General features: G+C 64.3%; 52 protein-coding genes and 1 pseudogene. 17 read left to right on the top strand and 36 right to left on the bottom strand.

The genetic code is table 11. The annotated features are described in order from the left end of the window. Positions 1-72 precede the first annotated feature (72 nt). Positions 73-1,038: a GlxA family transcriptional regulator gene (locus GEU84_RS15950; protein WP_152827912.1), complete on the bottom strand. Its 966-nt coding sequence runs from the start codon at positions 1,036-1,038 to the stop codon at positions 73-75. Positions 1,039-1,543: 505 nt separating this feature from the next. Beyond that, entirely contained in the window at positions 1,544-3,580 is a 2,037-nt protein-coding gene (locus GEU84_RS15945) for a tripartite tricarboxylate transporter permease (protein WP_152827910.1), read from the bottom strand. Positions 3,581-3,821: 241 nt separating this feature from the next. Between GEU84_RS15945 and GEU84_RS15940 the strand changes: the two genes are divergently transcribed. The 3 genes from GEU84_RS15940 (at position 3,822) to GEU84_RS15930 (ending at position 5,730) form a co-directional block, all read left to right on the top strand. Further along, on the top strand, positions 3,822-4,418 hold the full coding sequence (locus GEU84_RS15940) for a cupin domain-containing protein (RefSeq protein WP_152827908.1): 597 nt from the start codon (positions 3,822-3,824) through the stop codon (positions 4,416-4,418). A 1-nt stretch (position 4,419) separates the two neighbouring features. Next, positions 4,420-5,022 carry a cupin domain-containing protein gene (locus tag GEU84_RS15935; protein ID WP_152827906.1) on the top strand — a complete coding sequence of 201 codons (603 nt, stop codon included), beginning with the start codon at positions 4,420-4,422 and terminating at the stop codon, positions 5,020-5,022. Positions 5,023-5,148: 126 nt separating this feature from the next. Further along, a complete protein-coding gene (locus tag GEU84_RS15930) occupies positions 5,149-5,730 on the top strand; it encodes a HupE/UreJ family protein (RefSeq protein ID WP_152827904.1) in 582 nt (193 codons plus the stop codon). A 75-nt stretch (positions 5,731-5,805) separates the two neighbouring features. Here GEU84_RS15930 and GEU84_RS15925 read toward each other — a convergent pair whose 3' ends face one another. The 11 genes from GEU84_RS15925 to GEU84_RS15875 form a co-directional block, all read right to left on the bottom strand. After that, positions 5,806-7,305: an ethanolamine ammonia-lyase reactivating factor EutA gene (locus GEU84_RS15925; RefSeq protein WP_217438586.1), complete on the bottom strand. Its 1,500-nt coding sequence runs from the start codon at positions 7,303-7,305 to the stop codon at positions 5,806-5,808. Between the two features lie 21 nt (positions 7,306-7,326). Further along, positions 7,327-8,535: a cupin domain-containing protein gene (locus GEU84_RS15920; protein ID WP_152827902.1), complete on the bottom strand. Its 1,209-nt coding sequence runs from the start codon at positions 8,533-8,535 to the stop codon at positions 7,327-7,329. Between the two features lie 38 nt (positions 8,536-8,573). Beyond that, complete coding sequence (locus tag GEU84_RS15915) at positions 8,574-9,437, bottom strand: substrate-binding domain-containing protein (RefSeq protein WP_152827900.1); 864 nt, start codon at positions 9,435-9,437, stop codon at positions 8,574-8,576. Positions 9,438-9,471: 34 nt separating this feature from the next. Then, a complete protein-coding gene (locus GEU84_RS15910; protein WP_152827898.1) occupies positions 9,472-10,983 on the bottom strand; it encodes an ethanolamine ammonia-lyase reactivating factor EutA in 1,512 nt (503 codons plus the stop codon). A gap of 1 nt (position 10,984) precedes the next feature. Further along, positions 10,985-12,217, bottom strand: a complete 1,233-nt coding sequence (locus tag GEU84_RS15905; RefSeq protein ID WP_152827896.1) for a cupin domain-containing protein — start codon at positions 12,215-12,217, stop codon at positions 10,985-10,987. 546 nt (positions 12,218-12,763) lie between these two features. Then, positions 12,764-13,669 (bottom strand): methylisocitrate lyase, encoded by a 906-nt coding sequence (gene prpB / locus GEU84_RS15900; protein WP_152827895.1) that lies wholly within the window; start codon positions 13,667-13,669, stop codon positions 12,764-12,766. Position 13,670: 1 nt separating this feature from the next. Beyond that, positions 13,671-15,194 carry a tripartite tricarboxylate transporter permease gene (locus tag GEU84_RS15895; protein WP_152827893.1) on the bottom strand — a complete coding sequence of 508 codons (1,524 nt, stop codon included), beginning with the start codon at positions 15,192-15,194 and terminating at the stop codon, positions 13,671-13,673. Further along, positions 15,194-15,634: a tripartite tricarboxylate transporter TctB family protein gene (locus GEU84_RS15890; RefSeq protein ID WP_152827891.1), complete on the bottom strand. Its 441-nt coding sequence runs from the start codon at positions 15,632-15,634 to the stop codon at positions 15,194-15,196. Before GEU84_RS15890 ends, GEU84_RS15895 begins: the two co-directional genes overlap by 1 nt. 12 nt (positions 15,635-15,646) lie before the next feature. Further along, positions 15,647-16,636, bottom strand: coding sequence for a Bug family tripartite tricarboxylate transporter substrate binding protein (locus GEU84_RS15885; protein ID WP_152827889.1), 990 nt, complete (start codon positions 16,634-16,636; stop codon positions 15,647-15,649). A gap of 66 nt (positions 16,637-16,702) precedes the next feature. After that, positions 16,703-18,142: a sensor histidine kinase gene (locus GEU84_RS15880; protein ID WP_152827887.1), complete on the bottom strand. Its 1,440-nt coding sequence runs from the start codon at positions 18,140-18,142 to the stop codon at positions 16,703-16,705. Then, positions 18,139-18,816, bottom strand: coding sequence for a response regulator (locus GEU84_RS15875; protein ID WP_152827885.1), 678 nt, complete (start codon positions 18,814-18,816; stop codon positions 18,139-18,141). Before GEU84_RS15875 ends, GEU84_RS15880 begins: the two co-directional genes overlap by 4 nt. Before the next feature lie 634 nt (positions 18,817-19,450). On the opposite strand from GEU84_RS15875, the gene GEU84_RS15870 reads away from it, so the two are divergent. The 3 genes from GEU84_RS15870 to GEU84_RS15860 all read left to right on the top strand — a co-directional run bounded on the left by GEU84_RS15870 (position 19,451) and on the right by GEU84_RS15860 (position 22,569). Further along, on the top strand, positions 19,451-19,978 hold the full coding sequence (locus GEU84_RS15870) for a hypothetical protein (RefSeq protein WP_152827883.1): 528 nt from the start codon (positions 19,451-19,453) through the stop codon (positions 19,976-19,978). 43 nt (positions 19,979-20,021) lie between these two features. Continuing rightward, entirely contained in the window at positions 20,022-20,975 is a 954-nt protein-coding gene (locus tag GEU84_RS15865; protein ID WP_152827881.1) for a Bug family tripartite tricarboxylate transporter substrate binding protein, read from the top strand. A gap of 73 nt (positions 20,976-21,048) precedes the next feature. Continuing rightward, positions 21,049-22,569, top strand: coding sequence for a tripartite tricarboxylate transporter permease (locus tag GEU84_RS15860; protein WP_152827879.1), 1,521 nt, complete (start codon positions 21,049-21,051; stop codon positions 22,567-22,569). A 95-nt stretch (positions 22,570-22,664) separates the two neighbouring features. On the opposite strand, the gene GEU84_RS15855 is transcribed toward GEU84_RS15860, so the two are convergent. Genes GEU84_RS15855 through GEU84_RS15830 form a run of 6 tightly spaced genes read right to left on the bottom strand, consistent with a single transcriptional unit; the run spans position 22,665 to position 28,115 of the window. Next, a complete protein-coding gene (locus GEU84_RS15855) occupies positions 22,665-24,449 on the bottom strand; it encodes a thiamine pyrophosphate-binding protein (protein WP_152827877.1) in 1,785 nt (594 codons plus the stop codon). Between the two features lie 29 nt (positions 24,450-24,478). After that, positions 24,479-24,970, bottom strand: coding sequence for a hypothetical protein (locus GEU84_RS15850; protein ID WP_152827875.1), 492 nt, complete (start codon positions 24,968-24,970; stop codon positions 24,479-24,481). Beyond that, entirely contained in the window at positions 24,970-25,614 is a 645-nt protein-coding gene (locus GEU84_RS15845; protein ID WP_152827873.1) for a hypothetical protein, read from the bottom strand. The genes GEU84_RS15850 and GEU84_RS15845 overlap by 1 nt, the downstream gene beginning before the upstream one ends. A gap of 3 nt (positions 25,615-25,617) precedes the next feature. Next, the gene (locus GEU84_RS15840; protein WP_152827871.1) at positions 25,618-26,280 is read right to left on the bottom strand and encodes a class II aldolase/adducin family protein; all 663 of its coding nucleotides are present in this window, start codon (positions 26,278-26,280) and stop codon (positions 25,618-25,620) included. Between the two features lie 5 nt (positions 26,281-26,285). After that, positions 26,286-26,825, bottom strand: coding sequence for a hypothetical protein (locus tag GEU84_RS15835; protein WP_152827870.1), 540 nt, complete (start codon positions 26,823-26,825; stop codon positions 26,286-26,288). 3 nt (positions 26,826-26,828) lie between these two features. Next, positions 26,829-28,115, bottom strand: coding sequence for an aromatic ring-hydroxylating dioxygenase subunit alpha (locus tag GEU84_RS15830; RefSeq protein ID WP_152827867.1), 1,287 nt, complete (start codon positions 28,113-28,115; stop codon positions 26,829-26,831). Between the two features lie 174 nt (positions 28,116-28,289). On the opposite strand from GEU84_RS15830, the gene GEU84_RS15825 reads away from it, so the two are divergent. Then, positions 28,290-28,616: a non-heme iron oxygenase ferredoxin subunit gene (locus GEU84_RS15825; protein WP_152827865.1), complete on the top strand. Its 327-nt coding sequence runs from the start codon at positions 28,290-28,292 to the stop codon at positions 28,614-28,616. A gap of 39 nt (positions 28,617-28,655) precedes the next feature. On the opposite strand, the gene GEU84_RS15820 is transcribed toward GEU84_RS15825, so the two are convergent. Continuing rightward, positions 28,656-29,771, bottom strand: a complete 1,116-nt coding sequence (locus GEU84_RS15820; RefSeq protein WP_152827863.1) for a cupin domain-containing protein — start codon at positions 29,769-29,771, stop codon at positions 28,656-28,658. A 135-nt stretch (positions 29,772-29,906) separates the two neighbouring features. Here GEU84_RS15820 and GEU84_RS15815 point away from each other — a divergent pair, with 135 nt between their 5' ends. From GEU84_RS15815 to GEU84_RS15795, 5 genes are all read left to right on the top strand, one after another. Continuing rightward, entirely contained in the window at positions 29,907-31,595 is a 1,689-nt protein-coding gene (locus GEU84_RS15815) for an ethanolamine ammonia-lyase reactivating factor EutA (protein WP_152827861.1), read from the top strand. 75 nt (positions 31,596-31,670) lie between these two features. Beyond that, positions 31,671-32,501 (top strand): IclR family transcriptional regulator, encoded by an 831-nt coding sequence (locus tag GEU84_RS15810; RefSeq protein ID WP_152827859.1) that lies wholly within the window; start codon positions 31,671-31,673, stop codon positions 32,499-32,501. A gap of 6 nt (positions 32,502-32,507) precedes the next feature. Continuing rightward, the gene (locus GEU84_RS15805) at positions 32,508-33,506 is read left to right on the top strand and encodes a 2Fe-2S iron-sulfur cluster-binding protein (protein WP_152827857.1); all 999 of its coding nucleotides are present in this window, start codon (positions 32,508-32,510) and stop codon (positions 33,504-33,506) included. Between the two features lie 28 nt (positions 33,507-33,534). Next, a complete protein-coding gene (locus tag GEU84_RS15800; RefSeq protein ID WP_152827855.1) occupies positions 33,535-34,521 on the top strand; it encodes an ABC transporter substrate-binding protein in 987 nt (328 codons plus the stop codon). A gap of 27 nt (positions 34,522-34,548) precedes the next feature. Continuing rightward, the gene (locus GEU84_RS15795) at positions 34,549-35,397 is read left to right on the top strand and encodes an alpha/beta hydrolase (RefSeq protein ID WP_152827853.1); all 849 of its coding nucleotides are present in this window, start codon (positions 34,549-34,551) and stop codon (positions 35,395-35,397) included. A 292-nt stretch (positions 35,398-35,689) separates the two neighbouring features. Here the strand turns inward: GEU84_RS15795 and GEU84_RS15790 are convergent, their stop codons facing one another. The 4 genes from GEU84_RS15790 to GEU84_RS15775 form a co-directional block, all read right to left on the bottom strand. Next, positions 35,690-36,292: an AMP-binding protein gene (locus tag GEU84_RS15790; protein ID WP_241427730.1), complete on the bottom strand. Its 603-nt coding sequence runs from the start codon at positions 36,290-36,292 to the stop codon at positions 35,690-35,692. Between the two features lie 150 nt (positions 36,293-36,442). Continuing rightward, positions 36,443-37,612 (bottom strand): acetyl-CoA acetyltransferase, encoded by a 1,170-nt coding sequence (locus GEU84_RS15785; protein ID WP_152827851.1) that lies wholly within the window; start codon positions 37,610-37,612, stop codon positions 36,443-36,445. Positions 37,613-37,624: 12 nt separating this feature from the next. Then, entirely contained in the window at positions 37,625-37,822 is a 198-nt protein-coding gene (locus tag GEU84_RS15780) for a hypothetical protein (RefSeq protein ID WP_152827849.1), read from the bottom strand. A 257-nt stretch (positions 37,823-38,079) separates the two neighbouring features. Further along, positions 38,080-39,102 carry a Bug family tripartite tricarboxylate transporter substrate binding protein gene (locus tag GEU84_RS15775; protein WP_152827847.1) on the bottom strand — a complete coding sequence of 341 codons (1,023 nt, stop codon included), beginning with the start codon at positions 39,100-39,102 and terminating at the stop codon, positions 38,080-38,082. A gap of 315 nt (positions 39,103-39,417) precedes the next feature. Between GEU84_RS15775 and GEU84_RS15770 the strand changes: the two genes are divergently transcribed. Both GEU84_RS15770 and GEU84_RS15765 read left to right on the top strand, forming a co-directional pair. Continuing rightward, positions 39,418-40,338 carry a LysR family transcriptional regulator gene (locus GEU84_RS15770; RefSeq protein WP_174539922.1) on the top strand — a complete coding sequence of 307 codons (921 nt, stop codon included), beginning with the start codon at positions 39,418-39,420 and terminating at the stop codon, positions 40,336-40,338. Between the two features lie 172 nt (positions 40,339-40,510). Beyond that, positions 40,511-41,389 (top strand): NAD(P)-dependent oxidoreductase, encoded by an 879-nt coding sequence (locus tag GEU84_RS15765; protein ID WP_152827843.1) that lies wholly within the window; start codon positions 40,511-40,513, stop codon positions 41,387-41,389. On the opposite strand, the gene GEU84_RS15760 is transcribed toward GEU84_RS15765, so the two are convergent. The 6 genes from GEU84_RS15760 to GEU84_RS15735 are packed head-to-tail and all read right to left on the bottom strand — an operon-like array spanning position 41,381 to position 48,347. Next, complete coding sequence (locus tag GEU84_RS15760) at positions 41,381-42,286, bottom strand: DMT family transporter (protein WP_152827841.1); 906 nt, start codon at positions 42,284-42,286, stop codon at positions 41,381-41,383. The genes GEU84_RS15765 and GEU84_RS15760 overlap by 9 nt on opposite strands. Further along, the gene (locus GEU84_RS15755) at positions 42,283-44,499 is read right to left on the bottom strand and encodes a molybdopterin cofactor-binding domain-containing protein (RefSeq protein WP_152827839.1); all 2,217 of its coding nucleotides are present in this window, start codon (positions 44,497-44,499) and stop codon (positions 42,283-42,285) included. The genes GEU84_RS15760 and GEU84_RS15755 overlap by 4 nt, the downstream gene beginning before the upstream one ends. 3 nt (positions 44,500-44,502) lie before the next feature. Further along, the gene (locus tag GEU84_RS15750) at positions 44,503-45,522 is read right to left on the bottom strand and encodes an amidohydrolase family protein (RefSeq protein WP_152827837.1); all 1,020 of its coding nucleotides are present in this window, start codon (positions 45,520-45,522) and stop codon (positions 44,503-44,505) included. A 27-nt stretch (positions 45,523-45,549) separates the two neighbouring features. Next, the gene (locus GEU84_RS15745) at positions 45,550-46,221 is read right to left on the bottom strand and encodes a 4-carboxy-4-hydroxy-2-oxoadipate aldolase/oxaloacetate decarboxylase (protein WP_152827835.1); all 672 of its coding nucleotides are present in this window, start codon (positions 46,219-46,221) and stop codon (positions 45,550-45,552) included. Between the two features lie 18 nt (positions 46,222-46,239). Further along, positions 46,240-47,235 (bottom strand): CobW family GTP-binding protein, encoded by a 996-nt coding sequence (locus GEU84_RS15740; RefSeq protein WP_152827833.1) that lies wholly within the window; start codon positions 47,233-47,235, stop codon positions 46,240-46,242. 2 nt (positions 47,236-47,237) lie between these two features. Beyond that, a complete protein-coding gene (locus GEU84_RS15735; protein WP_174539921.1) occupies positions 47,238-48,347 on the bottom strand; it encodes an alcohol dehydrogenase catalytic domain-containing protein in 1,110 nt (369 codons plus the stop codon). 127 nt (positions 48,348-48,474) lie between these two features. Here GEU84_RS15735 and GEU84_RS15730 point away from each other — a divergent pair, with 127 nt between their 5' ends. Then, a complete protein-coding gene (locus tag GEU84_RS15730; protein WP_152827831.1) occupies positions 48,475-48,774 on the top strand; it encodes a hypothetical protein in 300 nt (99 codons plus the stop codon). Between the two features lie 137 nt (positions 48,775-48,911). Here GEU84_RS15730 and GEU84_RS15725 read toward each other — a convergent pair whose 3' ends face one another. The 6 genes from GEU84_RS15725 to GEU84_RS15700 form a co-directional block, all read right to left on the bottom strand. Further along, positions 48,912-50,177: a surface lipoprotein assembly modifier gene (locus GEU84_RS15725; RefSeq protein WP_174539920.1), complete on the bottom strand. Its 1,266-nt coding sequence runs from the start codon at positions 50,175-50,177 to the stop codon at positions 48,912-48,914. A gap of 31 nt (positions 50,178-50,208) precedes the next feature. Beyond that, positions 50,209-50,847: a hypothetical protein gene (locus GEU84_RS15720; protein ID WP_152827827.1), complete on the bottom strand. Its 639-nt coding sequence runs from the start codon at positions 50,845-50,847 to the stop codon at positions 50,209-50,211. A 145-nt stretch (positions 50,848-50,992) separates the two neighbouring features. Further along, complete coding sequence (locus tag GEU84_RS15715) at positions 50,993-51,643, bottom strand: response regulator transcription factor (protein WP_152827825.1); 651 nt, start codon at positions 51,641-51,643, stop codon at positions 50,993-50,995. Between the two features lie 13 nt (positions 51,644-51,656). Further along, entirely contained in the window at positions 51,657-53,798 is a 2,142-nt protein-coding gene (locus tag GEU84_RS15710; protein WP_152827823.1) for an ATP-binding protein, read from the bottom strand. Positions 53,799-54,216: 418 nt separating this feature from the next. Beyond that, positions 54,217-55,164 (bottom strand): tripartite tricarboxylate transporter permease, encoded by a 948-nt coding sequence (locus GEU84_RS15705; protein WP_338144819.1) that lies wholly within the window; start codon positions 55,162-55,164, stop codon positions 54,217-54,219. Next, a complete protein-coding gene (locus GEU84_RS15700; protein WP_241427732.1) occupies positions 55,115-55,294 on the bottom strand; it encodes a PrpF domain-containing protein in 180 nt (59 codons plus the stop codon). The genes GEU84_RS15705 and GEU84_RS15700 overlap by 50 nt, the downstream gene beginning before the upstream one ends. Positions 55,295-55,425: 131 nt before the next feature. On the opposite strand from GEU84_RS15700, the gene GEU84_RS15695 reads away from it, so the two are divergent. Further along, positions 55,426-56,331 carry a LysR family transcriptional regulator gene (locus tag GEU84_RS15695; RefSeq protein WP_152827819.1) on the top strand — a complete coding sequence of 302 codons (906 nt, stop codon included), beginning with the start codon at positions 55,426-55,428 and terminating at the stop codon, positions 56,329-56,331. A 25-nt stretch (positions 56,332-56,356) separates the two neighbouring features. Next, positions 56,357-56,606 (top strand): annotated as a pseudogene (locus GEU84_RS15690) (hypothetical protein); the annotation flags it as partial.

Raw genomic sequence — 56,606 nt, 5'->3', positions numbered from 1 at the left:
GCGCGGCAAGGGCGGTTCTTGCCCCTGCAATGCGGCGGCAAGGGCGGGTGCCGCAAAGGCACCCACCGCGCCTCATCCAGCGATGCCGAATTGCTGGCGATAGGCTGCGGGGGGCAGTCCGGTCAGCTTCTGGAACAGCTTGCGGAACGCTGCCGGGTCGGAATAGCCGACATCCCAGGCGATGCGGTCCACCGGGGTCAGCGAACGCTCCAGCGCCTCGCGCGCCTTGGCGATGCGGACCTGTTGCAGATATTCGACCGGGGTCAGCCCTGTCGCCGCACTGAACCGGCGCAGAAAGGTGCGCGCCGTCATCCCCGCCTGATCGGCGAGATCGGCCACCCCCTGCAGCGTTGCAGCATGGGCGTGGATGTGGTGCTGGCTGGCGCGGATGGCATCGTCGCCATGGTCAAAGCGTGGGATGAACTGGGCAAAAGGCCGCTGGCTGGACCGCGGCGGCTCGATCAGCAGGAACCGCGCGGTGGCCAGCATCGTGGCGGGGCCAAGCAGGCGGCCGACCAACGTGAGCCCCAGATCAGCCCAGGCGAGGATGCCGCCCGCCGTCATGATGTCGCCGTCATCCACCACCATGTGCTCGTCTGCGAGTTGCACCTTGGGAAAGCGCTGCGCAAGCTGCCGGGCAAAGGCCCAGTGCGTCGTCGCGCGCCGCCCGTCGATCAGCCCGGTTTCCGCCAGCACGAAAGCCCCGGCGCAAACCGAACACAGGGTGGCCCCGGCCGCATGATGGACCCGCAGCCAGGCTGCCGCCGCAGGCGCGGGGGCCATCCGTTCGGGCATGACGATGCTGGGCGGGGCGATGATGTGGGTCAGCCGATGCGCGGTGCCGGGGTGGCTGCCCCAGACGCAGGTGACGCCCGCGTTGTCTGCCTGCCAATGCGAGACGCGGATCGCACGCGCCTGATCACCCGTCCAGTCTTCGGCGATCCGGAACAGGTCAGTCAGCCCATAAACCGCCGCCAGCGCACAGCCGGGATAGATCAGCAGGCCGATGTCGGCGACAAGGGTAGGTTGCTGCGTCATTGTCCGAAGCGCCCCGATTGCCGCCATTTCCGCCACCGCCCTTTCTGCACCCCGGGGCGAAACTTGTCCATACCGGAACGAAACGCACCGCGATGAACCCCCGTCTGACCAGGCGGATACGCATGACAACCAGCAGCTCGAAGGCAGGACCGATGGCCTGCGGAACCGGGCCTGGAAAGGCGGCATCATTCCGCAGACAGGGTGAAGGGGCGGAACCGGTCTGCACAAAAGCGCATGAAAGCCGCACCATTGCCGTCGCGCACCGCAAGATGGCGCGACACGCCGATACAGTGCCGGACATGGCGTTCTTGCGGGCCAGAACTGCCGTCTGTGGCAGTCAGTCACAACCTTCAGGGAATGACTTTGGTCTTGGTCTGCGACTACGGCTTTGCCAATGCGGCACGCCACGGCAGGGTGATGTGAGGCGGGCCACGGATTTGAAGAAGGGATGTGGCCCGCCTGCTGTGCGGGGCCGGATGATGCTCATCCGGCCCGGACGTTGCCGCTACATCGAAGGGATCAAGGCCGCGAGTGACGGGAACCAGCCGCCGATCACGCTGTCTGGCCAGCGAATGCCAAGAACCGCCTCGAACATCACATAAAGGAACAGCGTCACACCCACGGCCATCTTGATGCGCAAGCTCAGGGCCTCGCGGTTTTCCGACCACATGAAGGCCAGGATGAACACCGGCACAGTCGGCAGATAACCGAACACCGCCATCGACAGCATGAACCCGATCAGCCAGCCAAAGAATGTCGCCGCGCGCCGCAGCACCACCGAACGCGGCTGATCACCGTCAAACACCATGTCCATGTGCATGGGTGCGCCATCGTCGGCAGGTGCCTCATCCGGGCGGCGCAGGATGCGGTTGGCAAAGCTGATGCTGATCAGCGTCAGCGCAATGCCGCCCACCACAAAGGGTGCCACCTGCGATTCAAAGTCATTGAACAGCGTGGCCTGCCACAGCATCCAGCAGATGACCACGATCAGCACCATGTGCATGGCGTCGCCGGGCACCAGCTTCAGCGGCTGGATGCCACGGGGGGGCACACCCAACCGGCGCTTGCGCAGATATTCTTCCACCGCCGGGCGGAACAGCCCGATCACAGACAGGGTCAACAAGATCACCACCAGCGGCTTGAACAGCCAGTCCGTGCCATAGCGCATGGTCGAGATGAACATGTAGCGTTCGATCAGATCACCCAGCACGAACCCCAGGATCAGCGGCGGGCGCGGCCATTTCATCTGCTTCATCACCCAGCCGATGACGCCAAAGATCAGCAGGGTGTAAAGGTCGCCCCATGCGCCCTGGCCCTGATAGGCGCCGATCATCAGCACCGACATGATCAGCGGCAGGGTCAGCGTCCAGCGCAGGGTCGCAATCTTGGCAAACTGGCCGCTGAGCAGAAAACAGGTGCCCGCGCCCAGAATGTTGGCCAGGGCGATGCTCCACACCATCGCATAGGTGATGTCGAGGTTCTTTGTCACCATTTCCGGCCCCGGTTGCAGGCCGTGGATCATGAAGGCCCCCAACAGGATCGCCATGCTGGCGCTGCCGGGAACGCCAAAGGCGATGGTCGGCACAAGGCTGCCGCCCTCTTTGGCGTTGGCGGCGCTTTCGGGTGCCAGAACACCGCGCACATCGCCCGTGCCAAAGGTCAGTTTGGCATCCTTTTCGGTGCGCGCGGCAAAGCCATAGGCGAACCAATCCACCACGCTGGACCCGAGCCCGGGGATGGCGCCAACGATGGTGCCCAGGGTGGAACACTTGAAGATCAGCCATTTGTGGCTAAATGTGTCCTTCACGCCCTGCCACATGCCCTCGCGCACGTTGAACTTCTGCACCTGCGAAACGGATGTGCGCTTTATCGCCAAATCCACCAGTTCGGGCAGGGCAAAAACCCCCAAAGCAAATGGCAGAAGGGGCATCCCGTCAAACAGGTAAAGCGTGCCCAGTGTCCAGCGCAGCTCACCGCCCTGCGGGTCGCTGCCGATCATCGCCAGCATCACGCCCATGCCCGCGACCGCGACACCGATCAGCGGGGCGCGGCCAGACAGGACCGCCACCATCGAAATGCCAAAGACCGAAAAGGCCAGCAGTTCCGGCGCACCGATCTGCAACATGATCGGCCGCAGGATCGGTATCGAGATGCCCAGAACGAACGCGCCGAAGATGCCGCCGATCATCGACGCCGTGTAGGCGGCCGACAGCGCCCGCCCCGCCTCGCCCTTCTTGGCCATGGCATAGCCGTCGATGCAGGTGGCCTGTGCTGCCGACGTGCCTGGCACCCCGAACAGGATTGCGGGGATCGAATCGCCCGTCGTGGTGACAGCCCCCATCCCCAGCAGCAGGGCAATGGCCGAGTAAGGGTCCATCCCGAAGGTGAAGGGCAGCAGCAGCGCCAGCGCCGAAACCCCGCCAAGGCCCGGGATGATGCCGATGATCAGCCCGACGAACACGCCAACGGCCAGCCATCCCATCCGCTCCAGGCTCATGAGCTGCAGGAATGCCTCGCCCGCAGCGACAAGCATAAATTCCATGTCTTTTCTTCCTCCCGTCGTGTGGCCAACAGCCTGAACGGTCTGCGGGCCACACTCTCCCCCATGCAGCCTGTTGGTTTTGGGGCAGCAAAGTAAGAGTTATATTCTGGACGCTGCCAGCTAATAAATGCTGATCGGGGGCGGCCACCGCCCGGTGTTCCGCATGGCGGACGTTCCGCATCAAAGAAAGTTGTTCCATATTCGGACTCATGCTAGCTGTCGCACCAGGGAGGACACAGCCATGACCGACGCAAAAGACGCCCCGCCCGAAAGTGCAGGGCCCGCAGGCTATTACCATTCCAAGAAGGACCGCATCTTTGTGCGCGCCATTCAGGGGGCCTACAACCTGACCGACGAGCTGGCACGGCTGCGCGCCATGCCGCGCGTGCGCAAGGCCAGCGAGATCAAGTTTGTCGATGGCCCGCAGGCCTACAGCCGCCACTATGTCGAACCGAAAGACGGCATCACCCAGACCTTTCACCTGCATCTGGAGGAATATGGCCCCGGCGGCAAAAGCCAGAAACATGGCCATGTGAACGAGGCGGCCTTCTACATTCTGGATGGCGAAGGCTATGAGGTGCATGACAACATCCGCTACGACTGGAAGGCCGGGGATGTGGCGATCGTGCACAACAATTGCGTGCACCAGCATTTCAACGCGTCAGACACCAAACCGGCGCGCGCCTTGGTGATCAAGACCAAGCCCATGTATCTGTTCATGAACATGCTGTTCCAGAAAACGGTGGAACCGCGCCACACCACACCCGCCCCCGGAGGCGAAGGTTTCGCGGCGCGCGAGGAAGAGGCCGATTTCAACCATCCCGAGGGGGGTTACTGACATGGCATGGGATGAAACCCGCAGCTGGATCGCCGGTGACGCCAACCAGCCGCTGTATCAGGCGCTGCTGGATGATGCGGCAACCGCGCCCGCCCGCAATGCCCTGCGCAAAAAGGTGGTGCGGCCCGATGAAATGCCTTGGGAAATGGCACGTCAGGGCCTGTTGAAGCACCTGATCAACGAGGCGATGAACACCCGCATGGAAACGGTCGATGCCTATATGCAGATCATTCCGCCCGGCAGCCGATCCGGCAAGCACCGCCATCTGGCCGAGGAATGCCTGTATGTGCTGGAAGGCAGCGGCTATGACCTGCATCAGGATTGCGATGTGGAGATCACTGATGAGTATTTCTGGAAACCGCAGGATCTTGTGCAGCGGTTTGACTGGGAAGCCGGCGATGTGATCTACATTCCGCCGAACACGATCCACCAGCACTTCAACGCCGATCCCGCGCGCCCGGCGCGGCTGATTTCTTCGACCAACCGCATCTTCAAATACTCGGGCCTGAACGATCTGGAGCAGATCGAGGATGCGCCGGAGTATGAAGCGGGGGCGGTGCTGACTGCCGAGACCATCCGGCAGTATCTGCGCAACCCGGGCTGACGCGCGGGGCCGCCAATGTTCCTTTATGCAGAACATGGTTCCATTTTTGATTGCCCGCCGCCGCTCTGCCGGTATGATCCGGGGATCAAAGCCGATGCCGGCGCCACACCCAAAGGAGAAGCGAAGATGAAACGCCTGTTGGCCACCCTTCCGGCCCTGCTGCTTGCGACGCCCGCACTGGCCCACCTTGACCCTGCCGAACACGGATCGCTGATGGCAGGGGCCACCCACCCGCTGTTTGGTGCCGACCATCTGCTTGCGATGGTGGCTGTCGGGCTTTTGGCCGCGACCCGTGGCGGGCAGGCGCTTTATGCCCTGCCGCTGGCCTTTGTGGGCGCGATGCTGGCCGGGTTTGTGCTGGCTCTGGTCGGCCTGCCGCTGCCGCTGGTCGAGCCGACCATTCTGGCCTCGGTCATCGTGCTGGGTGCGGTGGTTGCGGCTGCCCTGCGTCTGCCGGTGCCGGCCATGGCAGCGGTTGTCGCGGCGTTCGGGCTGTTCCACGGCTTTGCCCATGGCGGCGAGATGGGTGGCGCGGGCGCGCTGGCCTACGCTGCGGGCTTCGCCGTTGCCACCGCTGCGCTGCATGGTGCGGGCATCATGCTGGGCCGGGGCCTGTTGACCCGCCTGGCCGCAGCCAAGGGGGCGCTGGTTCTGCGCGGCCTGGGGCTGGCCACGATGTTTGGCGGGCTGGCCATCGCGGTCGGCTGACGCGACCTGTTGCAAAGGAAAACGCGCCCGGGAAAACCTGGGCGCGTTTTTCATTGTCCGGCATGCCGTGACCAATCAGGAAAACAAAAGTGACTTGATCACCACCGGCACCACGCCCGGCGGGTCCATCAATTGCCCGATATCAATGAAATCAAGGTCTTTCAGCTGCACCCCGTCCAGACATACAAGATTGCCCGCAAAGCCCAGTTCGCGTTCGATGATGCGCCCGATGCTTTGGCCCACGTCACCCTCGATGACCACGGCCAGCAGATGCTGGCGGCTTTGGCCCGCGACCAGCAGAATAGCCTCGGCCATCGCCCGCAGACGCGGATATTCCGGTATGCCCGACCAGTCGAAAGCCAGCGCCAGCGGGGCTGACAGATCGCAATCCTGAACATCGGCACGCTGGCGAAAGGCGGCGGCCAACACCACCGGGTCAAGCTCCTCCGGCAAGGGCTGGCCCAGATGCACGACAGGAATGTTGCGCTTTGGCAGGGCATCGGGCGTGGTCAGGTGCAGGGTCTTGCCGCTGACCTGCACGGTGAACTGTGACGCCCCGATCACCGTGGCCCGGATGCGCTGGCCTGCGTCCACCACCGGCACAGTCAGATTTGCCAGCCGCTTGGTCAGCGCGTCGGCCAAAGGCCGGGCGATGTCGCCGTAGTCATTGGCTTCATAGCCATAGACATATTCCGACACACCGCCGGAAAAGGTGATGAAATCCGGCGTCAGGCTGCGGTCAAGCGGTTCAGTCAGTTGCAGCGCGCGACCAAGGTCATCCAGCGGCGCGCCGGTGATCTGGTCAAACAGCAGATCGGCCAGCCGCGCGGCAATGCGCTGGCGCTGTGCCGGGTCAGCCATCTGCGCGGGTTCCGCCGCGATGCCCAGCGACTGCGCCACCAGCCGCGCCGAATCGTCGATGCGCGTCCATTCGCCAGCGGCGTCTTGCGCCAACAACCGCCCGCCCACGGCAAAGGCAGCCACGCTGGTAATCTCGCCATTGCGCAGCAACGCGAGTTTGGTCGTGCCGCCGCCGATGTCCACATGCAGGCTGACACCGCCACGCTTCGCCGACAGCGCAGTCGCCCCCGACCCATGCGCCGCCAAAATGCATTCCAGCTTGTGCCCGGCCGTGGCACAGACAAACTTTCCCGACTCGGCTGCAAAAATCTCGTCGATCAGCCGGGCATTGGTGCGCTTGATCGCCTCACCCGTCAGGATCACCGCGCCGGAATCCACATCACCGGGCGCAAAGCCCGCATCGTGATAGCTGTCGTGAAAGAAGTGCCGCAGCGCATGGGCATCAATCGTTCCATCAGGCAGGAAAGGCGTCAGCATGATCGGGCTGCGCCAGACGATGCGGCGTTCCACCACCACAAATCGACTGGAAAGTTCATGCTGTTCGCGCCGCAGGATGACGCGGGCGAACAGCAGATGCGTGGTCGAACTGCCGATGTCGATGCCGACCGTCAGCATGTCGACGGTTTCCTGCTCCCATATCGCCTGTGCGATGGCCAGCCGTTCGGCATCCGACAGGGCGGCCTCGTGCTGATGGTTGAAATCTAGGTCATGCATGGCTGTTCATTCCAAACGCGTTCAGACGGCGGGGCCTACTGACACCGGGGTTTTTATCACGCCTGTCAGGCTTTCCGGCGGCAGGGCCAGAATGGCAGGCTCATCAAACACATCGCCCATTTCCGAAGGGACGCCGGTTTTCTGCAGTTCCTCCAGATATTTGCGGTGCACGCGGTCGTCCTGATCCTCGTATTCGATCTGCCGTCCGCCCTTCTTGACGGACAAAGCCCCGCCACCTTCGGCACTTTTGCGGCGCAACGCGATGAACGGGTAGCGGCGGCTGCCCAGGCTGCATGCAAAATAGCGGGCAGGCTGATCGCAGGTGTTGAAGTGCTGGTGATACATCCAGAACGGCGGGGTATACATGAAGCCATGCTCCCACGGAATTTCCACGAATTCCTCATCCCCCTCGAACCACAAGAGCGAATAGCCTGTGCCGTCAATGGCATGGACATGGGTGCCCGCCGCATGCCGATGCGCCTTCTTGTAGCGGCCAACCGGCATCTGCGACACATGGGCATGCACCGTGCCATCGGCCAGCGCAAAGTTGACGTTGGTAGACCCTTTGCCCCTGCCCTCGAAGGCATAGAGTTTCACCTTCGACAGGTCGTTGATAAAATTGGTTTCCCAGATGTTCTGCACCTTGGTCAGTGAATCGCGGCTGTAGGAATACAGGTTTCCGCCGCCTTCAAAATGCTGCGGGTCGCCCACGCGGTCGGCAAATTCAAAGCTGTTTTCAAACACGAAATCCAGATTGTGAAACAGGTTGATGGTCAGGGGCGCGTTGTTGGTGACTGACAGCCGCGCAGGCTCGGTGCCCGAGGCGTTCAAGATCTGGTAGCGGCAGTTCAGCGGAATGGCGAACAGCGCCTTTGGCCCCCATTCGAAGGTGCGCGTCTGCCCCCCCGGCAACCAGACGATCGTGGACCCATAGCCCGACAGCACGAAAATGAACGCCTCATAGATATGCCGCACCGGGCGGGTCTTTTTCCCCGGCTCCACCTCCAGCACGTAATTTGCCATGAAATCGCCCATGCCGCGCGTATGCGCGAAACAGCCCTTGGCGTCGTAGCGGTCCCATGCCGCCGTTTCCAGATGCAGCAGGTTGTGCCCGAAATCGAGGTGGATCGGGATGCCTTCACCCTCGGACCAGCTTTTGTAGGGGTCGAGCAGGAATTTGCGGTGTTCCGGGTCGGGGGTGAGCGGCAGATCGGTGGGGTCGCTGGTCATGGCACGTCTCCGTTGATGGGTCTGGGGCGGCGGGGCGGCTAGATCGGCAGGTAAAGTTCGTCCGTCAGATAGCGGCGCGGCGTGATGGCCTGTTCATGGGAATAATCCAGCAGTCGTTGCAGGCCAAAGGCATTGGCTGCCAGCCCATAGGGCGGCGGTGGGGTAGCACCTTCGGCCACTGCCATGTCACGCGCGCGGGCGAAAAGATCGGCGAGTTCCTGCGGCAGCCAGGGATGTTGCGCCACAAGGTCGCTGCGCAGCGTCAGCGTATGGTTCACCGGCGTCACACCGCTGCGCGCAATCCATGCGCGCGCGGCGGTATCTGCATCCGGGATGACGGTGCGGATGCCTGCGGGGTCAATCTCGCGCTCGCCCATGATGGCGGCAAATTCACCGGCCAGCATCAGGTCACGCAGGCCCGGCGGCGGAGTGTAGCGCTGGCAGAACGGCGGATCGGTGTATTCCGCCAGATGCGCATCCTCCATCGTGCCCCAGCGGAGCGCGGCCAGATCCAGCCCGTATTCGTGCTGCAACACCCCGCGCACCCAGACACCCGAGGTCTGGGCATAGGCGCGCACCCCCAGCCGCTGGCCCGCCAGATCACCCGGCCCGGTTAGCGCGCTGTCGGCGGCACAGACCAGATTGGCATGGGGCAGCCTGCTCCACAGGGGAATGGCGATGCCGGTAAGGGGTTTGCCAAAGTGATGCGCCAGAAGATGCGTGACCACGGCCATTTCCGCCACATCCAGCTCATCGCCGCGGATCATCACCCGGAATGCCTTTGGCAAGGACGGGTAGTCGCGGAAATCAAGCCGAAGCCGGTCGGATGTCACCCGCCCATCGCGCAGGGGGGCGACATGATCATGTTGGCCCAAGGCCGTGCGCAGAACCAGTTGTTCCATATCTGCCCTTTCGTTGCTTTCGGTTGCGTCCGCCTCAGGCCCGTTCAAGCGCGCTGCGCCCCAAGCCCTGCGTGGGAAACACCAATGACTTGATCACCACGGGCACCGCGCCCGAAGTGGCCAGAATTGCGCCGATGTCGATGAAGTCGAACTCCTCCAGCCCGATGCCGTCGATTGATACCAGCCGCTGCACCCCCAGCGTTTCATGGCAGTGCAGCCCGACCAGCCCACCAATGTCGCCCTCGGCCACAAGCACCAGTGGATGACCCTGCGCCAGCACATCGGCCAGCCCCTCGGTGATGCCCCGGCAAAAGGCATCCAGCCGGTGATAGGTGGCCGACCCGCGCCAGCGATAGCAAATTGCCACCGGGCTGTGCCCATCTTGCAGATCAAGGCGCGTCAAGGCCAGACGCACGGCTGCGGCAACGGCGTCGGCGTCGATGGTCTGATCGAACGGCAGATCGGGCTTGATGACCGGCAGATTGCGCAGCGGCAACAGGCCGATGGGGCGCACGAATATCGTGCTGCCGCTGACCTGCACGGTGTATTGCGATGCCCCTACCACCGTCGCGCGGATGCCCTGATCGGGCTGTTCGATGCGCGCGCCCCAGCCCTCGATCCGCGCGCGGATGGCACGGGCCAGCGGCAGGCCCAGATCGCCGAAATCCTCGGTGGTTTCGGCATAGAAATATTCGGCGACGCCGCCCGACACCGCCACCACATCAGGGCGCGGCCCGGCAGGCAGCGGCGGCAGACGGTGCAGGGCCACAAGATCCGGCGGCAGATCGCCACCCTGCAATGCGGCAAACAGGTGGTCGGCCATTGCCGCCGCCAGTCGTTCGGCATCGCCTGTGGTGAGGGTCTCGCCAATCTCCAGCGTCAGCCCGATCTGCCGCGCGAAATGGCGCCCCGCCTCCTCCAGCCGGATCACGCGGCGCTGGCTGTCCACCGCCACCACCCGCGCGCCGATGTCGATGGCGCTGATATGGGCGATCGCCCCGCCCTGACACAGCGCCAGCTTTGACGTGCCGCCACCGATGTCGATGTTCAGTACCCGCGCGCCGCCACCCCGCCCCGAACGCGCCACGGCACCGGAGCCGAAGGCCGCAAGCGTGGTTTCCAGCCCATCCCCCGCGCTGACCACCACGAACCGACCGCTTTCGGCGGAAAACAGATCGCCGATGGCACGCGCATTGCTGCGCCGCACGGCCACGCCGGTCAATATCAGCGCGCCGGTGTCAATCTGTTCCGGCGTCAGCCCCGCCGCCGCATATTGCGCGCGGATGAACGCCCCCAAGGCCACCGCATCAATCGTGTCATCGGCGCTGTAGGGCGTCAGCAGCACATCCGACTGGTGCAGCAGGGTGCGTTCGACCACGATATAGCGTGTATCCAGCCGCTCCAGCACGATCTTGGAAAAGGCCAGATGCGAGGTGGACGAACCGATGTCGATGCCGACGCTGGTCAGCTCTATCTCGTCCTCCACCTCCATGCTGCGGCCGGTGTTCGAAAAGAACACCCGGCCGCCCTGTTCGTCCTCGGGCATGTCAGACAACCGTTGATCGCGCGATGGTGGTATCGGCGGGCGTTTCATACCATTCGGGCTTCATGCGGCATTCCACGCCGTTGCGGGCCAGATGCGCCTCATATTCCTTGCGGATGAAGGGGTCTTCCATCCAGTAGGGAATGGCTGTGCCACCCTCATTCACGTCAATCGCGGTGTAATCGGTGTGCTTTTCACCCGGCGCGCCCGGATCGCGGCCCGGGTTGTGCGGGCCGAACCACGCCATCAGGCGGAACGGCTCTTTCGACACGCTGAAATGCTGGTGATACCAGCGCGCGCCGCCAGGTGCCGCCGTGACCATGCCGAACTTGCCATAATCCAGCCGGCGCACCTTGTCGGCATGGCCGTCTTTCCAGGGGTTCACGCCGTATTTTTCCGGCCAGGTATAGGTATAGCCCTCGCCCTGCAAACAGATCAGGATCGCCGCCGATGTATGGGCATGCGCCTTGGAATAGCGCCCGTTTTCATGCTGGCCGAACCAGAAGTAAAAGCTGTTGTTGGTCATGAACGGCTCGACCCGGCGGTAGCCGGGCGAACGGCGGTTATCAAGCGGCAGGTCGCAATGCACGGCATCCGGGATGAAATTCGTGCGCCGCATCGCAAGGCCACGCACCGGATCAGGCTCGATCTCCTCGCGGTATTTGTAGAAATCATCCGCGCCCGAAAAGCGGTCGGTGAACACGAAGGGGTTGTTCAGCACCGCGTCGATGTTTTGCAGCGCGTTGATCACCACCGGGGCGGTGGTGCCGCCCAGCAGCAGCGCGGGCTTGTTGGTGGCGTTGACGATCCGGTGCATGGCATTCATCGGGATCGAGAACATCGAGCCTTCCTGCCATTCGAACTCATGTGCCTCGGTCTGGCCATCCAGCCACACCTCGGTTGAGCCACGGCCTTCGACGACGATGTAGATTTCCTCATACATGTGCTTTTCGGGGTTTAGCGCGCCCGCTGCGGGCACCTCGACCAGATGGCAACCCCATTTCGTTTCCGTGCCATGCAGCTGGATATAGGTGCCACGCCCACCGGTGCGGCCCCAGGGCTTCAGCGGCAGGTTCTTCACCGATGACACGCCAAGATCGCGGAACACCGGGATGCCTTCCTCCAGCATGAACTGGTCATAGGGGGTGGGCTGCTTCTTGAACTCGCCAAAGCCCGCCTTCTTGTTGCCGGCGGGTTCGTGCCAGTGGGTGCCGCCGAACTTGGGATCGTCATGCATCGCGCGTTCCTCCATCGCAATCGGGTGCCCGGCCTGCTGCCAGTGCCGAGGCATCGGGATGTTGTTCCTTTATGCGGAACTATGTTCTGCTGTCAGATTAGCGCGCTTCCCGACCTGACGCAACAGCCGCAACGCGCCCCGCAAAAGAAAGGCGCGGCCACCCGTTGCGCGATGCGAGACCCGCTGTCGATCCCGGCTTCAGAACTGCACCGCGAACCTTGGTGTCGCCTCAGCTCGCCTTCATGCCGCCTGGCTGGACCCGAAGCGAAACGACGGGGCACCGCACGACTTGGTGATCGGCGAAGAAGCGTGGCAGATATTCCCACCACAATGCGCGCCGCTCTGGCGGAAAGACGCGGGCGGAACTGGGGTTGCAGCCCATCCGACCCGGCCATGCAAAACGAATGCCGGAACGCTTACTTCATGTTGAAAGCCGCCTGCAGGACAGAAGTCCTGCCCTTGTCTGCGGTCTGATCGGGCGACATATCGAAAACGCGCAGCAGCAGACTCTAACCTCCACCGCACTCACCGTTACCGCGCGGACGATCAGCGCGGTTCCGGCAGCACGCTTTTGCTGATGGACTGGTCAAGCGCCTCGAACCCGAAGTAGTCGATCACATCGTAAAGCTGCGCGCGCGTCTGCATCTGTTCCAGCATCGGCGCGGTCGTGTCATGGTCCCGCAGCGCGGCGTAAAGCTGCTGCTGCGCATGGTTGGCCACGCGCAGGGACGAGACAGGCCAGATCACCATCCTGTATCCCAGATCCTGCAGTTCTGCGCCTGTCAGCTGCGGGGTGCGCCCGAATTCGGTCATGTTCGCCAGCAGGGGGACGCCCGGCAAGCCTTGGGCAAAGCGGCGCATCAGGTCGATATCGGTCAGCGCCTCGGGGAAAATGGCATCCGCACCGGCCTGCAGATAAAGGCGCGCGCGGGCAATGGCGGCGTCCAGACCCTCGTTCGCCAGCGCATCGGTACGGGCGATCACCACCATGTCGCGCCGGGCCTTCACGGCGGCGGCGACCTTGGCGGCCATCTCTGCGGGCGCGGCCAGCCGCTTGTCGGACAGATGGCCGCATTTCTTCGGCAGGATCTGGTCCTCGAGATGGATGGCCCCGGCCCCCGCCTCTTCGAAGCGGCGGGTCATCACCATGACGTTCAGCGCCTCGCCATAGCCCGTATCGGCATCGACCAGCACCGGCAGGCCCGAGGCACCCGCGACCTGACGGATGAAGAAGCACACATCCTCGATCGTGATCAGCCCAAGGTCGGGCAGGCCCATCGACGCGCTCATCGCGGCCCCCGACAGATAAAGCCCCTCAAACCCCGCCGCGCGCGCCTGCAGCGCCGCCTGCCCGTTATGGGCGCCGGGCAGGCGGTAGATGTCCGGCCGGTTCAGGCGGTCGCGAAAGCGACGCCCGGCTGAAACAGGATCGTGCCGTGCGAGCCAGGTCATCTCAATCGTCCGACAGACGCGCTTCGGGGGGCAGCACCCGGCGCAGCAGACGCGGCAACAGCAGGATTCCCGCAGCCGCCAGCCAAAGCGCGATGGCGATCGGGCTGGACCACAGGATCTGCATTTCGCCGGCCGACAGCGACAGGGCGCGGCGCAGGTTGGTCTCCAAGATGCCGCCCAGCACAAAGCCCAGGATCAGCGGCGCCATCGGCACCTGCATGCGGCGCAGCCAGTAGGCTGCAGCCCCGACGACAACCATCAGGATCAGATCGAAGCTGGCGGACTTGCCGGAATAGACCCCGACCGCAGAGACGACGACGATGAAGGGCACCAGCACCCAGGCCGGCACCGACAGCATCCGCGCGAACACGCCCACCAGCGGAATGTTCATCGCGAGCAGCATGACGTTGCCGATGAACAGCGAGGCGATCAGGCCCCAGACCAGCTCTGGCTGCGAGGTGAACAGCATCGGCCCCGGCGTCAGGTTGTAAAGCGTCAGCACCCCCAACATGATCGCCGTGGTGCCCGAGCTTGGGATCCCGAGCGTCAGCATTGGGATGAAGTTGGAGTTCGAGGCCGAGTTGTTGGCCGCCTCGACCGTCGCCAGCCCCCGCAGGTCGCCCTTGCCGAACCGGCTCCCTTCGGGGTCGTTGCGTTCGGTGATCTTGCGTTCGGTCGAATAGGCCAGCGCCGAGGCGACGGTGCCGCCGGCGCCCGGCAACAGGCCTATGAAGAAGCCGATCCCCGCCCCGCGCAGGGCTGCGGGCAGGGTGAAGCGCATTTCCTTGAAATTGAACAGGTTGCGTCCCATTCGTTCGATCTTGACCGAAACCCCGTCGCGGTGGCTTTGCAGCAGGATCAGCAGCTCCGAGATCGCAAAGAGCCCGATGACCAAGGTCGAGAAGGCCAGCCCGTCGATCAGGTTCGGCATGTCGAACGTATAGCGCATGACACCGGAATTGGCGTCGATGCCAATGGTGGACAGGGCAAGGCCGATGCCGGTGGCCAGCAACGCCTTGATCGGCTGGTCTGACAGAAGACCGGTCAGGCAGGCAAAGGCGAAGATCATCAGCGCGACATATTCCACCGGTCCGAAGGCCAACGCCCACCGCGACAACACAGGCGCGGCCAGCACGATGCCCACCGTCGCCAGCACCGACCCGAGGAAAGAAGTCCAGGCCGACAGCGACAGCGCCACCCCGGCAAGCCCCTGACGCGACAGGGGGTATCCCTCCAACGCGGTCATCACGGCGGATGCCTCGCCGGGAACGTTGATCAGAATGGCGCTGATGCGCCCGCCATATTCCGACCCGATATAGATCGCGGCCATCAGGATCATCGAGCTTTCGGGCGGCAGGCCAAGAGCAAAGACCACCGGCACCAGCATGGCCACGGCATTGACCGGGCCAAGCCCCGGCAGCACGCCGACCATGGTGCCCAACACGGCGCCAACCGCCGCCAGTGCCAGATTCATCGGGGTGCCCGCGACGGCAAATCCCGTCATCAGAAGGGTCAAGGTTTCCATCAGAACAAGCCCCCCAGAATGCCCGCGGGCAGGACCACGTCCAGCCCGCGGTCGAACAAGAGATAGGAGCCGACTGACAGCACCGCGCCCGACACCGCCGCCTGAACCCAGCTTGCCCCGAAGATCCGGGCGACGATTCCCGACATCAGGAAAGTCGCGGGCACATATCCCAGACGCTCGAAGATCACGGCGTAGACCAGCAGCGTCACCGTCAGCATCACGATGCCGGTCATGGTGCGGTGGCTGACAGCCTCTGCATCATTGCCGCCGCCGATCAGCAGGATGACCCCGCACAGCGCGATCAGGCCCGCCGTCAGCATCGGAAAGGCACGCGGGCCCACCGGCTCGTAGGCGAAGGGCGCAACCAACCCCCAGCCAAAGGCTGCGAGGGTGGCAGCCATGAGCAATGCCATGGCCCCAAGGCTTCTGTTACTGCTCATGGCGCGGGGTCCTTACTGCTGAACCAGTTCGAATTCGGCAGCCAGCGTGCGATACTTGGCAACCGCCTCGGTGACAAAGCTGTTCAGCTCATCCCCGGTCATCGGCAGCGGCAGCAGGCTGCGGCTTTCCAGCAGCGCCCCATAGCCCGGTGCCGCCATCGCGGTCTCAAAAGCCTCGACCCACCACTGGTAATCCGCATCCGAAACCTCGGGGCCGACATAGAACCCGCGCACGATCGGCCATTCGATGTCGAAGCCCTGTTCGGCAGCCGTCGGCACCTCTGCCAGCTTGCCTGGCAGCCGTTCGGGCGCAAACACCGCCAGCAGCTTCAGCGGTGCGCCACCATCGATGGCCGCCTGGCTGTCGCCGACATCGTTCATGCAGGCATCGACATGCCCGCCCTGCAGCGCGGTGGCACAGTCGCCGCCGCCTTCGAAGGCGACAAAGCGCATGGACTTGTGGTCGATCCCGGCGGCGCGCGCGGTCATCGCGGCCTTCATCCAGTCCTGGCTGCCGATGGTGCCGCCAGCGCCCAGGATCACCGAACCCGCATCGGCCTTGATCCCTTCCATCATCGCGGAAAGACTTTCCCACTCGCTGTCGGCCGGCACCACGACAGCACCGTAATCGGTGCCGATCGACGCTACCCAACGCACGTCCGTCTCGTCATGCGCACCGAACTTGCCCTGCGCGAGGTTCAGCAGAGAGCCGGCCGAGAAGGCGACGATGGTCCCCGGCTCGTCCGTGCGCTGGCCGACGATGGTGCTGTAGGCCACGGCGCCGATGCCGCCGGGCATGTAGGACACCCGCAGCGGCGCATCGAGCACGGCGGCATCGGTCAGCGCGGCCTGGGCCAGTTTGCAGGTGATGTCGAACCCGCCGCCCGGCTGTGCGGGCGCGATACATTCGGGCCGGTCCGGCGCGGCCGAGGCCAGCGTGGCGGACAGGACAAACAACGGTGCGGCCAGCGCTGTGGCGCGGCCCTTCGTGATGCGGAACATGGCTTCCCTCCCAAGGATAATGACGGGCCTCCCGAGCCCATTGCCCACGTTACGACAGCCAAGCTTTCAACCGGCTTTCAGTCCTGCGTGTTTTTTGGGCAGATGCAGACTGGCCAACAGACCACCCGGCGCGCGGTTGGCCAGGACCAGCCTGCCCCCCATCGTCGCCATGATCTCCTGCACGATGGCAAGGCCCAGCCCGGTGCTGGCAGACCAGCTGGGCCGAGTCCGGGGCAGGTTGAAGCGCAGCCCCTGATCGAGCCTGCGCAGAAGGTCGTCGGACACTCCGGGCCCTTCGTCACGCACCGCGATCACCGTCTGCTCCGCGTCGTTCTGCACCGACATGACGATCACCCCCCCGGCCGGGCTAGCCGTTATGGCGTTCTGCAACAGGTTGCTGACCGCCTCGAACAGCAGCGCCTCGGTCGCGTGGACCGCCCCGGCATCGGCTGGGGCATCGACCTCCAGCACGATCCGCCGCTTGCGGGCGCTTGGCAGATGCAACCGCACAACCCCGTCCAGCAGCGCAGAGAGATCGACCTCTTCCGCCGCCGAACCGCTCCACAACGCGCTGTTCCGGGCCAAAGCCAGGGCCAGTAGCTGGCTGGTCAGGTGCGACGAGCGGTCGGTGATCTCGCGCATTGCGCGCAGCACGCCGTGAAGGGCTTCCGGGTCGTTCAGCTGCAGGCCCCGGTCGATCTGCGCGCGCAGCACGGCCAGCGGCGTTTTCAGCTGGTGCGAGGCATCCTCGATATAGCGCCGCTGCGCCTCGCCCTGAATGCGGTGGCGGTCGACAAGGCGGTTGACAGATCGCACCAGCGGCTGCACCTCGCGCGGCAGCCCCGCCGGATCCATCTGCCGCAGGTCATCCGAGGCGCGAAGATCCAGCCGGTCGCGCAGCGCCCGCAGCGGCCGCAACCCGGCATGGACACCCACCGCCAGCAGCAGCGCCGCGGCCAGCAGCGCCGCCAGATCGCGCAGCATGGTCCGGCTGATCACGGTGCGCAGAAACGCCTCGCGCGATTCCGTCGTCTCAGCGATCTCGATGATCAGGTTCTGCCCCACAGCCCCGTAAAGCGGCGGATCCAGCGGACGCATGTAGGCACCGACCCGGATGGGCCGGTTGAAATAGATGGCGTCATAGAACACCACCTGCCCCACCGTCAGCGGCGGCGGCGCGGGCAGCAGCGCGTCACCGATCTGGACCAGACCGTCATCGGTCGAAACCCGGAACAGCACCTCTCCCTCTGCCGTCGCCTGAAAACTTTCGAACAGCGGATAGGGCAGTTCGACCCCAAGCCCGCCGCTTTCGGTGGAAATGCGCAGGTCGATCGCCCGGATCGCGCCGCGAAGCGAGCGATCATAGGCGCTGTCGGCCACCTCGCGCAGGGTCTTCATCGACAGCATCAGGCTGGCGACCATCAGGAACAGCAGGATCGGCAGCATCCACAGCGCCAGTGTCCGCCACAGCGGGCGGCCCGGTGCGGGGGCTGCGGCGCGGGTCATGCGGCACCCTCGTCATGTTCCAAGAGGTATCCAATGCCGCGCAGCGTGACGATCTGCACCGGCGCCTGCGCCAGCCGCTTGCGCAGGCGGTGCACGATCACCTCCACCGCCTCGGGGTTCATGTCGCTTTCCATCGACACCAGCCGGTCGATGATCTGCTGTTTGGACAACGGATCGCCCAGCTTCTGGATCAACAGCCGCAAGACCGCATGTTCGCGCGGCGACAGGGCCAGCACGTCGCCCGCAAGCGTAAACCGCTGCCCGGCCTGATCGAAGCTGAGCGGCCCGCAGGCATAGACCCCGCGCGCCCGGCCATGGCTGCGGCGGATCAGGGCGTGGATGCGCATCTCCAGCTCTTCGATGGCAAAGGGCTTGCCCATGAAATCGTCCGCGCCATCGCGAAGCAGTGCGACCCGCTGTGCCAGACTGTCCCGCGCCGTCATCACCAGCAGCGGCGTTTCGTTGCCGCCCGCCTTGAGCCGGGCCAGCAACTCGGCCCCCGTCATCAGCGGCAAGCCGAGGTCCAGCAGGATCAGGTCATAATCCTCGGCGGCGATCCGGTGCTCCGCGCTGCGCCCGTCCTCGGCCCAATCCACCTGAAAGCCGCGCCCGACAAGGCTTTGCGCCAGCCACTCCGCAAGATCCTGGTCGTCCTCGACAAGCAAAAGCCGCATGATCACTGCCCTGTATTGGGATCAGCACAGGTTAACCGACAGCTTCGCAAAGAGCGAAGGATAAACCTCGATGGTCGGATCGGCACGCTTGCCCCGCGTCGTCACTCGGGTGGTTCCCAGAACGCTGCCGCAACTTCTTTGCCCGCAGCTGGATCGTCTGTCGGACCGGGTCGGGCATGGCTAGCCTGGGTCGACCCTCGACAGATCCGAGATCGTCCATGCCTTTGGCAGATGGCTTCGTGGCGCTTGAGACAGCTGGACCACCACTCACAGGCATCGGACCCCCAGCCGGTTGCCGCAGGATGGCGGAAAAGAATTCCACCTTCGCTTCCCCTTGACCGCGCGGGGGAATTGCCACCGTTCCGACGGCAGGATTCATCCGCAAGTTTGCCTGAATTGCTGCGCAGCAGAAAGTGGCCCGATGAAATAATGCTTCCTTCGCAGCAAATTTCGTTCCTCTATGCAAAACGGCATCCCATTGACAGCGGAACACATCCGGCCCTACGGTGCAGGCGAGGCCTGAAATGCGTTGTTGCCACCTGTGGAGGAGAGGTGCAGCGCATGTTCAGGCAGGCTGCCACACAAAGACACTGGCACCGCAGCCACCACTCGCGCGCCAGGTTGGGGAGTGACCATGGACGACACACAGCACCCTGCACAAAGCGATACGCCCTGGATCATCCGGTCATGGGTTGCCCCGGTGGTGCTGATCGGCATCGGGCTGGCCATGTTGACGGTCGGCATGGGCTATCGCGAAAGCGCGGCGCGGTTTCCGACGGCAGTGGGTGGCCTTCTGGTGATCTTTGCCTGCGTTGACCTGTGGTGCCGCAGCACGCTGCCCGGGGCGGCCGGCATGGCGGATTTCTGGGGTGCAGGGTTTGAACGGCGCGAGATGCCGTTTGATCCGCCCTTGCGTTCCGAGCTTGCAGAGATCGGCTGGGCCATGGCGTGCCTTTTCGGGATGGCACTGGTCGGCATTCTGCCGACCTTGCCGCTGTATTGCGGTGGATATGTCTGGCTGCGCGGCAGGTTGCCCTTGCGCACGGCCGCAATGGTGGGCGGCGGCATGCTGATCTTCACCTACACCGTGTTCGAGTTTCTGCTGGATTACGATCTTTACCGCGGAATCCTGTTCACGCCGGGCGGCATGGCGGCCTGGTAGGCCCCTGCCCTGTCCATTTCCGTCTCATGGGAGGAGACCCTAGATGACCGCACTTCTGAAAGCCGGCCTGATTGCACTGGCCACAACCGCGCCCGGCGCCGCACTGGCCGAATGGCCGGTGGACAAGCCCATCACCTTCGTGATCCCCTATGGCCCCGGCGGCGGGTTTGACACCATCGTTCGGGTTCTTGCGCCCGAACTGGAGGCCCGGCTGGGCACCACCGTCACCCCGGAAAACATTCCCGGGGCATCCGGCACGCGCGGCGGTCAGGCCGTGGCCCGGGCCGAACCCGACGGTTACACCATCGGCATCTACAACATCCCTGGCCTGACGGTCAGCCAGGCAACCGAAACCGACATCGGCTTTGAACTGGGCGATGTGACCTGGATCGCCAATATCGCGTCCGATCGCTATGCCCTTGCCGTGGCCAAGGATTCGCCGATCACCACCGTGGCGGAACTGTGCGCGCTTGACCGGCCGATCCGCCTTTCGGACACCGGCGTTGACAGCACGTCGTCGATCACCGCCGTGATATCCTTTTCGATCATCGGCTGCGAGATCCAGAACATCACCGGCTACAGCGGGTCAAATGAGACCATGATCGCGGTTATGCGCGGTGAGGTGGATGCAACGCTGAAACCCCTGAATTCGATGCAGGGCTATCTGGAATCCGGCGATCTGCGGCTGCTGGCCACCCTGTCCGAAGAACCGCTGGTCGAGGGCATCCCGACCACGACCGAACTCGGATACCCCGAGATATCGTCCTTTGGCCTGAACCGCGTGGTGGGCGGCCCCCCCGGCATGCCCGAAGATCTGGTCAAGAAGCTGTCGGATACGTTCATGGAAATCACGGCATCGCCGAAGTTCGTCGAATGGGCGGCCTCGACCGATACTGGGCTGTTGCCGCTTGACGCCCCGGCGACCGAAGCGCTGATGCTGGAACTGGCGAAGTTCTATGAAAAATATGCGCCGCTGCTGTTGCAGACCAAGGGCTGACCTTTCCACCGGCAGAACGCCATTTGCGTGCCCGCAAGAGGGCATGCACCCCAGCAAAAAGAAGTGAAACGCCATGGGACTTGACGCGCTGTTCGGCGCTTTTGCGATGATATTCGCCGGCGGAAGTCTGCTATACTTGCTGTCGGGTATGATGGTCGGCTTGTTGTTCGGCATCATCCCCGGGTTGGGTGGCACCACCGCACTGGCCCTGCTGATACCTGTCACCTATGCGCTGGACCCGCTGGATGCGATGTATCTGGCGGGCGGGGTCATGGGGGCCGTGTCCTTCGGCGGTTCCGTCACGGCGATCCTGCTGAACACGCCCGGTACCGCGCCCAGTGCCGCGACGGTGTTTGACGGCTATCCCATGGCGCTGCAGGGCCGTGCGGGGCAAGCCATTGGCGCTGCGGCCTCATCCTCGGCGCTTGGCGGGATCATCGGGATCTTCACGCTGCTGTTGTTCATGCCCTTTGCCCGGCAGGTCGTGCTGTCCTTTGGCCCGTCGGAGTTTTTCCTGCTTGCAGTGCTGGGGCTGAGTGCGATTGCGATTTCTGTGCGTGGCAAGCTGTTGCGCGGGCTGATCGCAGGTCTGCTGGGGTTGCTTCTGGCTTTTGTCGGCGCGGACGCCATCACCGGCGATCTGCGCTACACTGGGGGGTTTGACTACCTGTGGGACGGCATTCCGCTGGTGCCTACACTGACCGGGCTGTTTGCGATCTCGCAGATGATCGAACTGGCGCTGAAGGGCGGCACAGTCGCCGAAAAATCCAGCGCCAACATGAAGATCACCGGCGTGTGGGAAGGCATCTGGTCATCCTTCAAACATTGGGATGCCCTGCTGCGCGGATCACTGATCGGGACGCTGATCGGCGCGGTTCCGGGGTTGGGCGGCACTGTTGCGGCGTTCCTGTCCTATTCCTCCACCGCACAAAGCGACAAGGATCCTGACAGTTTCGGCAAGGGCAACATCCGCGGCGTCATTGCCCCAGAGGCCGCGAACAACGCCAAGGATGGCGGCAGCCTGATCCCCACCGTGGCTTTCGGCATTCCGGGCAGCGCGGAAATGGCGATTTTCCTGGCCATCCTGGTGCTGCATGGCATCAGCCCCGGCCCCGCTATCCTGATCGAGAACGAGCGCGAGATCTATGGCCTGATCGTGGCCCTGACGCTTTCAACCGTGTTTGCATCGGTGATCGGCCTGATGTTCACCCGCTGGATGGTCAAGATCACCCATGTCAACGTCTCGATCATCGTGCCGCTGGTCATCGCGATCTCCCTCACGGGCGTGTATGTTCTGGAAGGCCGCATGGCCGACGTGGTGCTGACCATGGTCATGGGCCTTGTCGGCTATATCATGATCCGCTTCGACTATCCGCGTCTGACGCTGATCATCGCGCTGGTGCTGGGCGAAACGGCGGAACGGTCGTTCCACATGGTCAACCTGATCTCTGACGGAAATCCGGTGGGGTTCATGGTCGCGCGTCCGATATCGGTGATCCTGATCCTGTGCACGATCGGCACCTTCCTGCTGCCGCTGCTGCGTCGCAAGATGGCGAAACGCCGTGTGGCAAGAAGCCTGGTTGCCAAGCCCTGAGGCCGGCGGATCAGCCAAATGCCAAAAGACCCGGGGTTTGCCGCCCCGGGTCTTTTGCTATTCATACCCTGCCCTAGACTGGTGCAGGGCAAGGCTCAGCGGTGCTGGGTGATGATGTCAACCAGCGCGGGCTTGCCGGATTTCACCACCGCGATGGCGCGGCGCAGGGCGGCGGCCACATCGGCGGGGTTTTCGATCGGGCCTTCGCCATACATGCCCATGCCACGTGCGATGGCGCCGAAATCGGGTTCCGGATCAAAGATGTCCATGCCGATATGGGCTTTTGATTCATCTGTGCCGCGCTGGCGGGCCACACGGATCTGATGCTCCCAATCATTGTAATAGGCGCGGTTGTTGAACATCACGATCAGGATCGGCAGGCGGTGTTTGGCCGCCGTCCACAAGGCCCCCGCATCGAACATCAGGTCGCCATCGGGTTGCAGCGCCACCACCAGCTTGCCGGTATCCTTGTGCGCCAGCGCACAGCCCAGCGACAGCCCGATCTCGGTCGAGGTGCCCAGTGAACGGCCCGGGTGCTGATAGGGCTTGTCAAAGTTCCACAGCTTGCGCGCCCAGTCTTTCAGCGTGCCGTTTGACAGCACCCAATCCTCGTCCTTGATCACATCCCACACCTCCTGCGCCAGACGCGGCAGGGTCAGGGGGCTGGCATCGCGGTTCACCAGCGCCTGCGCTTCCCATTTGGCGAACAGGGCGGTGCTGCGTTCGGCAAACATCGCCTTTCTGGCATCCACCCTGGCCTGCAATTCCGGCGAGGCCGCCAGCTTTGCTTTGGCAATCGCCACCATCTGCGGCATCGCCAGACGCGGATCCCCCAGCGCCGAATGCGATTTGGTCAGGTAGCGGCCATAGTCCAGTGCCCATGACCCGATGCCGATCTCGTGGAAACCCACCTCCATCCACAGCACATCGGGTTTCAGGTGCGACACCACGGTGCGGCTGGTGCTATCAAGCTTGGCGGTGGCCTTTTCCCAGTCGCGCGCATCCAGCGCGAGGATCGCATCGGTCTTGCGCAGGTTTTCTGTGCACATCGACAGGTTCTGCGGGTGGCGGCCGGGGAAACACAGCGAGCCGTTGAGATCCCAGACCGCGACACCCAGCGTTTCGGCCAGTTCCACCAGCTTGTCGAAGCTGCCCTCATGACGACCCGAGTATTCGGCCATGATATAGGGGCATTCGGCGGCCAGCAGCGCATCGACAATCGGCTCCAGCGCCGCTGGATCGGCCTGCATCGGTGCCGGGGCCAGTGCGGTGCCCGGCGCGGGCATGCGGATGTCGGCGGTCAGCTTTTCTTCCTGCAACATGGCGTCGTAGCACATGTAGATCGGGCCGGCCGGTTCCGTCACCATGCTGGAATAGGCGCGCTGGAAACTGTCAACCACGCCATGAATGGTATGCGGCTGATAGTCGAACTTGGTGAAATTGCGCACCGCCTCGCCCTGGTTCATCGCTGTATGGCTCCAGTCGCTGCGCGGGCGGCGGCGGCTTTCGTCCATCGGGCCGGTCGCGCCGATCACGAACACCGGGGCGCGGTCCACGAAGGCGTAGTAGATCGCCATCTGCCCGTGCAGCAGGCCCACCAGATCATGCACGATGCAGGCCATCGGCTCGCCGGATGCGCGGGCGTAGCCATGCGCAATCTGCACCGCCGTTTCCTCATGCTGGCAGACCAGCATGTTGGGGCTGTTGTCGCCATAGTTCACGATGCTGTCGTGCAACCCGCGAAAGCTGGCACCCGGATTGATGGCCACATATTTGAACCCGTAATGCTGCATCAGATCGACGATCACGTCGGACTGATACTTTTCATAGGCGTCGCGGTCATAGCCCGGAACGGCATCCAGCGGCTTTCCGTCTTCCATGGTGGTCCTCCCTTTTTGGATAGAAGATCTCAGCCGATGGCGCGGATGATGCCCGCCGCAATCAGCCCTGCGGCAATGGGCATCAGCCCCGCCGACAGAAGGCGCAGTTTCAGAAAGCTCCAGCCCAGCAGCGGCAGCTCGAAGGTGATCATGCGGTGCACGGTGAAGATGCTCCACGATGTCACAAAGGCGACCAGCGTTTCGGGCGTGGCCCCCGCCCGTTCCAGCAGCGCCGCGATGGAAAAGGCCAGCACCGGCCCGGCGGGCACGATCGGGCCTGCAACAGAGGCGACAATCAGCCCCATCCAGCCCGCTTCGGGGCCCAGATAGGCGGCAATGAATTCGGCCGGGATCAGCTTTGACAGGAACCCGGCCACGATCAGCGCCAGCCCCAGTTGCGGGATGACAAAGGCGAATTGTTCAAGTGCGCGTTCGGCGGCGTCCAGCGCCGTGGCCCGTCCGCGCCGCAGCACGACCACCAACAGGACCAGAAAGGCAAATCCCAGCAGCAGCGCGCCCATTACAACCGATCCCGCAGGCGACGCTCTTCTTTCAGCGTCAGGGTGATCGGCAGGGAACGGGCCAGCAGCCCGGCCAGAATCGGCAGCGGCAGGGTGGCCACAAAGCGCAGCAGGGAAAAATCCATGCCCATCATCGGCACATCCCAGACCAGAATGCGCTGCAAGCCCAGTGTCGCCCAGGCCGAGATATAGGTGATCATCATCCCCCGATCGGCCCCCAAAGCCCCCAGCATCGCCAGCAAAGAGAAGGCCGAGGTGGGGCCGCCCGGCGTGATCGCGCCGCCCACGGTGGCCAGCATCAGCCCCAGAAAGCCGGAGTTGCGCCCGATCAGCGCCGAAATCTTCTCGCGCGGAATAAGCACCCACAGCGTTGCGGCCACCCCGATGGCCGCCATCACGCGGGGCACCGTATCCAGCACCATCTGGAAATCGGCAGCCAGCGCTGCAAAGAAAACCTCTTCGCCCTTCAGCCACCAGACCAGCGCGCCGCTGATGAAGGCCAGCACCAGAAAGACGTGGAACATCGGACTGAAGCTTTCAAACGCCCAGATCCGCCACCAGCGCGGGTTGCGCCAGAATTCGATCTCGGGTTCCGGCTTGGCGCGTTCCGGATCCTGGTCAGGCGACGGGGAGCCGACGATCATGCATCACCTTTCGAGGCCTAGGTAAAAGTCCCAGCACTTGCGGAACAGGGCGGGGGTGTTCAGCGACTGGCGGTATTCGGCAACCTCATCAGCGGTCAGCGGCTGCGCGCCACCGAAGGGGGCCGCGCGAACCTGCCGCTGGGCGGTTTGTTCCGCATAAAGCGCCCGCACCGCCGCTGTCAGCAGATCAGGCCCCACGGTCACGATGCCATGGCCTTGCAGGATCACGCCGACACCGGCACCCAGAAGCGCGGCCACCGCATCGCCCCGCGCCGTTGTGCTGATCGAATGGGCCTGCGGATAGGTCGGCATGTCATGCACCAGACAGCCCTGCGCCATCACCGGCAGCAAGGGCTGGCGCGCGGATGACAGGGTTGTCAGCCAATCCGGGTGGCCATGCACCACTGCCCCCACATCGGGACGCGCCCGGTAGATGGCGGCGTGCAGCGCCACCTCATTCGGCGGGCGCGGGCCTGTGTGTTGGCCATCCGCAGCGACCACGCTCAACTGGTCGGGCGTCGGGGCGGCGCGGTTGCTGGCCGCACCGTTTATGAGGAACCCGCCCGAGGCCAGACGCTGTGACGCATGGCCGTTGTAATCCACCACGCCGGCGGAAGTCAGGAACCGCAGGGCCTCGCAAACCGCTGTTGCCGTGCCCTGATCCATGCCCGTCAGGCCCGCATCGCGGTGAGCATGGCGGGCAGGTAATCGGCATCGGATGCGATGACCAGCACGGCGGCATTGGGCCGCAAGGCCTGCACCACAGCCTCCACATCCACCCCCGCCACCACGATCCCCGCCGTCATCACCGCCGCGCCGCGCGCCAGTCGGCCGATGGTTTCGGCCTGCTTCTCGGCGCGGCTTTCGGTGGCGATCATCACCACCAGATCGGTCGTGGCCAGTTCGTCGGTCAGGCGCAGACCGGCGCCATCCGGGCCGGTCAGCAGCACCTCGTTGGGGCTGATGTCGGGCTGCTGCGCAAGTGTCAGGAACCGCGCGCCTTTCCACGGGTCTTCGCTGATCGCGGCCATCATGGCCGCCGACGCCGCATCCAGCGCGATGATCGAGGATACACGCGGCAGCGAATTGGCATAGGGCACCCGAAACCGCGCCTCGGAAGCCGTAGCCGCCCGCGCGCAGGAGTTCAGCAGCGTGGGCCGCGCAAAGGTGGGCTGCGGTTCGGGATGCGGTTCAAGATCATCATCATGCATCGGTCAGACCGAGGTTTGCTTGACGCCGGGGCGCACGCGCAGATCGTCGCGGCAGGCCTCGGCAAAAGGTTTGTCGGCGGGCAGCACGGCGGCCACCGACCGGACCTGCTGATGTTCCGGCACGATGCCGGGCGGCGTGGCCCCGGTTTTCATCATCGCCTGCACCGCTTTTTTCAGCCGGTGACGTGCCATGATTATGCCGTTGTCGGTGGAAACAAGGTTTTCCTTGGTGCGGTCCACGATGGGCCCCATGCTTTCCTGCAATGACGCATCCTGCAACGCGATGCCCCATACGCCGGAATAGGTTTCGCCCCGGCGCTGCGCGTCGCGGTCCATCAGATAGTCGTTGTCCTTGTTCTGGCGCGGGCGGAAGGTGCCGGGCACATACTGGTTGTGCACGCCATAGCCGTCGATCATCGACTGGCGTTCATGGTCGGACAGCGCACGGGTGGGGTGGTAGTCGAAACTCCAGGCCCAGCAATTCTCATCGTCAATCGGCACCCAGAAATGGCCATGCACCGGATGGTCGCCGCGTGGCGGCACCATGGTGAAGCTGGGCATGACCCAAGGCGTGATGCGCCAGTAATACTGCCCGTCCTCGGCGTTGCGGCGCGCGCCGATGAACAGCCCGCCGGGCGCATCGACAACCTCGAACACCGGCTTGCGGTCGGCCTGATTGTATTTGTTGCCCGCCGCCCCGCGAAACAGCGGATCGGTCTGCAATGACCCGGAATGCAGGAAGGACACATGGCTGGAATCGATCCCGCCCTCCATCGCCTGCAACCAGTTGCTTTCCTGCCAGCGTTTCGAGGTGAAGGTCTGCTCGGCGGGCACGTTGCAAAATTCCCAGGCGGGCAGCGGCGGGCGGTGTTCCTTGTCGCCCATATAAGTCCAAAGCACATCGCCCACCTTGACCAGCGGATAGCCCTTCAGCTTGATCTTGTCGCAAAAGCCGCTTTCGGCGGGTTCCGACGGCACTTCGATGCACTGGCCGGTATAGTCGTATTTCCAGCCGTGGTAGGGGCAGCGCAGGCCGTCCTGTTCATTGCGGCCGAACCAAAGCGACACGCCGCGATGGGCGCAGAATTCATCCATCAAGCCATAGCGGCCCTTGCTGTCGCGGAACGCGATCAGCCGCTCGCCCAGCAGCTTGACGCGCACGGGCGGGCAATCGTCGTCGGGCAGTTCCGAGGCCAGCAGCGCGGGCTGCCAGTAGCGGCGGAACATCTGCCCCATCGGGCGGTCTGCGCCGGTCTGGGTCAGCAGGTCATTCACTTCGCGGGTCAGCATGGCGGTTTCTCCCTGGTCGTCGGGGCGGGGCAAAATGGCGGCGTCCGACGCATTGTCCGTTGACGCTGCGGCCCGCATTGCGCTAGGAAGTGGTATTCCTATATGCGGAACGCCGTTCGCGTTTCACCAAAACTACATCTGACCCCGCGTCGCGTCAACCTTGAAGGACGAAAAATGAGCGTGAGCGAAATACATGATCTGATCGGCTGCGATGACATGGAGCCGGGCGACATCCTGCGGGTCGAGGCGGGGGGGCGCGTCTTCGCGGTTTATCGCGTGCAGGACGAGTTTTACGTCAGCGATGACCAATGCACCCATGGCCCCGGCTTCCTGTCGGACGGCTGCCTTGAGGGCTATGAGATCGAATGCGATTTCCATCAGGGCAGCTTTGACATCCGCACCGGCGAGGTGATCGAGCCGCCGTGCAGCATTCCCCTGCGGGTCTATCCGGTGACGCTGCGCGACGGGCGCGTCACGGTCGAGATCCAGGCGCAGCAATGAAAGCGCGGGGGCCGGGCCAAAAGCCCCCGCACTCCCCCATCAGGCCAAGGGCGGCAAATCCGCCAGCTCGGCCTCATAGGCCTTGTCCATTTTCGGCGTCATGCCGTATTTCGCCAGCGCGTCACTGAACATGCTGCGCACGGCGGCGCTTTCATCGGCATAGTCGATCTGGTCGCCGCCGATGCGCTGCGAGATCCAGGCTTTCGGCACGCCCTGCGCATTGCGGATCGCCACACCTTCATGCTTGAACGCAAGATAGCGCGCGGGCGTCGTGCCGGTGTTGAAATGCTGGTGAAACCACATGTTCGGCGGGGTGATCAGGCTGCCGGGTTTCCATTCATAGCGCGTCGGTTCCTCGCCCTCGGGATACATCAGGCTATACCCCTCGCCCGACAGGATGATCACATGCGCGCCTGGTCCGTGGCGATGGCATTTCTTGTAGGTGCCCACGGGAAATTGGCTGATGTGGCTGTTCATGCTGCTTTTCGCCAGCTGGAAACGGATATGCCCGCCGCCCGCGCCACGTTCCTTGGCATCGACCAGCGGCAGGTTCACCGCATCGGCCACGAAATTCGTTTCCAGCAGCAGGCCCTTCTGTTCGCCCTTGTTGGCGAAATAATCCGGCTCGCCGTTGAAGCGGCCCGCGAAATCATGGGTGCAGCCAAAGATGAACTCCGGCTCTTCATATATATTCATCAGCGGCGGCAGGTTGGTCACGGCACAGAACCGGGCGGGGGCAGAGCCTGAGCCGTTGAAATGCTGGTGCTGCGCGTTCAACGGAATGCCAAAGATCGCGCCCGGCCCCCATTCAAAGGTGATCCGCGCGCCCTTGTCATTCCACACGGTCGTTGACCCGCGCCCCGACAGGATCAGGATCATTTCCTCATACATCTGGCGCTGCGGCGCGAGTTTGCCGCCCGGCGCGATCTCCATCACATAGCAGTCGTTCGAGGTGCGCGACCCGTCGTGGTTGATGAACACCGCATTGCCGCCGCGCCGTGCCCAGGGCCGCAACTCCACCGTGTTCAGGTCGGGCACATAGATGCCGTCGATGATCTGCAACCCTTCGGCCGCCACCCAGCGGGTATAGGGTGTTTCCTTCTCGGTCTTGAACTTGTCGGCCAGCTTGTCCGAAACAATCGCCGTCTTTGCCATGGCTGGTCTCCCCCTCATGATTTCAGAAATCCGGGCTTTTGCACGTAGTGCTGCAAACAACCGTTGCAGACAGGGTATGTTCTGACTACTGTTCCGTCAATGGACCGATGATCCGTATAGAGGAACAGAAATCCGATGGCCGAACCAGGCGGAAACAAGGGGCACTCGATCGCGGACCACCGGTTCAGCGAATATGCCCCGCATGAGCATGACGAAACCTCGGATCATGACCATGACGACATCGCTCCCGGCGCGCTGGAGGACAACCCGATCTGGCTGCGCGACAATGTGGAATTGTCGTCGGTGGGCATTGATGTGGGATCAGCCGGCACACAGGTGATCTTTTCGCAGATCCATCTGCAACGCCGCAGCAATGATCTGGGCAGCCGCTATGTGATCGTTGACCGCAAGACCGCCTACCAGTCGCCCGTCGCCTTCACGCCCTATCTTGATGCGCATACCATTGATGCGGCGGCATTGGGGGCGATCATCGACAGCGCCTATGCCGCGGCCGGAATCCTGCCGCGCCAGATTGATACCGGCGTTGTCATCCTGACCGGCGAGGCGCTGCGGCGCGAGAATGCAGCGGCGGTGGCCGCCATTCTGGCCGCGCGTGGCGGTGATTTCGTGACTGCCACGGCCGGCAACCATATGGAGGCGATGCTGGCCGCCTATGGGTCAGGTGCCGCACGGGCCAGCCATGACAGCGGGCAGCGCATCCTGAACATCGACATCGGCGGGGGCACCACCAAGCTGGCGCTTGTTGAAAATGGCATCGTGCGCTGGACGGCGGCGCTGCATATTGGCGGGCGGCTGATCGTGACCGAGGATGGGCGCGTTGCCCGGATCGACCCTTCGGGCGTGCATCATGCCCATAATGCGGGCCTGCACCTTGCGCCGGGCACGGCGCTGGAAGCAGCCGACATGGCGCGCATCGCCGAAGGTATGGCCGATGCACTGGTGCAGGCATTGCGCCCCGCGCCTTTGCCTGCGATTGCCAACCTTTTCCTGACAGACCTGCCCCCCACGCTCGCCAATATCGGCGGCATCATGTTTTCCGGCGGCGTCGGGGAATATGTCTATGACCGCGAGCCGCGCGATTTTGGCGATCTGGGCCTGCATCTGGGCCGCGCCATCCGTGCCCGGCTGGAAAGCGGGCAGTTTCCGGCACCCCTGTTGCCAGCGGGTGCCTGCATCCGGGCCACTGCGCTGGGGGCGTCGGAATATTCGGTGCAATTGTCGGGCCAGACCAGCCTGATTACCCGCCCGGGCGCGCTTTTGCCCCGCCGCAACATGCAGGTGATCAAGCCTGAAATCGACTTCTCCGCCGACCCCCTTGCGTCCGACATAGCCGCTGCGATTCTGGCGCAGCTGACAGCGTTTGATCTGGACGCAACCCATTGCGAGGTAGCCCTGGCCTTCGAATGGCAGGTGCTGCCGGAATATGCCCGGCTGCGCCGCCTGGCCGATGGTATCGCCGCCGCCATGGCGGGCCGCATCGCCCATGGCGGGCCGCTGCACATCATGATTGACGGCGACATAGCGCAGACTTTGGGCGGCATTCTGCGGGACGAATTGCATCTGGCCTGCGACCTGCTGGTGATTGACGGCATCACCCTGCGGAATTTCGATTTCATCGACCTTGGGCGCATCCGGCTGCCATCGCTGACCGTTCCTGTCACCATCAAGTCGCTGCTGTTCCAGGACGACAGCGCGGCGGGTGAGCGGATTCACTTCCGCGACCCCGGCCACCATCATGGCGATCACCACCACGATCACCACCCACATCCCCATGCCCCGCACAAGGGCCACAGCCATGGCTGACGGGAAGCACCGGCTTTGCGAAAGGCGCAGGTTCTGTATAACGGAACGCATGTCCGTCAGAACAAGGTCTGCAAAATGAACGAAGAGCCCGCGAAGCCCATCAATCGCAATATCCGCCGCGATGCGCAGCGCCTGTCGTCGGTGACAACGGCGATCCACCTGATGAAGACGTTTTCACTGGATGAGCGGGAGTTGGGCATCAGCGAACTGGCCAAGCGGCTGAAAATCGCCAAAAGCACCGTGCACCGTCTGGCCACGGCCCTGCTGGACGAGGGCCTGCTGGAACAGAACCCCGAAACAGGCCGCTACCGGCTGGGCATCGGGCTGTTCTCGCTGGGCTCGCAGGTGCGCACGCGGCTGGATGTGGCAGCCGAGGCCAAGCCTTTCCTGAATGACCTGCGCCAGCGTACCGGCGAGAATGCCCGGCTGGCCATCCTCGACAAACGCAATGTCGTGTTCATCCATGATTTTGAAAGCAACGAATCCATTCGCCTGCGGTCCATCACCGGGCAGTTCCGCCCGGCGCATACCACGGCCGAGGGGCTGTGCCTGCTGGCGGGTCTGCGCGCCCCCGCGCTGGAGGAATTTCTTGGCCAGCCGCTTTTGGCCCGCACTGCCAACACGCTGACCAACCCCGATGAGCTGGCCGAACGCATCCGCCGGGTGAAACGCGCGGGCTATGCAACAGAAGATGAAGAATGCGAGGAAGGCACCCGCTGCATCGCTGCACCCGTGCATCAGGCCGACGGGCGGGTGATTGCCGCGCTTGGCATGGCCGGGCCACGGCTGCGCATCAAGAAGCGCGATTTCCCCTCGCTGGCCGATCTGGTGATCGGCATGGCGCAGAAACTGTCGGAACGGCTGGGCTATGAACCCGGCCAGCCGATCTATGTCCGAAGCCCCTGAGGAACCATGCACAAGATAAGTCTGACCGGCAGTGATCTCAGCTTTGCCTGCGCCGAGCGCGACACCGTTATGCGGGCTGCCCTGCGCGCCGGGGTTGGGATGTCATACTCCTGCAATGTAGGCTCTTGCGGGAACTGCCGGTTTGAACTTGTCGCGGGCGCGGTGGACCATCTGCGCGCCGATGCGCCCGCCTGGACGGAAAAGGACCGCAAACGCGGGCGCTGGCTGGGCTGTCAGGCGCGGCCACTGTCCGATTGTGTGGTGAAATTCCGGGCCGATCCCGATGCCGTGCCGGTGCATCGGCCCGTGCAACGCAGCGGCGTGCTGGTGTCGCGCGATGCGCTCAATCACGACATGGCGGAATTTGCCTTTCGCATTGACGGCGAGCCCGGCTTTCTGCCCGGCCAGTATGCCCTGCTGTCGGTGCCGGGGGTAGCGGGCGCGCGGGTCTATTCCATGTGCAACCTGCCGGATGAGGATATCTGGCGCTTTCAGATAAAGCGGGTGCCGGGCGGGGCGGCCACGACGCTGCTGTTCGACAATCTGCGCCCCGGCGATGCCATCGCGCTGGATGGCCCCTACGGGCTGGCCCATCTGCGCCCCGACATTCCGCGCGACATCGTGCTGCTGGCTGGCGGTTCGGGCCTGTCGCCCATGGTGTCTATCGCGCGGGCAGCGGTGGCGGCCCCGGGCTTGCAGGGGCGAACGGTGCATTTCTATTTTGGTGGGCGCGGCCCGGCCGATCTGGCCCCGGCGGCCTGTGTCACGCCGCTGGTGTCTGACCGTTTCCGGCTGGTCACGGCCATATCAGACCCTGCACTGGCCGGAAACTGGGCGGGGCCGATCGGGTTCATCCATGACATCGCGCTGGCCGATCTGGGCCCGCGTCTGGCGGAATGCGAGATCTACTTTGCCGGGCCGCCCGCAATGGCCGCCGCCATACGCACCAGCCTGCATGCGCAAGGCGTGCCTGCCGGGCAGATCCACTTTGACGAATTCTACTGAAACACAAAAGAAAAAGGGCCAGACAAGGATGAGCAAGCTGACCTTGAGCCTTGCCTGCTGGGATTACGACCGCGTGCGCCCCCTGATGGATGGCAGCGTGACGCCCGACGGCATCAACCTGAATTTTCAGGATCTTGTGGTGGAAGAGACCTTTTTCCGCATGCTGCGCTTCCGTGAGTTCGACGTGTCCGAGCTTTCGATGTCGTCCTACATCATGTCGCTGGAGCGTGAAGACCGGCCCTTTGTGGCGATACCTGTGTTCCCCAGCCGGTTCTTCCGGCATTCCTGCATCTATGTCAGCGCGAAATCCGGCATCACCACCCCCGCCGATCTGGCAGGCAAACGCGTGGGCAGCCCCGAATACCAGATGACGGCACCGGTCTGGATCAGGGGCATCCTGCACGAACACTACGGCGTGGCCCCCGACAGCATGATCCATGTGACCGGCGGCGAAGAGGCCCCGGGCCGCGAGGAAAAGATGCCGCTGAACCTGCCGCCCGGCTTTCGGGTGGAGCGGATCAGCGGCGAACAGACCCTGTCGCGCATGCTGCGGGATGGCGAGATTGACGCGCTGGTGACGGCACGCAAACCTTCAACCTTTGACGGGGTGGCCGTGCGGCGGCTGTTCCCCGATCATGTGGCGGTGGAAAAAGCCTATTGGGGCGAAACCGGCATCTTCCCCATCATGCATGTGATCGCCATCCGCCGCGAGGTGTATGAGGCGAACCGCTGGATCGCCCGCGCGCTTTACAAGGCATTCCACGCGGCACAGGCCATCTGCTATGAGGGGCTGCGCGAAACGGCGGCGCTGAAGGGCATGCTGCCCTGGCTGAACGCCCATGTCGAAGAGGCGGTGGCGCTGATGGGCGATGATTTCTGGCCCTATGGGCTGGAGCCGAACCGCCGCGTGCTGGAAACCTTTCTGCGGTATCACCGCGAACAGGGCCTCAGCACCGGCAGGCTGACACCGGACGATCTGTTCGCACCGGAAATGCAGGACGAATTCGTAATCTGACACGGCCCGCCATGGGAGGATGACACCATGCCCACCGCCATGATTGACGGTATCGAAACCCATTATGAATTGCGCGGCGACGGCCCGCCGCTGCTGATGTTCGCGCCCGGCGGCTTTGACGCCAGTGCCGACAAGTGGGAAAACCTTGGCATCTATGCCAAGATCCGGCTGATGGACCATCTGCCGCAGCATTACACCTGCATCCTGTTCGACCGGCGGGAAACCGGGCAGTCGGGCGGGCGGGTGCAGCGCATTGGCTGGGCCGACTATGTGGCGCAGGGGCGCGGTCTGCTGGACCATCTGGGTATTGACCGCGCGCATCTGATCGGCGGCTGCATGGGCTGCTGCCCGGTGGCGGCCTTTGCCTGCGCGCATCCCGAACGGGTGATGAGCATGGTGCAATACTGGCCCGTGGGCGGGGCGGGGTTCCGGCTGAACGGGCACCGGCGCTTTGCCCTGCATCTGGCGCAGGTGGAGGCGGGCGGCCTGCAAGGCGTGGTCGATCTGGCGCTGGCCACCACGGAGGGTTTTGGCAAAGACCCGCGCCCCGGCCCCTGGGCCCCGGTGCTGCGCCGCGACCCGGCGTTTCGCGCGGCTTTCCTTGCCCAGAAGCCGGAGCATTACAAGCTGATCGTGGCGGGCCTGCCGCGCGTATTGCTTGACCGCGATTCGGTGCCGGGTTTCGAACCCGAAGACCTGATGCGCCTGGATATTCCCACGCTGGTCATCCCCGGCCGCGATGCGTCGCACGCCCTGTCAGCCGCGCGATTCATCGAGGAATGTTCGCCCAATGTGCAGTTCTGGGATACAACGCCGGATCAGCAGACCGTGGCCACCGCACCAGCCCGCATTCTGGAATTTCTGGGCGGCATCTGAGCCAACGTGGATGATCCGCCGCAAACCTCGTCTGCACAACCCACGCGAACACCGCCACAGCCGCGCTGTTCACCAGTGCGTCGATGCGGCCAGGGAAAGCAAGCGCCTGTGCCGCCATCCGGCCCACCTGTTCGGGGATCGGCGCATCGGCCTGCGGCGTGAACAGGGCAAAGGCGGTCTCGGCATCTGGCATGCCCCCGAACCATGCACCGGCGCTGCCAAGGCCACTGACTTTGGTATATTCGACAGCACGGAGTCAAACGGCAGAAGAAGGCCCATCTGTGGCGTTCCGTCAGCTGTCCAGATGCCGTGGCAATGCAGATATGGCGCGCCGTGGCGCCAGCCGACCGTGGACGCCTGTGGCGATGCGCACGATCTGGGTCAGTTGATGGACCCCCGCACTATGTGACAGGGGGGCCACCACCAGAAAGGCATCGGCGGACGTCAGATCGGCCAGATGGTTGGTGACGGCAAAGGCCACCTGCCCATGCGTCAACACAGATGCCTTGGGTCGGCCCGTGGCGCCAAAGGTGAAGAAGAACCAGCAGGGTTCGTCACGTTCCGCCACCGCGACCTGTGGCCTCTGGCCCAGAAATTCCCCGGTCAGCGCCTTGACCAAGGGCGCAAAACCCGACGCACCGTAGCACAGCACCTGCAATCCGTCGCATCCTGCGCGGCATGCCGACGCGTGGTCGGCAAAGCCCGCCTTGCACAAAAGCAGCCGCGCGCCCGAGGGTTGCGTCAGCCAGGCTGATCCTTCCGCCGTCTGGCGGAAATTGGCGGGCACCCAGACAGCCCCCGCCCGCCACACGGCAAACATCGCCTGCAACATCGCACGGCAGTTCTGTAACTGGCACATCACCCAGCCGCTGTTGCAAGCCAGCGGCCAGCGCATCGGTGCGCCTTTCGAATTCGGCCCAAGTCCAGATCACTTCACCCATGACCCGCGCGATGCCTTCAGTGTCGCGCCGCGCCACCTGGGGTCTGCAGCGTGGCAAGGTTCGTCACGCGGGTTGATACCGGCGCGACGCCGCCCCGTGCTCGCTCACCTGACGCGCTCCAGGATCGAGCAGTAGTTCGCCACCGCAGCACCGCCCATGTTGAACACGCCGCCCAGCCCGGCACCGGGCCGTTGCATTGCCCCGGCCTCGCCCATCAGCTGCATCGCCACCATCACATGCTGCGAAACGCCGGTGGCCCCGATCGGATGGCCACGTGATTTCAGCCCGCCCGACAGGTTTACCGGCAAGGCCCCGTCGCACCGTGTGGTGCCGTCGCGCACCACACGCCAGCCCATGCCGGGCGCGGCCAGACCCATCGCCTCATACTCGATCATTTCCGCCACGGTGAAGCAATCATGCGTCTCCACCAGATCCAGGTCAGAGATCACGCAGCCCGCCTGTTCCAGCGCCAGCGCCCATGCCCGGTGCGCGCCATCAAAGGCAATGGGATCGCGTCGCGACAAGGCCAGAATGTCGCCCGCCTGTGCCCGCGCCCGGAAACGCAGCGCGCGCGCCAGCCCGGCGGCCACCTCGGCATCGGCAAGAACAATGGCGGCGGCACCATCCGACACCAGCGAGCAATCGGTGCGGCGCAGCGGCCCTGCGACCAGCGGATTCTTGTCAGATGGCCGGTTGCAGAAGTCGAAGCCAAGGTCTTTCTGCATATGTGCCAGCGGGTTCAGCATGCCGTTGGAATGGTTTTTGGCCGCGATCATTGCCAGTTCTTCGGAACGGTCGCCATGGCGCTGGAAATAGCTGTTGGCGATCTGGCCGAACACGCCGGCAAAGCCGCCCGCTATGGCGGCCTCTTCCGGCACATGGCTGGCCGACAACAGGATGGTGCCAACCTCATCCGTCGGCGTTGCCGTCATCTTTTCCGCCCCGATCACCAGCGCCGTGCGCCCGCGCCCCGAGGCGATGAAATCTGCCGCCGCATAAAGCGCCGCCGAACCCGTCGCGCAGGCGTTCTCGGTGCGCAGAAACGGAATGCCCGCCAGTTCCGGCGTGCCCATCGCCACCAGTGCGCCCTGAAAGTCCTGCCGCGAAAAGCCGTTGTTGTAGACGCCCACAAAGATGCCATCCACGCCATCGGGCGGGATACCCGCGTGATCAAGTGCGGGGCGCGCGACTTCGGCCATCAGGGCTGTGGTATCGGCAGCCTCGGCCCTGCCGAATTTGGTATGCGCCCAGCCGACGATCATGGGATCAGACATCATTGCCTCCTGTCAGTCATCTTGGTTGAAATGCCGGGCAAGGCGGGTCTCAACCGCCACCGCCTTGTGGTGCAGCAGCGCCACCTGAGCCTTGGCTGCTGTCCCCTTTGCCGCGATGGTGCCCCAAGCCCGGATGCACCGAACCGACAACACCACAAGAACGGCCAACACCGCCACGCCCACTGGCAGCGCCGATGCGCGCCATGTCACCGGCAAGACGGGCAAAGGCGATGTGGCATTGGATTCCTCACAAGCCCAGTCTACCGCGACAGGCGGCAAGCGCAACAGCCAGAGGCAGACCATCGCTTGCCCCGCTGCCGCGGCAAGGCGACGGCATCTTTGGCAAGGGCGCCAACGCGGGGCTGGCACGGGCGGCACCTGATTTGCCATGATCCCCCGGCCCGCCATCCGCACATGAAAACACCCCCCGCGGACGGGGGGTGCATGTGGTGATCGGGCAGCCAGCGTTACTGCAGGATGCCGTTCAGCCGTTCGATCACCGCAGGGTCGGATTTGTAGACCTCTTCGACCAGCGCCTGAATGGCCGCGCCATCAACCGGGGTGATCTCCAGTTCCAGTGCTGCGGTTTCTGCCAGGAACTCGGGGTCGGCCATCGTTGCCATGAAGGCAGAGCGCAAAGCCTCGACGCGGTCGGCGGGAACATTCGGCGGGGCGGCATAGGGGCGGCCCAGCGTCTGGCGTGCAAAGACCAGGTTCAGCAGTTTGCGGTCTTCTTCATTCTGCACCAGATCCATCACCAGCGGCACTTCGGGGATTTCCGGGTGCTTCGTGGTGGACAATTGCATCAGCATGTTCAGGTCGCCATTGGCAAGCCATTCCGCGCTGCCAGATTTGACGCTGGTGTAGGACCAGCCGCAGCGGCCATCGACCTCGTTGCGCTCCATCGCCATCACCACGTCGTTGCCGCCGGGATAGCCGTTGATGATCCGCATCTTGGTGCCGAACACGGCGTTCAGCACCTTGGGGAACTGCACGGTATCGGCGGTGTCGCCAGTGCCGCCGATGATCAGTTCCTTTTCCTTCAGGTCGTCAAAAGTCTCGATGCCCGAACGTGCCAGCGCGGCACAGATGCTGACCTCGTTGTTGGCGCTGCCGATATAGTTGAACTTCAGGGCGTCAAAGGTCGCATCGGCGTTGCCGAACAGCGGGTCGAACGGTGCGGCCCGGGCAAAGGTGCCAAACACGGTGCCGTCCTGTGGTGCGGCCTCATAAAGCCAGTTGGTCATCCGCAGGCTGCCCGCGCCGTCCATGTTCACCGGAACGACCGTCGGGTTGCCGGGAATGTATTTCCCCATGTAGCGAGCGAGGGCGCGGGCATAAAGATCATAGCCCCCGCCGACGGTATAACCGATGTAAAGCTCCACCGTATTGCCGGTGTAGAATTCCTCCACCGTCTGCGCTGCACCTGCAGTTGGCACGCTGAAAGCGGCCGCAAAGGCAAGGGCGGCCAAAGCCGATCGTCTGTTCATCCGTATCTCCTCCCCTTAGTGTGATGCCGCCCTCCCGAACGTCATCGAGCCATTTCGGCTTAGTGAGGATTCTAGAGATTTTTGCACATGAGTCGATCAAAGCTATTTTGCTGTCATCCAGCGATAAATCAGCGGGGCCTTGTTTTCATGGGGCTATGGCCGCCACAAAGCATTCAGGCAGAACATTGTTCCGCATGGGGGAATTTTCTCCAAACTATTTGCGCGGCCTCGGCACAGCATTTGCCTTTCATCTGGCCTGTCAGTAGCGTGATGGTTCCGAAGGGTCGGTGCTGGCGACATCGGGAGGGGCTGGCCATGAATTTCAAGCAACTCCGCTACTTCACGCGCGCGATCGAGGTGGGCAACATCACCCATGCCGCCGAAAAGCTGAACATCGCCCAGACTGCGCTGGGAATCCAGATCCGCAACCTTGAAGAAGAACTGGGCGTCCACCTGCTGAACCGCCATTCCCGCGGGGTAGAGCCGACGCTGGCGGGCGAACTGCTGTATCGCCATGCGCTTGAAATTCTGGCGCGGCTGGAAACGGCGGGGCAAGAGGTGAAGGCGGCGGGATCACCTGACAAGATCGTGGTGAACATGGGTCTGACGCCCAGCATCATGCGCCTTGTGGGTGCAGAAATCATCGAGGAGGCCGCCAAGGAGCTGCCTGAAATCGCCCTGCGGCTGGTCGAGGAGTTCAGCTTCATCCTGCAAAGGCGGCTGGAGCGGGACGAGCTGCATTACGCCCTGACCTACAACGCCCCCATCGAGCAGGGCTTTACCCGCAAGGCCCTGCTGGAAGAGGATCTGCTGTTCGCAACCAGCCCCGAAAACTGGAACGGTGAGCCCGCAATCAGCTTTGCCGAGGCGATGAATACCGAACTGGCGCTGGCCAGCCGGCAGGATGTGGTCTGGCATCTGGTGCGGGATGAGGCCACGCGGCTTTCCCTGCCCTTCAAGGTGGCTTACGAGGTGCAATCGGTGCGCGCGATCAAGAATCTTGTGGCCAAGGGCGCGGCCACCAGCATTTTGCCACGCGGCGCGATGATCGGCGAGTTGCGCAGCGGCGTGATTGCCAGCCAACTGATCGAACGCCCCCGCATCACGCGCACGCTGTTTCTGGTGCGCCGCCGCCAGGGGGTTGTGGGCCTGAACGCCGTGCGGTTCGAGGCTTTCATCGACCGGCTGGTTGACCGGCTGAACGCCGAGATCGGCGAGCATTCGCGGCATCTTTAGCGGGTCGACACCGCCATACGGTTCGCCGTTCCGCATGAAAGAAATGTCGCGCAGTTTCCGCTGATTGGGCGATGCCGGTTCCGCCATGCCGAATGCCCGAAAATCAGCTTTTGACTGCACCGCGCCGCGCGTCAGCTTTGTGGTGTCAAGCACTTGAGCAGGAGGGTAAAAGATGAAAGTCGGCTTTGTAGGGGTAGGTGCCATGGGTCTGGCTATGGCGGGCCATGCGCTGCGCGCCGGGCACGAGGTCTGGGCAACCGATGTCAATCCGGCGCAGCGCGCGGCGGCCCGGGATGCGGGGCTGAACGTGGCCGATGATCTGGCGGGCATCGCGGCACAGGCCGAGGTGTTCATCATCGTGGTGGTCAGCGACGCGCAGTCGGAAACCGTGACACGCGGCCTGCTGGCGGCAGGGCTGGCACCGGGCAGCGTCATTGCCATATCGGCCACCAACCATCCCGATACCATGGTGCGCCTGCATGCCGAATGCGCCGCGCAGGGCGTGGGCTTTGTGGATGCGCCCGTGGTTTACGGCCTGCAAGGCGCGGTGGACGGCGACCTTGGCACCTATTGCGGTGGCAGCGCCGAAGATGTCGCGCGCCTGCGGCCCGCGCTGGAAAGCTACAGCCGGTTTGTCGAACATGTGGGTGCCATCGGGTCGGGGCAACTGGCCAAGACATGCAACAACATGATGCACTGGGCGATGTGCGTGGCCAATTACGAAGTGCTGCTGCTGGCCAAACGCTATGGCCTTGACGCGCAGAAGATGCGCGAGCTGCTGCTGAAATCGCCTGCGCGCAACACCACGCTGGAACGCTGGGACAGCACGAATTTCACCTGGCATGAAAAGGACATGGATGTGGCGCTGGAGCTTTCGCAGGCTGGGGCGCTGCCGCTGCCGTTTTTCGGGCAGGTTGATCAGATGATAAAGCTGTTGAGCCCCGCCAAGGTCAAGGCCCTGCTTTACGGCCCCGAAGCGGAGTATCTGGGGGGCCGCGTTGTGCCGCTTACGGCGGCGGAAGGCGGCTTTGGCGCGCCCGCCTCAGCCTGAGGCAATCAGGATCACGCCCAGGGTGCCAAGGCCCGCCGCCACATAGGTCGCAAGATCGGGGCGGGCCTCGGTTTTCAGGACGACCACCGACAGGAACGAGGCGATGAACACCTCAAGCGAGGCGATCATCACGATCACCGACACCCGTTCATAAAGCAGCGCCCAGAACAGCACGATCTGCCCCAGCGACATCAGCACGGCAGCGGCGATGTTCCAGCGGTCAAGATAGCGGAACACCCCCACAAGGCTGGCACGCTGCCGCGCATTCACCAGCGCCAGCGCCAGAAAGATCGCCATGCCGGTCAGCGCGCTGACCAATGTGCCAAGCGCGGGTGAGGGCAGGTCGATCAGCCCGATCTTGCGGGTGATATAGGCCCCGGCATAGGCCAGCGCCGACCCCACGCCCCAGCTGTAATCCATCAGCCGGGGCACGACGCCCGCCGTGGCCCGCCCTGCCCCCGCCCGGATCAGCAGGTAAAACGCCAGCGCCGTCACCGCCATGCCGCCTGCGGCGATGGCCGATACAGGTTCTGCCAGCACCATAGCGGCGATGGCCACGGAAAAAAACGGGTTCAGCCGCTTGGTGGCCGAGGACCGTGTGACACCCAGCTTGCGCAAAGACACATATTGAAAGCTGCGGCCCAGCACCATGGCGCAAAGCCCGGCAAAGGCAAACCACGCAAGGCCGCGCCAGCCTTGCGGCGTCATCACGCCGCTCAGATCCGGGCCCTCGATGGCAAGCCACAGCACCGCCGAGAACACGATTGTCACCAGCACCGAAAACATCACGCCCCGGTCGCCCAGTTTCATCGTGCTGCGCGAAATGCAGGCCCCGCTGGCCGCAAACAGGAATGCCGAAGTCAGGGCAAGAAGCTGGCCAAAGGTCGCATCTGTCATGGCGCATTGCCTTTGTGTTGCAACGCCTGCCACACGGCCAGCGGGGTGGCGGGCAGTTGCAGCGGTTCGGTCACACCGGCACGCGCCAGCGCGTCATCCACCGCCGATTTCAGCGCGGCCAGCGCGCCCACGGTGCCCGCCTCGCCCACGCCCTTGACGCCCAGCGGGTTGACCGGCGTGGGTGAGGGGTGGCTGGCCAGAACCAGCGGAAAGCAGTCGGTCGAGCGGAACATGCGGTAATCCATGAATGATCCGGTGAGGATCTGCTGTTCGGCATCAAATTCCATGCACTCGCCCAGCCCCTGCGCCAGCCCCTGCGCGATGCCGCCCTGCATCTGCCCTTCGACCAGCGCGGGGTTCAGCACGGTGCCAACATCCTCAACCGCCGTGTAGCGGGTGATGTTGATCGCGCCGGTGTCGGGATCAATCTCGATCTCGCAGGCATGAGCCCCATTGGGAAAGGTTGCTGCGGGGGGCGTAAAGCTGGCCCCCACCACCCATTCACCACCTTGTGCGGCGGCCAGTTCCGCAAGGGACAGGGTGGCATTGCGCGCTTCGGCACGAAACACGCCGCCGGCAAAGGTGATGGATTCGACAGGGCAATCAAGATGCCGCGCGGCAAGCTGAAGGCCGTCATCGTGCACCCTGTCCAGCGCCAGATGCAAAGCGGCACCTGCGACGGCCAGACCGGATGACCCACCGCTGCCGCGCCCGTCCACCAGGGCATCCGTATCACCATTCAGATAGGTTATCGCAGCAACTGGCACATCCAGCGCGGCGGCGGCCATGGCCACAAGGCCGGTTTCATGCCCCTGCCCGGTCGACATGACACCCGGGGCCAGCAGGATCGTGCCATCGGCGCGGAAGGTCAGCCGCGCATGGTCGGGCCGCGGGGCGCGCACCGGCCCGCCCGCCGCCTCGACACAGGTGATCACGCCCAGCCCGTGCAGCATTCCCCGGCTGGTCGCCGCCGCCGCACGCCCCGGCGCGCCCTTTACATCGGCCAGAGCGGTCAGCCTGTCGAACAGCGCGGGAAAATCGCCACTGTCAAAGCGGAAGGCCAGCGCGGTCTGATAAGGTAGCTGCGCCGCCGTCACCAGATTGCGCCGCCGCAGGGCCACACGGCTAACACCCAACTGCCGGGCGGCGGCATCGACAGCCTGTTCCAGCGCCAGTGTCGCCTCGGGCCGGCCATGGCCGCGAAACGGCGCAATCGGCGCGCGGGCCGATGTCATCCCGGTCACGGTCACATGCGAGAGCGGTATGTCATACACCCCCACCAGCCCGCCCAGATTGTTCACCAGCCCCAACGAGCGGTTCGAGGCATAGGCCCCGACATCCGCCGAGAATGCGGCCGAAAGCGCCAGAAAGCGGCCCGCCCCGTCAAGGCCAAGGGTCACGAGACCGGTCACGCCGCGCCCCTGATGATCGGCCAGAAAGGATTCTGACCGGGTGGCCAACCAGCATACGGGCTGGCCCAGCAACGTGGCCGCATGGGCCACCAGCGCCTCTTCCCGCGTCAGAAAGCCCTTCAGGCCGAACGATCCGCCCACATCACCCGCCGTCACCCGGATGCTGTCGGGCGGGCGGCGCATAAGCTGTGCCAAGGCCTTGCGCAAGGCAAAGGGGTTTTGCGTGCTGCTGCGCAGGTGCAGGCGGCCGCAGGGCAGCGTTTCGGCAAAACAGCCGCGCGGCTCCAGCGGTGCGGCATGCAGGCGCGGCACGGTGACGGGCACTGTCACCACCATGGCCGCCCCCGCCAGCGCGGCCTGCACGGCTTCGGCATTGCCCGCCCGCTTCACAAAGGCTACTTCAGACGTGAAACCAATATCCTCGGAAGTGACCATCACCGCCTCGGCGGCGTCCAGCGCCTGCGCGGCGGTGGTGGCGATGACCATGGCCAGAGGCTCGCCGATGTGGCGCAGGGTGGCATGCGCCAGCAGCGGCACCGGGCAGGCAAAAGCGGTGCCGCCGTCGTCGCGCGGCAGGCTGTCCTGCGGCAGGTCAGCCAAGGGCGCAAGATCGGCAGCCAGCAGCACGGCCCGCACACCCGGCATCGCGCGGGCCGCATCCGCATCAATCCGGGTCAGCCGGGCCGACGCCCTGTCGCCGCGCACGAAAACCGCATGCAGGCAGCCCGAGGGCAGCGCATCGGCCAGATAGGCCCCGGCCCCGGTCAGCAGGCGGTGATCTTCGCGGCGTCCGGGGGTCACGGCTTAGAGCCCGCGCGCGCGCAGCTTGGCATCCAGCCGGGGATAGATGCGGCGCACATTGCCCTCATACACCTTTGCCCGGTCGGCGGCAGACAGCGGCAGCGCATCGATATAGCGTTTCGTATCATCGAAGTTGTGGCCGGTTTCCGGGTCTATCCCTTTGACCGCGCCGAACATTTCCGAGGCGAACAGGATGTTTTCCACGTTGATGACCCGAAACAGCAGGTCAATCCCCGGCTGGTGATACACGCAGGTGTCAAAGCTGACGTTGCGCATGATGTGCTCGTTCAGATGCGGCTTGCCCAGCATGTCGGCCAGCCCGCGATAACGGCCCCAATGATAGGGCACGGCCCCGCCGCCATGCGGGATGACCAGTTGCAGGTCGGGAAAGTCGCGGAACAGATCACCCTGCAGGAACTGCATGAAGGCGGTGGTGTCGGCATTGATGTAATGCGCGCCGGTGGCGTGGAAATTGGCGTTGCACGACCCCGACACATGGATCATCGCAGGCACGTTCAGCTCGACCAGTTTTTCGAAGAACGGATACCAGGCGCGGTCGGTCAGCGGCGGGCCGTTCCAATGGCCACCCGAGGGGTCGGGGTTCAGGTTACAGCCCACAAAGCCAAGCTCCAGCACGCAGCGTTCCAGTTCGGCGATGGAATGGGCGATCGGTTGGCCCACCGATTGCGGCAGTTGGCAGACGCCGATGAAAATCTCGGGGTAAAGCGTGGTGACGCGGTGGATCAAGTCGTTGTTGATCCGCGTCCAAGCCATCGACACGGCCTCGTCGCCCTCATGATGCGCCATGGCGCTGGCCTTCGGCGAAAAGATCGTCATGTCGCAGCCCCGTTCGCGCAGGGCCATGATCTGGTTCGCCTCGAGGCTTTCGCGGATCGCATCATCACTGATAGCGGCAAGCGTCGGCATGGTGCCGCCGCTGCGAAAGGCGGCCAGCTGCGCATCGCGGAAGGTTTGCAGCTGCGACGGGGCGGTTGTGTAATGGCCGTGGCAATCAATGATCATGTTGGCTCCGTCACTGAATGGGGGCGGTCAGATATAGGTCAGGCCCTTGGCGGCCAGCGCCGGGCGCATGTCGTTCATGTCAAGGCCCAACTCGCCCGCCGCGTAGCGGGCCCTGATCCGCGCCTCGCGCGCCTCGCGCGCGGCGGAGGCTTCGGCAACCTCGGCGGCGCTGCCCTGCGGCACCACCACCACGCCATCGTCATCCGCGATGATCACATCGCCCGGATGCACAATCTGCCCGGCACAGCAGATGGGCACATTCACCGAGCCCAGCGTTTCCTTGACCGTGCCCTGCGCGGATATGCATTTCGACCAAACCGGAAATTCCATCCGCGTCAGTTCGGCCACGTCGCGGCAGCCAGCGTCGATGATCAGACCACGCACCCCGCGCGCCTTGAACAGCGTGGCCAAGAGATCGCCAAAATACCCGGCATCCGAGGCAGAGGTGGGGGCCACCACCATCACATCGCCGGGTTGGCATTGCTCGATGGCCACATGGATCATCCAGTTGTCGCAGGGCGGCACGCTCACCGTTACCGCCGTGCCCGCCAGCCGCGCCCCGGACCAGACCGGCCGCATGTAGGGGGCCATCAGGCCACTGCGGCCCTGCGCCTCGTGAATGGTGGCGACGCCATATGTCGCAAGATCTGCGACAACTTCAGAGGCCGCACGGGTGATGGACTGGACGACAACATGCATGGGTTTTCCTTTCCCCGGTCAGGCGGCGCAGGATTCAAAGGCAGATTGCAGGGCCGGGCCATCCAGATTGCGCCCGATCAGAACAAGACGGCTGAGGCGCGGGCCGGGGGGCCAGGGGCCGATGAAGGCGCCCTCCAGCATCATATGCACCGATTGCAACGCCAGCCGCCGGTCATCCCCCGCCACATGGATGATGCCCTTGCCGCGCAAAAGGTCGCGGCCATGATCGGCAAGATGCCCGGCCAGCCAGTCGCCCAGCCGGCCGGCGTCCATCACCGCCGCGCTGTGCAGCACGACGCTGGTGATGCTGCCATGGTCGTGGTCATGATCGTGGCCATCATGGTGGTGGTGGTCATGGTGGCCGTGGTGGTGATCATGCGCAGGCGGCTGGTCGGCAAGCAGCGCCGCGAGACGGTCAAGGTCAAAGCCGCCGCGCCCGAACAGCGCGTCGGGCGGCACTTCGGCGCGCACAGCCCGCAGCACCGGCGCAAAGGGATTCATCTGGCGCAGCCGGCCCTCCAGCGCCGCAAGGGCCGCAGGGCGCACAAGGTCGGTCTTGTTCAGCACGATCTGGTCTGCAAAGGCGATCTGGTCATGCACCTCGGCCTGCGCATGCAACTGGTCCAGCAGATGCAGCGCATCGACAACGGTGGTGATGCTGTCCAGCGCCAGATGCGCGCGCAAGGTTTCGTCAATCAGAAAGGTCTGCGCCACGGGGCCGGGTGCGGCAAGACCGCTGGTCTCGATAATCACGCCATCAAAGCCCGCAAGGCGCGGCAGCAGCCCGTGCAATGTGCGGATCAGATCGCCCCGCACCGTGCAGCAGAGGCAGCCGTTGTTCATCTCGATCAGGTCTTCCGCACCGCTGTCCAGCAATTCGGCGTCAATGCCCGCCGCGGCAAATTCATTCACGATCACCGCATAGCGCCTGCCCTGCGCATGGTGCAGCATATGGCCCAGCAGCGTGGTCTTGCCCGCGCCCAGAAACCCCGTGATGACCGCCACCGGAACCATGGCTATTCCCAGGGCAGCAACGAGACGTGGATGACCCCTTCGGCCCCCTTGCCACCTACGGATTTGATCGCAAGATCTGTGTCCTTCAGGCCGAAGCGGTGCGTGGTTATCAGGTCCACCGGAAATCGATCAGACGCCAGTTGCTGCAAGGCCAACTCGCACGACAGGTAGTTATGCCCCCGTGCAGCCTTTACGGTGATGTATTTGTTGGCGATCTTGCCCAGCGGGAAATTGGGGAAATCAGACATTTCGCCCTGGATAAGCAAGGTGCCGCCCTTGCGCACCAGCGCCTCGATGCCCAGCAGCACGGGGATGGTGCCCGCCCCCGCCGTGCAATCCAGCGCCACATCCACGCCGCGCCCGCCGGTGATTTCGCGGATGCGTTCCAGCGGGTCTTCTTCCGACACGTTGATGGTGTAATCCACCCCCAGATGTTTCGCCGCCGCCAGACGCGCCGTGTCTTTCGCCGTGCCGGTCATGATGATCAGCGAGGCACCGGCCTGCTTGCAGGCAATGGCCTGCGACAGCCCCTGCTGGCCCGGCCCCTGGATCAGCACGGTGGAGTTATAGCCCACCCCGCAATCCAAGAGCGCCCACTGGATGCCATTGGCCATCGGCGTCACCACACCCGCACGTTCCGCGCTGACACCATCGGGCACTTTGTGCAGCACCGCATTCCACGGCAGATACATGTATTGCGCGAAACCTCCCCAAAGGTGGGGCGCGCGCCGCGCCGAGGTATAGCCATAGCGGATGGCATCGGGGTTCTTGCGCCAGTCGGTCGCGCTGCACAGGCGGTATTCGCCCTTGTGGCACCATTCGCACTGAAAGCAGGGCACGTAGTGTTCGACGAACACCCGGTCACCTTCCTTCACGCCCTTGCGCTGCAAAAACTGCTTGCCGGCCTTTTCGATGATGCCGATGTTTTCATGTCCCATGATGACCGGATCATCGCCGGGCGGGTTGGCATAAAGCTTTACATCCGTGCCGCAGATACCGGCCACCTCCACCCGCATCAGTGCGCCATCCTGAGGCACTTCAGGCATCGGGTATTCGCGGAACTCGGTTGTGCTGGCGGCAGTGCGCACGGCGGCGAGTACTTTTTCGGTCACGATTGATCCTCCACCACTGGCTTGCCGGAAAAGGCTAGCAGGGGTCAGGTCCGCTATCAAGAACAATGTTCCATATAGGGGAACCGTATGATAAGAGTTTCCAGTCACCACGCCGCAGGAAATCACGATGAAATGGATGCGCAAACCGGGGGAACACGCCCCAGCAGTCGCGGCTTTGCGGGCCCTGCTGCGCAACCACTTTGCCCTTGGCGATGCTGCGGTGATCGTCGTGGCCCAGTTGAACTGCCAGGTGCCGGGGTGCCCACCCGTCGAAACACTGGCAACGTTCTGGGATGCAGCAGGCGAGCGGCATCGCCTGCGCTTCTTTGTGCCCGTGGCGGATGTCACGCCCGCCGATCTGCCGCCGCGCTGGTATCTGCCAGCCCTGCGCGATGACGGGATCGAGGATTGCAGTTGCTGCGGCTAGGCGATGAGACCGGGCATCGGATGGATCGGGTTTCGGCAGCGAGGTATGCTGCGGAACAGGCGCAACCGCTGCCCTCGCCCCGGCGCACATGCCCGCCGTGCGCGCGCAATCCCGGTGGCCCTGCCATCCTTCACGATTCAGAATTCGCGCGACAGATACAGACCCAGGCTGGTATTGCGAAAGGCAGCAAGGGGCAGGGTCGAGCGGCGCTGTTCGTGACGGATCTCGATCATCGGGGCATGGTTGAAAATCCGCAGATCGCGGCGCATCAGCTTCAGCGCGACCGATGTGGTGTGGTCTTCGCGGCGCAGGCCAAACAGCCCATCCGGCGCATCGCGTGCGTCGCGGCGCAGGCTGGCATCAAGGCCCACCGTCACCCCGCCCGCAAAGGCCTGCCGCAACCCCAGCGCAACCAACGCACCATCGCCCGCCTGGGCGGGTTGCCGCGCATCGGTGCGGTCGAACGACAGTTGCGCCGTCAGCGCAAGCGTCGGGCTGGCCTGATGGTGCAGGCCCAGCGACAGGCCCTGCCGCGCACCATCCAGCCCGGGTGCATCGGGATGGGTCAGCCAATCCACCTGCGCGCGGGTCGTCAGCACCGTAGCCCGCCCCAGCCTGGTCCTGGCCGCCAGCCACAGCCCGGGGCCGCGCGCATAGGGCCGGTCGGCCAACAGCCGCAAGGTGTGGTTCAGGCCCATCTCGACCGTCAGGTTCTGCCCGGCCTGCCGTTCCAGCGCCACCAGCGCGTTCAGCCGCATGTCATTGAAGCGGCGGTCAGCATAGACAAACCCGCTGCCCTGCGCGCCAAAGCGCAGCAAGGTATCATGTGAAAGCACCACCCGCCGTGTCAGACCCGCGCTGAATGACAGGCCGGTGCCCGAACGTGCCTTTGATGCCTCGTCCAGTTGAAAATCAATGCCGCCGATGGTGATGGTATCATCGGCGGTGCGCTTGCCCACGTTGCTTTGCGGCACGAGGCCAAAGGAAAGGTGCCCGGCCCAACGTTTACCACCGGCCAGCGCGGCCAGCCGTGCTTCGACATGGGCGCGGTCGGCAGGCGAAAGTTGCGCGCCGCGCAGCGCATGATAGTGAAACCGCGCCCGGTCTGCCACGCCCTGACGCAGCAGAACCTCTGCCAGCAAAAGCCGGAAGGCGGGGGTTTCAGGCGCGGCAATCACCAGCCGTTCAAGGATCGCGCGCGCCTCGTCGGGCCTTCGCGCTTCGAGCAGGGCCTGTGCCCGTGCAAATTCTGTCCGCAGCAGCGCCACCGCCTCGCCACGGTTCAGCGGTTGCTGCGCCTGCGCCGGTGCGATGGCAAGCATGAAAGCCAACAGCGCCCAAGACAGGCAATAAAGCCACGGCACCTTGATGCCGTGGCTTCGCGTCGTAAGAAATGCGCACATTCTTGGCTTATGTCTTGCTGAAATCCCGTGGTTACTGACGTTCCAGATAGAACTGGCCACCGTTGGCGATGAAATCGGTGCCTTCGCCCGGCGCATAGTCGACCGAGGCATTTGCCGCCCCGGCAAAGGCCGCGCCGCCTGCACCCAGAGCCGGGCCTTGCAGCGTCAGATCAACAGCCGCATTGGTGCCGTCAAAGCCCAGTTGCCCTTCATACAGCGCCGAAAGCGTTCCCGTTGACCCAGAGACCGGCGCCGGCAGATCGGTGCGCCGCAGTTGCGACCCTGCCGCCGTCAGCAACAGGAAGCCGTCCAGCTCGGCGGTGGTGCTGTCGCTCAGGGTTCCGGCGAAATTCTGCGCGATGCCGTCCAGCACCGAGGCGTTCCCGGCGGCATAATCCACCTCAAGCGTCACGTCGCCCAGCACGGTCACATCCTCGGTCTGCGACAGGGGGGCACCCGGAATGTTCACCTGAACCTGGCCTTCGTAATTGGCGCGCCCTGCCACGGGAAGGTCGGTGGTGGGGCCAAGCCCGATGGCGGCATCAAAACGCGCGGCAAAATCGGTCGGGTCCGGCGGATTGGGGCCCCCCGGAGTGCCGTTGCCATTGCCCAGACAGGCGCCAAGCGCCATCACTGATGAAAGTCCGATGAATAGCCGTAGTATCTGCATGTTCCTACCCTTTTTCAGTGGCACCCGCCCGAACCCGAGGGCATGGGCAAGGCGACCGCCTGCGCGCCGGAACGCGCCGTTCGGTGCCAGAACATGACCCGCCGGGGGGCAGAACGTCACTCCCCCGTTCAGGGTAGGGGCCGGGCTACGGCACATCGCCCTCTGGTGTCAGGCCCATGCGGGTGGCATGCCAAGACGCCTCGGCCCGCGACGAAATGCCGAGTTTGCGGTAGATCGCCTTGATGTGGCTGGCCACTGTCGCCTCGCCCAGCCCCAGTTGCTGCGCCACATCCACGTTGCGCAACCCCCGGCTGATGAAGCCCAGAACCTGCCGTTCGCGCGCCGTAAGGGTGAAGTCTTCGTTGGCAACGGGCCCCGTCAGGCGGAAATGCTCCATGATGCGCCGCGCGATCGAGGGTGACAGCGCAGGAATGCCGTCAGCCAATTGCGCAAGCTGGCGGATGATGCGGTCGGGCGGCTGTTCCTTCAGCAGATAGCCACTGGCCCCCACCGACAGCGCGGCAACGATGTTGGCGTCATCACCCAGCACGGTGGTGATGACGCACAAGGTCTGCGGGCAGGTGCGGCGGATATCACGCAGCAGGTCGATCCCCGAGCCGTCCGGCAGGCCGATGTCGATCAGCGCCACATCGGGCCGCATGTGGGCCAGTGCCGCATGGGCCGCCCGCACCCCGCCCACCAAAGTGGTGGCGCAGCCGGGAAAGGCCGCTGCGGCCATTGCATCAAGCCATTGCCGCGTTTCGGCGACATCCTCGACGATCAACACCTGCTGCATGCCTGTCACCCCCCTACCCCACCGAAAACGCCGCGATCAGCTGCGTGCCACGGCGGCTGCCGTTCAGGCGCAGATTGCCGTTCAGCGCCTCCAGCCGCGTGCGGATGTTGGTCAGCCCGTGGCCGTGCCCCGCAGGTGTCGCAGCCTGGGTCAGGAACCCGCGCCCGTCATCCTGCACCGACAGCTCGATCCGGCCCAGGTCGCAGCGCACGCGCACCACCACCCGGCGCGCATCGGCATGGCGGATCACGTTGCTGACCGCCTCGCGCAGGATCGACCGCAGAGTATGCACCGCGTTGGCGGTCAGCATTGTGCGCCCATCCTCATCCGCGTGCCAGTCCAGCGCAATCTGCGCGGCCTCCAGCCTCTCGGCGCATTCCACCCGCAGATCGGCCAGCGCCTCTTCCAGGCTGCGGGCATCGGCGCTGGTGTCATTGATGATGTCGCGGAAATCGGCCAGCGCATCGCGGATCATCGTATCCTTGCGGTCGGCCCCCGCGCAGTGCAGCGCCGAAAGCAGCTTGGCCCCGATGTTGTCATGCATGTCGCGCGCGATGCGGGCACGTTCCTCGGCCACGCCTGCCTCGCGCGCGTGGCGGCTTTCCAGCGCATGTGCCAGCATGGCGCAAAGCTCGCGCGCCAGCGCGGCATCGGCGCGCGAAAACAGCCGCCGCCCGCCCCGCGCATAGCCCAGCCGCACCGCCGCCACCCCGCCCACCGCAGGCAGCGCAAGGCCCAGCCCATCCTCCACGATCTGCGGCGCACTGACCGGATCACCGGCCGCAAGGTGCAACGGGTCATAGGCTGCGCGCAACAGGTCGGCCCAGCGTTGGTTCTGATCCAGATCGGGCGGGGTCAGCGCCACATCGACCACCCTTTGAAACAGCGCGTTCTGCTGCACCTCTGACGATGCATGCCGTCTGCGCAGCATGTCCCTGACCGGCAGATAGGCCAGCAGCACCACGATCAGCGCCAGGCTGAGCGCGCCCACCCGGTTCACGGCCAGCACGAAGATCAGCAGCGCATCCAGCGCAAAGATCGCAATCACCGCTGCCAGATTGTAAAGCAGCCCGAAGGCCCAGTTTTCCAGCTCGAACAGGCGATAGCGCGCCACGCTGAGTCCGATGCCCGCAAAGACGATCAGTAGCAGCACAAAGGCGTTGGCCTGACTAGTCAGTTGCTGCAACCCGAACAGGTTGGGCAGAACCACCAGCGCCACGAACGTGCCCGTGCCAAAGGCCACCGCCAGCGTGAACCAGCGCAGCGCCGCACGCGTGCCGGGGTCATGGCGCGACAGCCGGTGTTGCATCAGTGCCGCTGGCAAAAAGGCCAGCAACATCAGAAAGGCGGCCAGGTGAAACCCCGTGGGCGGCCCCGGAAACACGATCCGCAGCGTATCGGCCAGCCACCAGACCCCCATCACCAGCGGCAGGACCAGCAGCTTGCGCAGGCTGATGATCTGATGCGGATAGATGTAGAACAGGGATACCATCGCCACGCCAAAGGCAAAGGCGCCATAGTGATCCAGCGCCGCCAGCGCGCGGAAAAGGGCCGATGGCAGCGCCAGATCGCGCGTGCTGTAGACGGCAGCGGGAAAGACCATCACGGCCAGCGCCGTGCCAGCCACCGCAGTCAGTTGCGCCGCAGCATCGCGGATGCGCAGGCTCCAGACCCAAAGGCCGATCAGCATTCCCGCTGCCGAAGTGATGACCTGCAACCAGAACGCCACCGGCAATGTGGCCAGAGGACGCGATTGCGCAGGGTGCAGCATGACAAGACGTTCGCCATCAGCGATGCTGACACCCACCGTCACCGCGCCGCTGCGCAGCGCATCGTGAAACTGGCCCTGCCGCGCAAAGAACCGGCGCATGTCATCATAACTGCGCAGGGTGTCCGGCTCCTCCACAAGATCTTGCTCCGTCAGCGTCACGCCGGCGATGGCGGCTATACGGTCGCCCGGGCGCAGGCCTGCGATGGCGGCTGGCCCACCCGGGGCCACATCCAGCACAACGACATCCGTGCCACCCTGAGTGGCGGCAAGCCTCATGCCGGTCCAGGGTTGTGCCTGTGCCAGCCAGATAACCGCAGCCGCCAGCACGACCATGGTGCTGACAGCCGCCGCCATGATCGGCAAGGGTGTGAGGGCAATCTTCATGCAGGGCCTGATTGCTGTGATTTCGCGCCAGCAAACCGCTGGCCTGTGCAAACCTAGCCGAAATTTTCGGTGCGAACAGCACCCTGATCAGGGGGGCGGCATGTTGCGGAGTGTGGTCGGCACCCCCCAGGTTTCAACCCGCCGCGGCAGACCCCGGGCCCGCCGCTGACCGCATGAACTGTGCTGCGCCGCAAACCGCGCACGCCTGCTGTCGCTGCTTTTGTGGGAAAGCACCGGGGACGCAAGGCCAACGCGGTGTCATGCCCGGTTTGTTGGCGCGTGTCGCTTGCGGTAAAGCGCCTGACAAGCACCACACATCTGAAAACTCTCAGGGGTCCGGCGGCATCGTGAAACGGGGGCCGGGCTGCGCCATGCGATGCGGCCCCGCCGTTGCGGGGCCGCGCGGCTTCCTGTTCGGTCAGGCGTCCTTGAACACATCATCCCGCGACTTGCGGATCGACGGCAGCACCGCGATCAGCAGGGCAAAGGCACCAATCCCCAGCAGCGATGCTGACAGCGGCGATTGCACAAAGGTCATCATGCTGCCATCCGAGATGATCAGCGCCTGCCGCAGCTTTTCCTCCAGCAGCCGCCCCAGCACAAAGCCAAGCGCCAGGGGTGCCGCTTCGAATTGCAGCTTCCACAGGCCGAAGCCCAGCAGCCCCATCAGCCCCGCCAGCATCACTTGCGCAGGATCGTTGGAGATGGAGAACAGGCCGATGCAGCAGAACGCCACGATGGCCGGAAACAGCAGGCGGTAGGGCACTTGCAGCAGCTTTACCCACAGCCCGATCATCGGCAGGTTGATGATGACCAGCATCAGGTTGCCGATCCACATGCTGGCGACCAGACCCCAGAACAGCTCGGGGTTGCGCTCGATCACCTGGGGGCCCGGCACGATGCCCTGGATCATCATCGCACCCACCATCAGCGCCATCACCGCGTTCGGCGGCAGGCCCAGCGTCAGCAGAGGGATGAAGCTGGTCTGCGCACCGGCGTTGTTGGCCGATTCCGGGCCCGCCACTGCCTGAGAGACGCCCGTGCCAAAGTCCTGTGACCGTTTCGAGATGCGCTTTTCCACAGCATAGCTGGCAAAGGGCCCCAGGATCGCGCCATTGCCCGGCAACACGCCAAGGATCGACCCGATCCCCGTGCCGCGCAGTATCGCGCCCATGTTTTCGCGCAGCTCTTGCAGGCTGGGCCAAAGCCGCCCGATGGACGTGCGCACCACATCACGCTTTTCCGGATCGGCGATGTTCTTGAAGATTTCGCCAAAGCCGAAGATGCCCATGGCCAGCACGACAAACTCGATGCCGTCAGTCAGCATGTGCAGCCCGAAGGTCATCCGCTCGCGCCCGGTTGCCACCGCCTATCCCGTCAATCTGCAAGGGATGACCCGAGCCCATGATCTCGATCAGCAGCGCGTCCCGTTCCGCCGGATCTGCGGGCAGATCGCTGTGCAGAAAAAACGGACCCTCGGACGTGCCCCCACGCATCAGGACGCACGGAATGCGCAGCAGATCATTCATCTTCGTCTTCCCCTCCAGCGGTCGCGCCGCTGTCGAGACCTGAAATGCCGGGAAAGGACTCTGTTGTGAATTGCAAAGAATTGAAGCATTATTCCGATATGCGGAATAATTTCGAGTTTCTGGATCTCAAGGCCTTTCTGGCGGTGCTGGAACTTTCGTCGTTCCATGCGGCGGCCAAACTGCTGAACCTGTCGCCTCCGGCGCTGTCGCGGCGCATCAAGGCACTGGAAGAGGCGGTCGGCGCGCAGCTGATCGAACGCACAACCCGCAGGGTCGGACCCACGCAGGTCGGGCGCGAAATGATGCCGCTGATGCGGCGGCTGGTGGATGAATTCGAGGAATCGATCCTGTCGATTTCCGACCTGGGTGGGCGGCACCGCGCGCAGGTGCGGCTGGCCTCTGTTCCCACCGCCGCCTTTTACTTCCTGCCGCGCGTGGTGCAGGCCTTCCATGCGCGCTATCCGGAAATCCGTTTCCGGATCATGGACCTGTCAGCAAACGAAGGGCTGGACGCGGTTGCAAATGGCGAGGTGGAGTTTGGCATCAACATCACCGGGGCAACGCGCGATGACCTGATGTTTACCCCGCTGATGGAAGACCCGTTTGTTCTGGCCTGCCGTCGCGATCATGAATTTGCCGCCCGTGCGGCGCTGCCGTGGTCTGCACTGGAGGGCCATCCGCTGATCGGGGTCTCAAAGACATCCGGCAACCGTGCGGTTCTGGACCGCGCATTGGCCACCGCTGCGAAACGGCCTGACCTGAACTGGTTCTACGAGGTGAACCACCTGTCCACATCCCTGGGTCTGGTAGAGGCGGGTCTGGGCATTTCGGTCCTGCCGCAGCTAGCAACCCCCCAGCGTGAACATCCGCTGATCGCCACGGTGATTCTGCAAGACCCGGTGGTGACGCGGACCATTGGTCTGGTAGAACGGCGCGGTGCACGGTTGTCGCCAGCGGCCGCGCGGTTCCGTGACCTGCTGGTCAACGAGTGGCGCGGTTCCTAGAGCTTTGCAGCACCCCAGCCGCGCCATGCGAAAGGAAACAACGGTGCTGACGCCCGACCGCCGCATGAACATGCTGACCGCCGCCCCCTGCCCTGCCCTGCCGTCGCCGGCCGGCCACACGCCTGGCATGGCGAATTTTCTGGTGCAGTCGGGCAATGAGCAGCTGCTGCTGACGGCTGATCTGGCCTATCATCCGGTGGTCAACATCAACCGCAACTGGCGCCCCGGGCCGGACCGTGATCAGGACGCTGCGGCGCGGTCGCGGCGGCGGATCT

Origin of the sequence: Fertoeibacter niger, assembly GCF_009380135.2 — a bacterium.
Taxonomy (GTDB): Bacteria; Pseudomonadota; Alphaproteobacteria; order Rhodobacterales; family Rhodobacteraceae; genus Fertoeibacter; species Fertoeibacter niger.
Note: the sequence above shows the minus strand (reverse complement) of the source record. Positions and strands in the feature narration are given on the sequence as shown.

Coding starts and splice junctions, on each gene's coding strand:
- GEU84_RS15920 (WP_152827902.1), bottom strand. CDS start 8,535: ATGACCAGCGACCCCACCGATCTGCCGCTCACCCCCGACCCGGAACAC.
- GEU84_RS15700 (WP_241427732.1), bottom strand. CDS start 55,294: ATGCGTGGGGGCACGTCCGAGGGTCCGTTTTTTCTGCACAGCGATCTG.
- GEU84_RS15895 (WP_152827893.1), bottom strand. CDS start 15,194: ATGGAAACCTTGACCCTTCTGATGACGGGATTTGCCGTCGCGGGCACC.
- GEU84_RS15875 (WP_152827885.1), bottom strand. CDS start 18,816: ATGCGGCTTTTGCTTGTCGAGGACGACCAGGATCTTGCGGAGTGGCTG.
- GEU84_RS15790 (WP_241427730.1), bottom strand. CDS start 36,292: ATGCGCTGGCCGCTGGCTTGCAACAGCGGCTGGGTGATGTGCCAGTTA.
- GEU84_RS15710 (WP_152827823.1), bottom strand. CDS start 53,798: ATGAAGATTGCCCTCACACCCTTGCCGATCATGGCGGCGGCTGTCAGC.
- GEU84_RS15835 (WP_152827870.1), bottom strand. CDS start 26,825: ATGCATGATGATGATCTTGAACCGCATCCCGAACCGCAGCCCACCTTT.
- GEU84_RS15910 (WP_152827898.1), bottom strand. CDS start 10,983: ATGCCCGAGGACGAACAGGGCGGCCGGGTGTTCTTTTCGAACACCGGC.
- GEU84_RS15805 (WP_152827857.1), top strand. CDS start 32,508: ATGCACAAGATAAGTCTGACCGGCAGTGATCTCAGCTTTGCCTGCGCC.
- GEU84_RS15765 (WP_152827843.1), top strand. CDS start 40,511: ATGAAAGTCGGCTTTGTAGGGGTAGGTGCCATGGGTCTGGCTATGGCG.
- GEU84_RS15720 (WP_152827827.1), bottom strand. CDS start 50,847: ATGCAGATACTACGGCTATTCATCGGACTTTCATCAGTGATGGCGCTT.
- GEU84_RS15745 (WP_152827835.1), bottom strand. CDS start 46,221: ATGCATGTTGTCGTCCAGTCCATCACCCGTGCGGCCTCTGAAGTTGTC.
- GEU84_RS15725 (WP_174539920.1), bottom strand. CDS start 50,177: ATGTGCGCATTTCTTACGACGCGAAGCCACGGCATCAAGGTGCCGTGG.
- GEU84_RS15885 (WP_152827889.1), bottom strand. CDS start 16,636: ATGTTCCGCATCACGAAGGGCCGCGCCACAGCGCTGGCCGCACCGTTG.
- GEU84_RS15880 (WP_152827887.1), bottom strand. CDS start 18,142: ATGACCCGCGCCGCAGCCCCCGCACCGGGCCGCCCGCTGTGGCGGACA.
- GEU84_RS15695 (WP_152827819.1), top strand. CDS start 55,426: ATGCGGAATAATTTCGAGTTTCTGGATCTCAAGGCCTTTCTGGCGGTG.
- GEU84_RS15870 (WP_152827883.1), top strand. CDS start 19,451: ATGGACGACACACAGCACCCTGCACAAAGCGATACGCCCTGGATCATC.
- GEU84_RS15950 (WP_152827912.1), bottom strand. CDS start 1,038: ATGACGCAGCAACCTACCCTTGTCGCCGACATCGGCCTGCTGATCTAT.
- GEU84_RS15715 (WP_152827825.1), bottom strand. CDS start 51,643: ATGCAGCAGGTGTTGATCGTCGAGGATGTCGCCGAAACGCGGCAATGG.
- GEU84_RS15940 (WP_152827908.1), top strand. CDS start 3,822: ATGACCGACGCAAAAGACGCCCCGCCCGAAAGTGCAGGGCCCGCAGGC.
- GEU84_RS15770 (WP_174539922.1), top strand. CDS start 39,418: ATGAATTTCAAGCAACTCCGCTACTTCACGCGCGCGATCGAGGTGGGC.
- GEU84_RS15865 (WP_152827881.1), top strand. CDS start 20,022: ATGACCGCACTTCTGAAAGCCGGCCTGATTGCACTGGCCACAACCGCG.
- GEU84_RS15905 (WP_152827896.1), bottom strand. CDS start 12,217: ATGCATGACGATCCCAAGTTCGGCGGCACCCACTGGCACGAACCCGCC.
- GEU84_RS15820 (WP_152827863.1), bottom strand. CDS start 29,771: ATGGCAAAGACGGCGATTGTTTCGGACAAGCTGGCCGACAAGTTCAAG.
- GEU84_RS15845 (WP_152827873.1), bottom strand. CDS start 25,614: ATGATCGTCGGCTCCCCGTCGCCTGACCAGGATCCGGAACGCGCCAAG.
- GEU84_RS15890 (WP_152827891.1), bottom strand. CDS start 15,634: ATGAGCAGTAACAGAAGCCTTGGGGCCATGGCATTGCTCATGGCTGCC.
- GEU84_RS15850 (WP_152827875.1), bottom strand. CDS start 24,970: ATGGGCGCGCTGCTGCTGGGATTTGCCTTTCTGGTCCTGTTGGTGGTC.
- GEU84_RS15935 (WP_152827906.1), top strand. CDS start 4,420: ATGGCATGGGATGAAACCCGCAGCTGGATCGCCGGTGACGCCAACCAG.
- GEU84_RS15785 (WP_152827851.1), bottom strand. CDS start 37,612: ATGTCTGATCCCATGATCGTCGGCTGGGCGCATACCAAATTCGGCAGG.
- GEU84_RS15800 (WP_152827855.1), top strand. CDS start 33,535: ATGAGCAAGCTGACCTTGAGCCTTGCCTGCTGGGATTACGACCGCGTG.
- GEU84_RS15815 (WP_152827861.1), top strand. CDS start 29,907: ATGGCCGAACCAGGCGGAAACAAGGGGCACTCGATCGCGGACCACCGG.
- GEU84_RS15840 (WP_152827871.1), bottom strand. CDS start 26,280: ATGGATCAGGGCACGGCAACAGCGGTTTGCGAGGCCCTGCGGTTCCTG.
- GEU84_RS15795 (WP_152827853.1), top strand. CDS start 34,549: ATGCCCACCGCCATGATTGACGGTATCGAAACCCATTATGAATTGCGC.
- GEU84_RS15915 (WP_152827900.1), bottom strand. CDS start 9,437: ATGGAACAACTGGTTCTGCGCACGGCCTTGGGCCAACATGATCATGTC.
- GEU84_RS15860 (WP_152827879.1), top strand. CDS start 21,049: ATGGGACTTGACGCGCTGTTCGGCGCTTTTGCGATGATATTCGCCGGC.
- GEU84_RS15740 (WP_152827833.1), bottom strand. CDS start 47,235: ATGGTTCCGGTGGCGGTCATCACGGGGTTTCTGGGCGCGGGCAAGACC.
- GEU84_RS15810 (WP_152827859.1), top strand. CDS start 31,671: ATGAACGAAGAGCCCGCGAAGCCCATCAATCGCAATATCCGCCGCGAT.
- GEU84_RS15855 (WP_152827877.1), bottom strand. CDS start 24,449: ATGGAAGACGGAAAGCCGCTGGATGCCGTTCCGGGCTATGACCGCGAC.
- GEU84_RS15730 (WP_152827831.1), top strand. CDS start 48,475: ATGAAATGGATGCGCAAACCGGGGGAACACGCCCCAGCAGTCGCGGCT.
- GEU84_RS15945 (WP_152827910.1), bottom strand. CDS start 3,580: ATGGAATTTATGCTTGTCGCTGCGGGCGAGGCATTCCTGCAGCTCATG.
- GEU84_RS15760 (WP_152827841.1), bottom strand. CDS start 42,286: ATGACAGATGCGACCTTTGGCCAGCTTCTTGCCCTGACTTCGGCATTC.
- GEU84_RS15775 (WP_152827847.1), bottom strand. CDS start 39,102: ATGAACAGACGATCGGCTTTGGCCGCCCTTGCCTTTGCGGCCGCTTTC.
- prpB (WP_152827895.1), bottom strand. CDS start 13,669: ATGACCTGGCTCGCACGGCACGATCCTGTTTCAGCCGGGCGTCGCTTT.
- GEU84_RS15830 (WP_152827867.1), bottom strand. CDS start 28,115: ATGCTGACCCGCGAAGTGAATGACCTGCTGACCCAGACCGGCGCAGAC.
- GEU84_RS15925 (WP_217438586.1), bottom strand. CDS start 7,305: ATGCATGACCTAGATTTCAACCATCAGCACGAGGCCGCCCTGTCGGAT.
- GEU84_RS15750 (WP_152827837.1), bottom strand. CDS start 45,522: ATGATCATTGATTGCCACGGCCATTACACAACCGCCCCGTCGCAGCTG.
- GEU84_RS15825 (WP_152827865.1), top strand. CDS start 28,290: ATGAGCGTGAGCGAAATACATGATCTGATCGGCTGCGATGACATGGAG.
- GEU84_RS15930 (WP_152827904.1), top strand. CDS start 5,149: ATGAAACGCCTGTTGGCCACCCTTCCGGCCCTGCTGCTTGCGACGCCC.